This window comes from Pantoea dispersa (assembly GCF_035783935.1).
Taxonomy (GTDB): Bacteria; Pseudomonadota; Gammaproteobacteria; order Enterobacterales; family Enterobacteriaceae; genus Pantoea; species Pantoea dispersa_C.
This window is the reverse complement of sequence record NZ_JALKOV010000007.1, coordinates 225963-280173: the sequence shown is the minus strand read 5'-3', so window position 1 is coordinate 280173 and position 54211 is coordinate 225963. Positions and strand designations below refer to the sequence as shown.

Annotated in this window: 68 protein-coding genes and 1 tRNA gene (2 of these 69 only partly in view); 31 read left to right on the top strand and 38 right to left on the bottom strand. The window is 56.0% G+C overall.

Annotated features, from left to right (window positions below):
• The 22 genes from MXF20_RS15555 to MXF20_RS15450 form a co-directional block, all read right to left on the bottom strand.
• Positions 1-274: the beginning of a DUF2184 domain-containing protein gene (locus tag MXF20_RS15555; RefSeq protein WP_325970164.1), read on the bottom strand. It extends 674 nt beyond the left edge of the window; only the first 274 of its 948 coding nucleotides appear in the window; its start codon is at positions 272-274; the stop codon falls past the left edge of the window.
• 10 nt (positions 275-284) lie between these two features.
• Positions 285-788 carry a structural cement protein Gp24 gene (locus tag MXF20_RS15550; protein ID WP_325970163.1) on the bottom strand — a complete coding sequence of 168 codons (504 nt, stop codon included), beginning with the start codon at positions 786-788 and terminating at the stop codon, positions 285-287.
• 10 nt (positions 789-798) lie between these two features.
• Positions 799-2073 (bottom strand): DUF2213 domain-containing protein, encoded by a 1275-nt coding sequence (locus tag MXF20_RS15545; RefSeq protein WP_325970162.1) that lies wholly within the window; start codon positions 2071-2073, stop codon positions 799-801.
• Between the two features lie 261 nt (positions 2074-2334).
• Complete coding sequence (locus MXF20_RS15540; protein ID WP_325970180.1) at positions 2335-2883, bottom strand: phage minor head protein; 549 nt, start codon at positions 2881-2883, stop codon at positions 2335-2337.
• 61 nt (positions 2884-2944) lie between these two features.
• Positions 2945-4414 carry a DUF1073 domain-containing protein gene (locus tag MXF20_RS15535; protein ID WP_325970161.1) on the bottom strand — a complete coding sequence of 490 codons (1470 nt, stop codon included), beginning with the start codon at positions 4412-4414 and terminating at the stop codon, positions 2945-2947.
• A gap of 1 nt (position 4415) precedes the next feature.
• The gene (locus tag MXF20_RS15530; protein ID WP_325970160.1) at positions 4416-6032 is read right to left on the bottom strand and encodes a TerL protein; all 1617 of its coding nucleotides are present in this window, start codon (positions 6030-6032) and stop codon (positions 4416-4418) included.
• Between the two features lie 204 nt (positions 6033-6236).
• Positions 6237-6857 carry a terminase small subunit gene (locus MXF20_RS15525; RefSeq protein ID WP_325970157.1) on the bottom strand — a complete coding sequence of 207 codons (621 nt, stop codon included), beginning with the start codon at positions 6855-6857 and terminating at the stop codon, positions 6237-6239.
• Between the two features lie 24 nt (positions 6858-6881).
• Complete coding sequence (locus tag MXF20_RS15520) at positions 6882-7109, bottom strand: hypothetical protein (protein WP_325970156.1); 228 nt, start codon at positions 7107-7109, stop codon at positions 6882-6884.
• A gap of 54 nt (positions 7110-7163) precedes the next feature.
• Positions 7164-7445, bottom strand: coding sequence for a hypothetical protein (locus MXF20_RS15515; RefSeq protein ID WP_325970155.1), 282 nt, complete (start codon positions 7443-7445; stop codon positions 7164-7166).
• A gap of 59 nt (positions 7446-7504) precedes the next feature.
• On the bottom strand, positions 7505-8044 hold the full coding sequence (locus MXF20_RS15510) for a hypothetical protein (protein WP_325970154.1): 540 nt from the start codon (positions 8042-8044) through the stop codon (positions 7505-7507).
• Positions 8041-8580: a lysozyme gene (locus tag MXF20_RS15505; RefSeq protein WP_325970152.1), complete on the bottom strand. Its 540-nt coding sequence runs from the start codon at positions 8578-8580 to the stop codon at positions 8041-8043. Before MXF20_RS15505 ends, MXF20_RS15510 begins: the two co-directional genes overlap by 4 nt.
• A gap of 2 nt (positions 8581-8582) precedes the next feature.
• Positions 8583-8813 carry a phage holin gene (locus MXF20_RS15500; RefSeq protein ID WP_325970179.1) on the bottom strand — a complete coding sequence of 77 codons (231 nt, stop codon included), beginning with the start codon at positions 8811-8813 and terminating at the stop codon, positions 8583-8585.
• Between the two features lie 154 nt (positions 8814-8967).
• Positions 8968-9585: a class I SAM-dependent methyltransferase gene (locus MXF20_RS15495; protein ID WP_325970151.1), complete on the bottom strand. Its 618-nt coding sequence runs from the start codon at positions 9583-9585 to the stop codon at positions 8968-8970.
• Complete coding sequence (locus MXF20_RS15490) at positions 9569-10426, bottom strand: hypothetical protein (protein ID WP_325970150.1); 858 nt, start codon at positions 10424-10426, stop codon at positions 9569-9571. Before MXF20_RS15490 ends, MXF20_RS15495 begins: the two co-directional genes overlap by 17 nt.
• Positions 10423-10977, bottom strand: a complete 555-nt coding sequence (locus MXF20_RS15485) for a hypothetical protein (protein WP_325970149.1) — start codon at positions 10975-10977, stop codon at positions 10423-10425. Before MXF20_RS15485 ends, MXF20_RS15490 begins: the two co-directional genes overlap by 4 nt.
• Positions 10978-10991: 14 nt before the next feature.
• Positions 10992-11067: transfer RNA gene (locus MXF20_RS15480), tRNA-Gly, on the bottom strand.
• A 108-nt stretch (positions 11068-11175) separates the two neighbouring features.
• Positions 11176-11577, bottom strand: a complete 402-nt coding sequence (locus MXF20_RS15475) for an antiterminator Q family protein (RefSeq protein WP_325970148.1) — start codon at positions 11575-11577, stop codon at positions 11176-11178.
• Entirely contained in the window at positions 11577-12950 is a 1374-nt protein-coding gene (locus tag MXF20_RS15470; protein WP_325970147.1) for a replicative DNA helicase, read from the bottom strand. The genes MXF20_RS15475 and MXF20_RS15470 overlap by 1 nt, the downstream gene beginning before the upstream one ends.
• Complete coding sequence (locus MXF20_RS15465; RefSeq protein ID WP_325970146.1) at positions 12947-13828, bottom strand: ATP-binding protein; 882 nt, start codon at positions 13826-13828, stop codon at positions 12947-12949. The genes MXF20_RS15470 and MXF20_RS15465 overlap by 4 nt, the downstream gene beginning before the upstream one ends.
• The gene (locus MXF20_RS15460; RefSeq protein ID WP_325970145.1) at positions 13825-14670 is read right to left on the bottom strand and encodes a helix-turn-helix domain-containing protein; all 846 of its coding nucleotides are present in this window, start codon (positions 14668-14670) and stop codon (positions 13825-13827) included. Before MXF20_RS15460 ends, MXF20_RS15465 begins: the two co-directional genes overlap by 4 nt.
• Entirely contained in the window at positions 14624-14905 is a 282-nt protein-coding gene (locus MXF20_RS15455) for a DUF4222 domain-containing protein (RefSeq protein ID WP_325970144.1), read from the bottom strand. The genes MXF20_RS15460 and MXF20_RS15455 overlap by 47 nt, the downstream gene beginning before the upstream one ends.
• A complete protein-coding gene (locus tag MXF20_RS15450; RefSeq protein WP_325970143.1) occupies positions 14838-15074 on the bottom strand; it encodes a transcriptional regulator in 237 nt (78 codons plus the stop codon). The genes MXF20_RS15455 and MXF20_RS15450 overlap by 68 nt, the downstream gene beginning before the upstream one ends.
• Positions 15075-15190: 116 nt before the next feature.
• Between MXF20_RS15450 and MXF20_RS15445 the strand changes: the two genes are divergently transcribed.
• The 13 genes from MXF20_RS15445 to MXF20_RS15385 all read left to right on the top strand — a co-directional run bounded on the left by MXF20_RS15445 (position 15191) and on the right by MXF20_RS15385 (position 20540).
• Positions 15191-15922, top strand: coding sequence for a helix-turn-helix transcriptional regulator (locus MXF20_RS15445; protein ID WP_325970142.1), 732 nt, complete (start codon positions 15191-15193; stop codon positions 15920-15922).
• Between the two features lie 197 nt (positions 15923-16119).
• On the top strand, positions 16120-16422 hold the full coding sequence (locus tag MXF20_RS15440; protein ID WP_325970141.1) for a hypothetical protein: 303 nt from the start codon (positions 16120-16122) through the stop codon (positions 16420-16422).
• A gap of 69 nt (positions 16423-16491) precedes the next feature.
• Positions 16492-16764, top strand: coding sequence for a hypothetical protein (locus MXF20_RS15435; RefSeq protein WP_325970140.1), 273 nt, complete (start codon positions 16492-16494; stop codon positions 16762-16764).
• A gap of 142 nt (positions 16765-16906) precedes the next feature.
• A complete protein-coding gene (locus tag MXF20_RS15430) occupies positions 16907-17089 on the top strand; it encodes a hypothetical protein (RefSeq protein ID WP_325970139.1) in 183 nt (60 codons plus the stop codon).
• A complete protein-coding gene (locus MXF20_RS15425) occupies positions 17073-17417 on the top strand; it encodes a hypothetical protein (protein ID WP_325970138.1) in 345 nt (114 codons plus the stop codon). The genes MXF20_RS15430 and MXF20_RS15425 overlap by 17 nt, the downstream gene beginning before the upstream one ends.
• Positions 17414-17635, top strand: a complete 222-nt coding sequence (locus MXF20_RS15420) for a hypothetical protein (RefSeq protein WP_325970137.1) — start codon at positions 17414-17416, stop codon at positions 17633-17635. The genes MXF20_RS15425 and MXF20_RS15420 overlap by 4 nt, the downstream gene beginning before the upstream one ends.
• Positions 17632-18144, top strand: coding sequence for a hypothetical protein (locus tag MXF20_RS15415; protein WP_325970136.1), 513 nt, complete (start codon positions 17632-17634; stop codon positions 18142-18144). The genes MXF20_RS15420 and MXF20_RS15415 overlap by 4 nt, the downstream gene beginning before the upstream one ends.
• Positions 18145-18153: 9 nt before the next feature.
• Positions 18154-19017, top strand: a complete 864-nt coding sequence (locus tag MXF20_RS15410) for an ORF6N domain-containing protein (RefSeq protein WP_325970135.1) — start codon at positions 18154-18156, stop codon at positions 19015-19017.
• Positions 19017-19448, top strand: a complete 432-nt coding sequence (locus MXF20_RS15405) for a hypothetical protein (RefSeq protein WP_325970134.1) — start codon at positions 19017-19019, stop codon at positions 19446-19448. Before MXF20_RS15410 ends, MXF20_RS15405 begins: the two co-directional genes overlap by 1 nt.
• Positions 19438-19668 carry a hypothetical protein gene (locus tag MXF20_RS15400; protein WP_325970133.1) on the top strand — a complete coding sequence of 77 codons (231 nt, stop codon included), beginning with the start codon at positions 19438-19440 and terminating at the stop codon, positions 19666-19668. Before MXF20_RS15405 ends, MXF20_RS15400 begins: the two co-directional genes overlap by 11 nt.
• Entirely contained in the window at positions 19655-19897 is a 243-nt protein-coding gene (locus tag MXF20_RS15395) for a hypothetical protein (RefSeq protein WP_325970132.1), read from the top strand. Before MXF20_RS15400 ends, MXF20_RS15395 begins: the two co-directional genes overlap by 14 nt.
• Entirely contained in the window at positions 19897-20289 is a 393-nt protein-coding gene (locus MXF20_RS15390) for a LexA family transcriptional regulator (RefSeq protein ID WP_325970131.1), read from the top strand. Before MXF20_RS15395 ends, MXF20_RS15390 begins: the two co-directional genes overlap by 1 nt.
• Positions 20286-20540, top strand: coding sequence for a pyocin activator PrtN family protein (locus MXF20_RS15385; protein ID WP_325970130.1), 255 nt, complete (start codon positions 20286-20288; stop codon positions 20538-20540). Before MXF20_RS15390 ends, MXF20_RS15385 begins: the two co-directional genes overlap by 4 nt.
• Before the next feature lie 2 nt (positions 20541-20542).
• On the opposite strand, the gene MXF20_RS15380 is transcribed toward MXF20_RS15385, so the two are convergent.
• Both MXF20_RS15380 and cutC read right to left on the bottom strand, forming a co-directional pair.
• Positions 20543-20962, bottom strand: a complete 420-nt coding sequence (locus MXF20_RS15380) for a GNAT family N-acetyltransferase (protein ID WP_325970129.1) — start codon at positions 20960-20962, stop codon at positions 20543-20545.
• Positions 20963-21146: 184 nt separating this feature from the next.
• Entirely contained in the window at positions 21147-21899 is a 753-nt protein-coding gene (cutC, locus tag MXF20_RS15375) for a copper homeostasis protein CutC (RefSeq protein ID WP_325970128.1), read from the bottom strand.
• A gap of 85 nt (positions 21900-21984) precedes the next feature.
• Here cutC and MXF20_RS15370 point away from each other — a divergent pair, with 85 nt between their 5' ends.
• Positions 21985-23124 (top strand): PatB family C-S lyase, encoded by a 1140-nt coding sequence (locus tag MXF20_RS15370; RefSeq protein WP_325970127.1) that lies wholly within the window; start codon positions 21985-21987, stop codon positions 23122-23124.
• On the opposite strand, the gene MXF20_RS15365 is transcribed toward MXF20_RS15370, so the two are convergent.
• Positions 23121-23681: a VOC family protein gene (locus tag MXF20_RS15365; RefSeq protein ID WP_325970126.1), complete on the bottom strand. Its 561-nt coding sequence runs from the start codon at positions 23679-23681 to the stop codon at positions 23121-23123. The genes MXF20_RS15370 and MXF20_RS15365 overlap by 4 nt on opposite strands.
• 313 nt (positions 23682-23994) lie before the next feature.
• Here MXF20_RS15365 and MXF20_RS15360 point away from each other — a divergent pair, with 313 nt between their 5' ends.
• On the top strand, positions 23995-24117 hold the full coding sequence (locus MXF20_RS15360) for a hypothetical protein (protein WP_007889544.1): 123 nt from the start codon (positions 23995-23997) through the stop codon (positions 24115-24117).
• Between the two features lie 166 nt (positions 24118-24283).
• On the top strand, positions 24284-26014 hold the full coding sequence (argS, locus tag MXF20_RS15355) for an arginine--tRNA ligase (RefSeq protein ID WP_325970125.1): 1731 nt from the start codon (positions 24284-24286) through the stop codon (positions 26012-26014).
• Between the two features lie 36 nt (positions 26015-26050).
• Here argS and flhE read toward each other — a convergent pair whose 3' ends face one another.
• Genes flhE through flhB form a run of 3 tightly spaced genes read right to left on the bottom strand, consistent with a single transcriptional unit; the run spans position 26051 to position 29689 of the window.
• Positions 26051-26458, bottom strand: coding sequence for a flagellar protein FlhE (gene flhE, locus MXF20_RS15350; protein WP_325970124.1), 408 nt, complete (start codon positions 26456-26458; stop codon positions 26051-26053).
• Positions 26458-28545, bottom strand: coding sequence for a flagellar biosynthesis protein FlhA (flhA, locus tag MXF20_RS15345; protein WP_325970123.1), 2088 nt, complete (start codon positions 28543-28545; stop codon positions 26458-26460). Before flhA ends, flhE begins: the two co-directional genes overlap by 1 nt.
• Positions 28538-29689 carry a flagellar biosynthesis protein FlhB gene (flhB, locus tag MXF20_RS15340; RefSeq protein ID WP_325970122.1) on the bottom strand — a complete coding sequence of 384 codons (1152 nt, stop codon included), beginning with the start codon at positions 29687-29689 and terminating at the stop codon, positions 28538-28540. The genes flhA and flhB overlap by 8 nt, the downstream gene beginning before the upstream one ends.
• 635 nt (positions 29690-30324) lie before the next feature.
• On the opposite strand from flhB, the gene MXF20_RS15335 reads away from it, so the two are divergent.
• From MXF20_RS15335 to MXF20_RS15300, 8 genes are all read left to right on the top strand, one after another.
• Positions 30325-30816: an SH3 domain-containing protein gene (locus MXF20_RS15335; RefSeq protein ID WP_325970121.1), complete on the top strand. Its 492-nt coding sequence runs from the start codon at positions 30325-30327 to the stop codon at positions 30814-30816.
• A gap of 85 nt (positions 30817-30901) precedes the next feature.
• Positions 30902-32113, top strand: coding sequence for a type IVB secretion system protein IcmH/DotU (icmH, locus tag MXF20_RS15330; RefSeq protein ID WP_325970120.1), 1212 nt, complete (start codon positions 30902-30904; stop codon positions 32111-32113).
• The gene (tssM, locus tag MXF20_RS15325) at positions 32113-34227 is read left to right on the top strand and encodes a type VI secretion system membrane subunit TssM (protein ID WP_325970119.1); all 2115 of its coding nucleotides are present in this window, start codon (positions 32113-32115) and stop codon (positions 34225-34227) included. Before icmH ends, tssM begins: the two co-directional genes overlap by 1 nt.
• A gap of 13 nt (positions 34228-34240) precedes the next feature.
• Positions 34241-34939 (top strand): type VI secretion system-associated protein TagF, encoded by a 699-nt coding sequence (gene tagF, locus MXF20_RS15320; RefSeq protein WP_325970118.1) that lies wholly within the window; start codon positions 34241-34243, stop codon positions 34937-34939.
• Between the two features lie 33 nt (positions 34940-34972).
• Positions 34973-36103 (top strand): type VI secretion system-associated FHA domain protein TagH, encoded by a 1131-nt coding sequence (gene tagH / locus MXF20_RS15315; protein ID WP_325970117.1) that lies wholly within the window; start codon positions 34973-34975, stop codon positions 36101-36103.
• Positions 36100-36876: a PP2C family protein-serine/threonine phosphatase gene (locus MXF20_RS15310; protein ID WP_325970116.1), complete on the top strand. Its 777-nt coding sequence runs from the start codon at positions 36100-36102 to the stop codon at positions 36874-36876. Before tagH ends, MXF20_RS15310 begins: the two co-directional genes overlap by 4 nt.
• Before the next feature lie 14 nt (positions 36877-36890).
• Positions 36891-37841, top strand: a complete 951-nt coding sequence (locus MXF20_RS15305) for a hypothetical protein (protein WP_325970115.1) — start codon at positions 36891-36893, stop codon at positions 37839-37841.
• A gap of 66 nt (positions 37842-37907) precedes the next feature.
• A complete protein-coding gene (locus MXF20_RS15300; RefSeq protein WP_325970114.1) occupies positions 37908-39317 on the top strand; it encodes a serine/threonine-protein kinase in 1410 nt (469 codons plus the stop codon).
• Between the two features lie 2 nt (positions 39318-39319).
• On the opposite strand, the gene MXF20_RS15295 is transcribed toward MXF20_RS15300, so the two are convergent.
• Positions 39320-39991 carry a gamma-glutamylcyclotransferase gene (locus tag MXF20_RS15295; RefSeq protein WP_325970113.1) on the bottom strand — a complete coding sequence of 224 codons (672 nt, stop codon included), beginning with the start codon at positions 39989-39991 and terminating at the stop codon, positions 39320-39322.
• Positions 39992-40229: 238 nt separating this feature from the next.
• Entirely contained in the window at positions 40230-40460 is a 231-nt protein-coding gene (gene chaB / locus MXF20_RS15290) for a putative cation transport regulator ChaB (protein WP_325970112.1), read from the bottom strand.
• Between the two features lie 371 nt (positions 40461-40831).
• On the opposite strand from chaB, the gene chaA reads away from it, so the two are divergent.
• On the top strand, positions 40832-41923 hold the full coding sequence (gene chaA / locus MXF20_RS15285; RefSeq protein ID WP_325970111.1) for a sodium-potassium/proton antiporter ChaA: 1092 nt from the start codon (positions 40832-40834) through the stop codon (positions 41921-41923).
• A 249-nt stretch (positions 41924-42172) separates the two neighbouring features.
• Here the strand turns inward: chaA and kdsA are convergent, their stop codons facing one another.
• Genes kdsA through hemA form a run of 6 tightly spaced genes read right to left on the bottom strand, consistent with a single transcriptional unit; the run spans position 42173 to position 47479 of the window.
• Complete coding sequence (gene kdsA, locus MXF20_RS15280; RefSeq protein ID WP_325970110.1) at positions 42173-43027, bottom strand: 3-deoxy-8-phosphooctulonate synthase; 855 nt, start codon at positions 43025-43027, stop codon at positions 42173-42175.
• Between the two features lie 27 nt (positions 43028-43054).
• Positions 43055-43864, bottom strand: a complete 810-nt coding sequence (gene sirB1 / locus MXF20_RS15275; protein ID WP_325970109.1) for an invasion regulator SirB1 — start codon at positions 43862-43864, stop codon at positions 43055-43057.
• A complete protein-coding gene (locus MXF20_RS15270; RefSeq protein WP_325970108.1) occupies positions 43861-44259 on the bottom strand; it encodes a SirB2 family protein in 399 nt (132 codons plus the stop codon). Before MXF20_RS15270 ends, sirB1 begins: the two co-directional genes overlap by 4 nt.
• 9 nt (positions 44260-44268) lie before the next feature.
• Positions 44269-45099 carry a peptide chain release factor N(5)-glutamine methyltransferase gene (gene prmC / locus MXF20_RS15265; protein ID WP_325970107.1) on the bottom strand — a complete coding sequence of 277 codons (831 nt, stop codon included), beginning with the start codon at positions 45097-45099 and terminating at the stop codon, positions 44269-44271.
• Positions 45099-46181 carry a peptide chain release factor 1 gene (gene prfA, locus MXF20_RS15260; RefSeq protein ID WP_058780680.1) on the bottom strand — a complete coding sequence of 361 codons (1083 nt, stop codon included), beginning with the start codon at positions 46179-46181 and terminating at the stop codon, positions 45099-45101. Before prfA ends, prmC begins: the two co-directional genes overlap by 1 nt.
• A gap of 41 nt (positions 46182-46222) precedes the next feature.
• Positions 46223-47479, bottom strand: coding sequence for a glutamyl-tRNA reductase (hemA, locus tag MXF20_RS15255; RefSeq protein WP_325970106.1), 1257 nt, complete (start codon positions 47477-47479; stop codon positions 46223-46225).
• 216 nt (positions 47480-47695) lie between these two features.
• On the opposite strand from hemA, the gene lolB reads away from it, so the two are divergent.
• The 4 genes from lolB to MXF20_RS15235 all read left to right on the top strand — a co-directional run bounded on the left by lolB (position 47696) and on the right by MXF20_RS15235 (position 51656).
• Positions 47696-48322, top strand: a complete 627-nt coding sequence (gene lolB / locus MXF20_RS15250) for a lipoprotein insertase outer membrane protein LolB (protein ID WP_021509937.1) — start codon at positions 47696-47698, stop codon at positions 48320-48322.
• Entirely contained in the window at positions 48319-49176 is an 858-nt protein-coding gene (gene ispE, locus MXF20_RS15245; RefSeq protein WP_325970105.1) for a 4-(cytidine 5'-diphospho)-2-C-methyl-D-erythritol kinase, read from the top strand. The genes lolB and ispE overlap by 4 nt, the downstream gene beginning before the upstream one ends.
• A 137-nt stretch (positions 49177-49313) precedes the next feature.
• Complete coding sequence (prs, locus tag MXF20_RS15240; RefSeq protein WP_006118899.1) at positions 49314-50261, top strand: ribose-phosphate diphosphokinase; 948 nt, start codon at positions 49314-49316, stop codon at positions 50259-50261.
• A 225-nt stretch (positions 50262-50486) separates the two neighbouring features.
• The gene (locus MXF20_RS15235; RefSeq protein WP_325970104.1) at positions 50487-51656 is read left to right on the top strand and encodes a GGDEF domain-containing protein; all 1170 of its coding nucleotides are present in this window, start codon (positions 50487-50489) and stop codon (positions 51654-51656) included.
• On the opposite strand, the gene ychH is transcribed toward MXF20_RS15235, so the two are convergent.
• Complete coding sequence (ychH, locus tag MXF20_RS15230) at positions 51653-51931, bottom strand: stress-induced protein YchH (protein WP_325970103.1); 279 nt, start codon at positions 51929-51931, stop codon at positions 51653-51655. The genes MXF20_RS15235 and ychH overlap by 4 nt on opposite strands.
• A 261-nt stretch (positions 51932-52192) precedes the next feature.
• Here ychH and pth point away from each other — a divergent pair, with 261 nt between their 5' ends.
• Both pth and ychF read left to right on the top strand, forming a co-directional pair.
• Positions 52193-52780 carry an aminoacyl-tRNA hydrolase gene (pth, locus tag MXF20_RS15225; protein WP_325970102.1) on the top strand — a complete coding sequence of 196 codons (588 nt, stop codon included), beginning with the start codon at positions 52193-52195 and terminating at the stop codon, positions 52778-52780.
• 107 nt (positions 52781-52887) lie between these two features.
• Positions 52888-53979, top strand: a complete 1092-nt coding sequence (gene ychF, locus MXF20_RS15220; protein WP_021509931.1) for a redox-regulated ATPase YchF — start codon at positions 52888-52890, stop codon at positions 53977-53979.
• Between the two features lie 104 nt (positions 53980-54083).
• On the opposite strand, the gene uxuR is transcribed toward ychF, so the two are convergent.
• Positions 54084-54211: the final stretch of a Uxu operon transcriptional regulator gene (uxuR, locus tag MXF20_RS15215; protein WP_325970101.1), read on the bottom strand. Its footprint extends 649 nt past the window's final position; the window shows 128 of its 777 coding nt (coding positions 650-777); its start codon lies beyond the right edge, outside the window; the stop codon is at positions 54084-54086.

Sequence of the window (54211 nt, the reverse complement as noted above, 5' to 3'; positions counted from 1 at the left end):
GCGTTGGCTGAATGTCCAGCTCAATGCCGGGGATAGCGGTTGCCTTTTTACCCAGCCAGTTTTTGCCATTCGGGTTTGGTCCACCCACGCTGGCAAAGTCGGTGTTGGTGAAGGATGACACTTCATCAGCGATGGAAATGTCGCTGCGCAGTGGCATGTCACGCGTCCATTTTACGGACGTCAGAGGCATGTTCAGCGTCTGATCCATGCGCTCCAGCTCACCGACAAGGAACGCGCCGGTTGAGTCGATAGTCGCTCTGTCTACTGTAAACATTCAGTTATCCTCAGATGTTATATGCAATTTCGATGCGGCCGTCTGACTGGCCTGGCCCCATTACCTCTGCATTTGTCAGCCGAGGTGTATTTGCCGCAGTGGAGTCTGGCGCGAGCACAAACGTACCCACCGGGCTTGCAGTAGTTCCGCCAGCAACACGGACATAAACGGGGTCGCCTTTTTTCGCTGTAGCGGCGCTGCCAGAGGTTGCAACTACGCAGATATATCCACGCTTCAGGTTGTCGCCCACCTGGTTGACATTCACGCCCAGATAAGCGAGGTCAGCAGCTGAAGTGATTGGGAATGGACGAACCAGAATCCCCTTCACTTTGTCGATGGTGTCGCCTGACTCCAGCGGCACGAACTGATCGTTAACGTACTTGCCGGGCAAGCCGTAGGAGGCAAATTGCTTCTGGTAATTCAGAGCAACCGGCTCGATGGTGAGATCGCGTGGGCGAGTGACGCCCCCAGCAATGCCGATAGGCATGCGCTTCAGATAAGCATTTCCAGCCATGTCAGTTACCTTATTTACGTTTTTTCCAGAAATCCTGATTCAGCTGGTTCAGCTGCGCCGGAGTAAGGTGTTTCGAGTGCAGCTGGCTGTCGCCGGTGCGCACGGAAGGGTTGAGTGGTTGCAGGTTATTCCTGGCCTTATTCAGCGCCACAGCGGCAGTAAATACTGCGTCTACGGTTGCCTTTGGCGCTTTTGAATAATCCTGAATGCCCACTGACTTCAGATAGGTGCTGTCACCCGTACGCATCGCGTGGGTTAACACCTGGCGCTTCAGGCCTTTATCGCCTGATGGCTGGAAGCCAGGGCAGATAATCTCAGCATCAGCGATGATGTTGCGCTTGAAAGCTGCGTCACCTGTGACCTTGCGATCTTCTTCTTCGTCCTCATCATCGGTCTTGACTTCAGGATCTTCGTCAGTGGTTTTGCCTTCCAGCTTGTCCAGGCGGGAAAGAATCGCCTGCAGCACAACCGAGATATCCTCGTTGTCGCCGGTTGGCTCTTTCTTCTGTTCTTCAGGCATGTCGTCGGTGGTGGTGCGTTCTTCCACCGGAAGCGCTGTCGCCTGTGATGGGAGGTTAATGTTAATGGTCGAACCGGGAATTGAAGCCAAGCCATCAGATGGCATATCCGGCGCTTCTTCGATGAGTTTGTTCAGCGCATCCTCATCTTTGGTCTTAATGGCCTGAGCCAGTTTTTTCAGCCATGACATTGCAGGCTTCTCCTTCGTGGTTGATGGGATCGAATCCCCGATTGCACAACGGTTACCCGCCCGGCCTCTGTCGATGCCGACAGCCAGGTGATTACCGGTGATTTGGTATTGCTTGCCCTTCCCGGGCGCCAGCTGCTTGTATTGGGCGTCATAGCCGCAGCTGACATCGGTCAGGCCAGAATTGACCGCGTCGATTGCCTCCTGCCGCTTAATCAGCACATCAGCAATGAGCAGATCTGATTTATCGCCGGTGCCTCGCCGGACGTTCTGAATATGCCCGTGCGCCAGCTCTGCGAAGTTCGTAGGGCTAACGAAAACGATGTTGCCCAGACCATCCTCTGGATGACCCAGCGTGACGGCGACACCTTCAAAGCTGGCCATCGTTTCCGGCGAAAACACCTCGTCTTCTGTTCGCCAGACCGTTACCGTGCCGGTGCCGTCCGGTTCGAGGTCGATTTCCTCGGGCAAATAGACCTGCGTCCCTGTGCGTGCGATCGGCACGTCTTTACACAGCAGCGAGCCGTCTGCCTGCAGATACCGCGTCTCACCCAGGCGTGTAGTGAAGAAATATTTCATTGGTTACCTGCTCGATTACGGGCAACAAAAAAGCCGCACAGTGGCGGCCTCTTGAGATAGGGAAAATGTTCTGAATAACGGGCTATTTAACATAAGGGTTCTTAAGCGCCCTCCGGAATTGGCACTCGTTCAAAATGTCACTCCAACTGCCCAAAAGGAGGTGTGAAAACGCAATTTCAGGCCGCTTTTCGGCAACAACATTTTTGCAACATTTAACCACTTTTTACTTTCACTGCATTTGCCCGTCGAAAGGCCCATTTATCACTTTCTTGGCTCTGGTATTTGCACTTCCTGCCAGCACTGGCAGTTAGGCAGGCACCCAGCATGTCCGGTCATGCCATCAAGCGTTGGGGGGTCTTCCCAGCGGACAAACTTATCTTTCATTTTTTTGTGGGAAGGCCGTGTGCTGCTTCCGCGTATGCGCCACCAGTAACCTTCAGAGCCAACAGCTAACGCTCTGGCTTGCGTCAGCGCGCCGGTAGCCCTTCCGATCTCCGTGCGAGCAATCATCCGCGCCCGACTGGCGGCCACCTCACCAGACTGCATTATCATCTTGTACAGATCATCAGGCCGCTCACCGTTAATAACTGCCTCAATTGCCCGGGATTGAATCTCCCGCACCCTGTCAGCAGCCTCAATCGGCAAAGACTTCATGAGCTGAATTTGGCGATAGACAATGTCCTGCGCAACGTGTCCAACCGGCGTGTTGCCCACCACATCACGCAAGCCAGCAGATATCTCTTCGGAAACGCTGCGCCACTGGCGCCACTCTTCCTCTTCAACCTGGCTGAACATCCGGCGACCAACCATCTCAGCCCATTCATCAATGATGTGGGAATAGTCGGTCAGATGGGTAATTACCGTGTCGGCGCTATGTTGAGAACCATCGTACGAGCCAGTTACGATCTCGTTTATTCGGGAGGCCATCGCCAACAGGCTTTCGCTGTAGACTTTCTCCGAACGACGGCGGAGCGCCGTTTTCAAGTTCAGACTCCTCCAGCTCTTTCTTCGCATCCGCAATGTCCTGATCGGTAATAGAACCGCCGATGCCAATCACTTCCGAGATATTGCGGAGGTCGTTCATGGCTGCATGGCGCGGCATGATTTCACGGTCAACCAGTGTGCTGAGAGCGGTGGCAATATTGTTTGCCATAGTCGCCCTGTCGGTGTCGGACATCTCCCACAGCTTGTTGAACTCGAAAGTGAAGTCATCCGGCAGAGGTTCACCAAACTCAGATCGCCAGGTGATATCCATCAGCCAGCGAATGCGCCGGCGTAACCTGCGCTCCTGCTGCGAGTTTATGCGGCTGTAGTAGTTTTCGAGGTCACCATCGCCGGTGCTGAATCCTGCTGGAGACTGACCGAACAAACGCACCAGAGGAATGCCGGTGGCGCCTGAAACCTGCTCAGCAAAGCGAAGGATCACATCAGCCACGCCTGCAAATGAGTAGCTGTGCGTCTGGAATTCATCGCTTTTATCCATCAGGGTCATCCCCTCGATGGTTTGAAACTCACGGATCATGTCCATATGCTTCATCAGGCTAGCCTTTGCCGGGTTGCCTTCCGGCATTGCCAGGATCTTTCTCAGCTCGTTAATGCTGTAGGTTCGAAGATGAGCCTTGTGGATCAGCTGGGTGGTACCAACAGTCGCGGTATCGAAGGCCTGAATGCGCTCGAAAATGCGCTCTACAACTGACATTCCCCAGCCGTTTTCTGTCTTTGCCTGCTGGAAAGGAAGCGTTTCACCATCCATTCGGATGAGGCGGCTGTGATGGATGTTCCAGGGCGGGATGCCCTGCTGGTTCACAACCACCTTGTAGTATTTCGGCTTGCCGAACTCAGGCCCATACTCGGTGATGAGGTCAGAATAGGATGGGGTCACCATCCAGCGGTCGAGCGCCATCACTCCTTTAAACTGACCTTTGCTGATGCGGTCCAGTTTCAACGGAGACGACATATCCTGACCGTCGATCATCACCACCAGCACTGCGCCACCGAAAAGGCGGGACCATTTGATGGTGTCGTTCAGACCGTCCCAGATGGCTGCCTCATCCCAAAATGTGTCTACCTTTCCTTTGTGCCCTGGTTCCAGCCTCGATGTGATATTAATGCCCTTGCGGGTCATATCATCCGCGACTGAATCGACAGCAGCGCCAACCAGAAACGATGACCGGTATGCAAATTCCAACATCACTCGATTTCGAGTGATGTAACCCGGAACGTACTCGCCGCCGCTCTGGATGTTCTGTGTTGCCGTGCCTAACTTTGCAGAAAAATTGTTGTACCCGTCAGCGGTCGCAGCGGGCTGTTTTGCGCCGTTACGGCGATTCTTACGGGACATGTCACGCTCCAGCCAGTCTGGCCCAAGTATCGAGAGAGGAATCCATTGGGGCGTAATTGATCATTACGGAGTCAGCAAGGTTGGGCGATTTAGTCCCTTCAGGTTGTTTATCTACCAGAATTTTGCCAACGGTATTTTTTGACCATGTTGGCTGCGATAACTCCAGCAACAGGCGGTCTTTGTTTTCGATTTCGCTGCTTATTGAAATAATTTCGTCGGGGTTATATTCCATTCCCTGCAGCGCGCGAAAGGTGTTGCGAAATAGTTTCCGAAGGTGCCACCAGCCCTGTGACTTTGCATTCTGGAAGAAATCTTTATTCAGGCGAGCAGGTTTACCGTTGTCACCTGGCACAGCCTCATCTTCAGGATCAAAAACACTGCCGCTGCCCCGGAACGGTGTGGCAATGATGTAGCGTAATTGCTCTGCATGACGGAGCTCATTGATGACGCGAGCATCACCGCGTACTCCAGCGCCAAGCCCATCTTCGTCGAAGCGGAATTCATCCAGCCCCATGTCGTCACAGTAGCCAAAAACTTTCACGACAGACGAGTAGATATCGCTGCCCTTGCCGCTCCATTCTTTGACGTCCTGCAAAAGGAAACCATGGCGTGAAGAGAAACCGTTTTTATCACGCCCTTCATCAGCCACGTCCATTGCTCCCAGGCGCTGACCAGATGGCTCAATACCTAGTTTGATATGTGCATCAACAGCGGCCTGCACCCATTCTGATGGAATGAGGATGCCTTCAGACGATGCCTGATAGTTCAGGTCAAGCTCCTGCGCCACCACGACAGGATCGTCAATTTTCTCACATTCCTTTTTGTACCAAGCGTCGTCCTTTCGCGGATCGCTTCGCCAGTGGAAAGTGAATACCGGAATGCGGCCACCGTGGCGCTTTTGCGCAAACGGATTAGACATCCCGTTAACCGATGATAAATCGATGCGGCAACGCGTTGTCTGAGAGAGCGCTGCGTCAATCAACTGTGGGCGCTGAAGGAAAGCAGCTTCATCAACGAAATAGAGAGTTGTGCGGTCACCACGCCCGATGTTGTCGCCTGCCTCCCCTTTAAGGACCGCTCCGGTTTCCGGGAATTCAACGCGCATATAAGGGGCATGCTTCTTTTCGTTCCAACTACCACGAAATTCAACGGGCAGCGTTTCGACAAATTTACGCGCTTTCCAAAAGAGCGCCTTCGGGTCACCGGTGCTGTCAACGTACTCTTCTTTACGGGAGCCGAAGCCGATCACCATTTCTTTATTGAAGAGGCAAAGCGAACAAGCGAAGCCGATTGATGTCCAGCTCAGCCCCATTTCTCGGCTTTTCTCTGTAATGCCGTTCTGCATGCTGCGCCGGCGATCCATTATCCATTCAATCCACTCTTCCTGTTTAGGGAACAGCAGAAACGGGATGGTCACTGGAAGCCCGTAATCGATGTTACGCGGATCGGTTGTCATACCCCAGTCGATGATGAACTGCGCAGGGTTATCACGGTAAAACGCTTTAAGCGCTGGCAGAGCGCCGGGGTTTTGGCGAATGCGTTGAAGCCTCTCCATCCGCCATTCGAATACCTGTTGATAGTCAGGATTTTTAAAATCGAAGGGGAAAGGAATCGGCATGAAATTTTCTCGAAATAGACGCCATTTAACATAATGGACGTTACCCGCCCCGCACGATCAGCACTCATTGAAATATCACCTCGGAAGGGTTATTTCCTCATGATTTCATAGCGGAATAGCTGAAAGCGGACTGCATAAACGATGCATAAATTGGGGTTAAAAATGCATAGAAGAAAAAGGTAATCTAAGGTCAATTTTCACCAGTTAACCCATCATCTTGCGGTACGCCTCTGCTGCTTCATCCGCCGTTATTGTTACCTGTTCTGTTTTGATAGGGCCGCCATTTGGCCCGGTATGTTCGGTGCGTTTTGGCGCTTCCCAGCCCTGCATTTCACCAAGCTGCTTAATGGCTGCTTTCGGGTCGTGCATCTTAAGCTTGATGCCGTCCTTGCCTGTCGTTAGTTCCGATACGGCGCTCATCGCTTCGGGGTCTTGCAGCGCGGAATCCTTAAAGCTCCAAGACGCCTGAAGCACAGGCCTCCCCTCTTCGTCCTCACCAACCTGACAGTTGCGGAATTCAGCAATGTCCATCAGTGAGGCCCGCCCCATCTTTGAAAGGCGCTCCAGAGCTTCTGTGCGCGTCATAATGGCATCGCTCACCACCTCCTGTTGAACTGAGCGAAGGAAGGCTTCCACGTCGCAATTTGTCGCAATGACATGAGCAGCTTTGCGCAGGTTGTCGCCCTTTGCTTTTCCGCCTGCTTTGCGGTACGCATCAGTGTGGTTCTTGCCTTTAAGCACCCAAGTGACGAACCGTTTCTGTAGAGCAGTCAGCGCATCGAAAAGGTGCTGCTGCTCAGCCGTGAGCTTTTTTTTCGATGCCATGGGAAATCTCGCTATTTATTTGCTCTATCGGTGGTTTGTTTCATAAACAGGAATCACATGAATGGATTCTGTTTGTGCAACCGTTACGTGGGTGACGTTTAGATCGTCCTCTTCCTGATACAGGCAAATTGTCGGCAATCTTACTCCGGAGACTCCACCAAATAAGGCGTTGCACTTACCTGAAACGGTTCGGCCGCTGGGGAAAGTAGCAGTCACAAAAAAATGCTTCACCACACGGTTGTTGATTTTCATCTTGAATCCTCGGTATGCAATATCGGGCGCACTCGAAAATACGCCCTGCATTGCTTACAGATACTTTTTAGCCAGAGTAATCAGGTCTGCTTTGGCGGTTTCGCCCAGCTTTTCCATACCGTCGCGAACGAAATCAAACGCTGCATCGAAGTCGCGCACCATATTGCCTGCCAGCACATTTTCAACTGCTTTGGCTACTGCTGATTGCGGCGCCTGCTCAGCGGCAGGTTCAGCCGGTGCTGCCGGTGGCTGCTGGAGGGTGACCGGCAGTGCGGTTTCCGTCTGCTGTACGGTGGTTCCTGTGCCGGTGCTGGCGTCAGTTAATGGCTCAGACATTTGGTTGCTCTCTTCTCTGGGATGGATAAACAGGCTCTTCAGTCATGTCAGGAATTTGGTCATTTTTGCCGTTCCAGTTCGATTTGCCTGATTGCGGCTAACTTGCCGTTTGCGCTCTCTATAGTGGTCAGCAACGGGTCGATCCAGAGAACCGCCTGACAGTAAGTCAGCGCGCCGGCGGCAGTGGTGGTATCACTGGGCTGGTTAACGTCTCTGGTATCTTTACGCATTGCGCTGGCACGTAAACGGTTCGCGTAGTCGAGCAGCCGGCCAGCGACAGCAGCAGGAACAGGCAGATCACAGGTTTTTTCAGTGACAAGGATTTGTCGATATTCAATTTCCCTCTCCTCTGAATCGGCCTGGCTGCGTGTTGCGCTTTGCTGTGCTGCTGAGGCAATAGTGTTAAACCTATTGAACTGGAATGACTGGGTGGCGATTACTGCACTTTGTGTGGCGCCTTCCTGCGTAAGCTGGGCATTTTTCTGCAGCAAAAGCGCCTTCGAAGATGACTGCAGCTTTACCGTGACGCAGAGCGCTATGACCACCAGCAGAAGAACGGCGATGGCAACTGCATCCCATTTGATGCGGCTTAATATCATTCATCCAATCCCCAGCAGGTCAGCTCTGATTCCTGATCGCGTCGCTCAACCTGCCCAAAGCAGTCATTCGAACGGATGCGGCAATCTCTGCCACCGTCGAATATCCATCGCTTTATCTCAGCACACGCGTCTATGCGGTCACCGGCGTTAAGCTTTCGATAAAACGTAGATGGGAAGCATTTGCCAGGCCCAATATTGTAAGGGCAAAAGGAAGCGATACCGGCAATCTGCGGCTGCGTAAGCGGGACACGGACATTGCTTTTAACCCACGCAATGGCCTTTTCCTGCTCTATCCGATTAACCCTGTCGCACTGCTCAGCGGTCATTTTCATGCCAGGCACAACGCGAACACCATTCACCGACGTTACGCCGCGACAGATGGTCCATATTCCCGATCCATCCTGATAAGCCTGAAGTCTGTTACCTTCCTTTTCATCCAGGAACTGATCGAGAATTGTCGATGCCCCGGCACCTGATAGGATGAGAGCAATTACGGCTTTACTGAGACGGCTCTTTGTCTGCGGTGATAACGCCATGGCTATTCTCCGCGAACAACAGTCCTGCCTTCACCAGCCGCCTTCTCAATAGCTCTGGTCTGCCGGCGCTGGAAGTAGACGTTTGTGAAGAATGTAGCGATACCGATTACGATACCGCTGATTACTGCAATCTTGTTCCAGTCAAGGTCATGTATCCATTGCGACACACTGCCTCCGCAAACAAGTGTTCCAGACACGCAGTAGCTCACTGCGGAAGCAATTTTGTCAGGCATAATTTTCACTATTCACCCCCTATAGGGGCTCGGCTGAATTCGGAATTATCCACATCCGGGAATAAGCGAGCCCGTGTAAACTTTTCTGTGTGATGAGAAAAGTTCGTGACTTGCTGCCCCCAGATGCAGAAAACCCGCGAAATTCGCGGGTTCTTTATGTGATTCGTTTAAAGGCGTAAGTGCCGATTCCCTTCCTGCCCAGTTCACACTCTTTCCGGTTGTGTTCCACGCATTCAAAACCCTGCTGCTTAAACCAGCGTCTGAGGCCATCATCAGTGAAGTACCAGATGTGCTCATCTTTCCGGAAATGATGTGATGCGGTGATGTCCGCGCTATCCCTGAATATTGGGATCGAGACAAAGACATAATCTCCGGCGCGGGAAACGGCTTCTTCAGGGTCGTCGATATGCTCCAGCACATCCCACATGGTCAGTGCCGGAAATGTTGTTTGATAGAGATCGACAAACAGCCCCTTTGCGCGCAGCCACTCCACTCCTGCCGGATTGACGTCATAGCCGTAGGTTAGCGGTCGCATTGAGACAAACTGCCCCGCACCGATGCCAACATCAAGAACTGGTCCGCTGTAATGCCGGCTAACCAGTTCCATACGGGCTATCGTAAGCTGGCGACCAACTTCAGTGTCAGCCATTTTTAAATAGCGCTGGAAGTAGTCTTCGTTATAAGGGCGCTCTTTCGGCACCGGGTAACGTCCGATGCCCAGCTCAGGGAAGAAAACCAGCTCGCTATCTACTTTTTCATAAAACTGTTTCATTCAGCCATTTCTCGAATTGGTTGCTGAAGCCAGAGATGCGCTTGTGGCACTGGTGATCCCACTGATGGCACCTGCAATAGTTATCGGGTATCGCCCAGCCAACGCGGCTTAAATTCATGTCAGGATCGGTGACGATTTCTGGCGCGTTATGCGCCCCTCGCCCACCAGCAACGACATAAACCGGCGTCTGATAGCTGATGGATGCAGGTAGAGCCCATCCAACCGGCGTCACCACCACTGCAGCGTTCTCAACGAGTGACATCAGGCCCCGTAAATCGAGCTCTCCAAAATGAAGCTGTAAATCAGCCTCTGGCGCCTGACCCACCAGCCACTCTTTTCCGGGCTCCAGGTCAGCAACGCTGATGACGAAAAAGTGCCGGCGCAGAATGCGCGAAGCCTGCATATGATAATCTGGATCAGGGTTTCGTGAATCACTGCGCCATTCACTGCGAACTGTAGCCGGGCGAATGACTGCGACTGGCTTATTGCTATACCGATGCGCTGGCTGAAGCGTTGGAAGATCGAAGCTTCCAGGCTCAATACCAAAATTTTTGCGCATCGCATCAATGATGGAGCCGCGCTCTAATTCAGCCGGACCATACCCGATGCGCTGGCGCACGAACTGCGCAGGGAGATCGTAATACTGCGCAGTGGTACTGGATTCGTTTTTTCGCTGCGTCCTGAGTGCCGTATTGCTACGGACAGGTTTAATCTGCAGGTCTTCGTAAATTTCCGGCCACGCGGTCTGGATGTAACTTCCGGCAGGCAAGCGCTTTACAAAGGCACGCTGATAAATGGAATCACCCAGGCCTTGCATCCCATCGATAAATATCGGTTTCAATTTTTGCTCAACTCCAACAGAGTTTCTTCCAACGGCGCCTTGCGGAAGCAGTTGAGGCTAGTCCGCCGGCTGCAGTTCACGATATGCACCTTTCCAGCAAGATCGTCAGCAGTGCGCCGGAACTCTCCTTTCCATCTTTCCACGCAGTCAGTTGTTGGGTTGTCCATGGCCACATGTGGCCCATGCCAGTGGAGGCCGTTAGCAATCGAACAGTCATAGCCAATCAGAATGATATTTTTGACACCCAGACTGGCCGCAAAGAGAATCGCCCGCTGCCCGGAATTGAATGTGCCAGAGGTATCAGTTTCGAAAAGATTCAGGCCATGACGCCGCGCTGCCTGTGTGTTGCAGCTCCATTTCTCTGCGTCAACGCTGATGCTCGAAATGCTCTTGTCCCACCAGCTGAGATCACCTGCGTAGATAAACCGGCACTTCATAGCAGCACGCCAGCTTGAATTCACTGCAATCAGTGGAATCCCTGCGGCACTGATTAGATCGCAGTCGGAAACGGCCAACGAAGGTCCCGATGCGCATATCGCAACATGCTGCATGAAGCCTCCTGAAATGGAGCATCCTACCGGATTCGAACCGGTGTCATCTGGTTGGAAGCCAGAGATACTTGGCCGCTGTACGAAGGATGCAAAAACGAAAAAACCCCGCCATCTGGCGAGGTCTTAGAAGATATAAGCGGCGTTGCGTTGTTACGACTCTTAGCACAATAGCGCCTAAAATTCGTAACGAAAAGCAGATTATGCAGATTTCTTGAAATTATTTTTGCGTGTCCAGTCATCCATTTCCAGTCGCGCACCAGTCATGATGATACAGGCGTCGATAAATGTTTCAGCTATCATCAGTTGCTGTCTGACTTTGCCTTCGGAGCATTTCAACCAGCGGGCTATTGTGGACTTGGATACGTTGTAGCGGTAATGGACCATGATGAGATCCAGCTCATCCTTTCTTCCTGCCTTGAGCAGCATACCTACAGCAGTGTCAATTATCATCCCATCATTATCGCAGCATGATGGACGTGATGATGACTCATGAGGAATGAGGCTTTTGAACATTGGACTGGTAGGTGACCAGCTGAACTGATTCCCTTCCGCCGCCGCCCAAACTCCCCAGCGTTCCAGTACCAGTTGAATATCACGCATTATGCCGCTCTCCCCTTTGAATAACGTTTGTTACTGGCTTTCGATTCTGGTTGTTCAATGCTCCGCTTTCTTGCTTCCACCTGGTCGATATGGTGGAAATGACCATTCCAGAACCGGCGATAGACGGTACCCAATGGCCCATTTCGGTTTTTAGTGATGTTGATTTCTGCGATGCCCACCGCTGGCGACTCGGGGTTATAAACCTCGTCGCGATAAAGCATCATGATGATGTCGGCATCAGCTTCGATTTCACCGGAGTCTTTCAGATCAGCGTTAACCGGGCGCTTGTTGATGCGGCTTTCAACGCTGCGTGACAGCTGGCTGAGAGCGACGACAGGCCGGCGGTTGTTTTTAGCCAGTGACTTCAGCCCTTTCGACACTTCGCCAACGGCAAGATCGTGACGGCTGGCGCTCTGCAGTTTAATCAGGCGCAGGTAGTCAATGGCCACCAGCGCCGTCTCCGGATACTGCTGAACGTGGCGCGTAGCGATGCTCTGAATCTGGTCAACCGTTAGGTTGTTGGAGTCCACCACCCAGATTTTACGCCCGGTCATTCGGGAAATGCCGTTACCGATGCGCGCCCAGTCTTCATCTTCGAGCTTTTCCGGCGATTTGAGACGGGAAGCGGACAGACCACCAGCGGCGGCAACATGGCGCTCTGCGATCTGGATGTCGCTCATTTCCATGCTGAAGAACAGCACGCCGGCACCGCCGGCGGTAAGGTTTTCCATGATGTCGAGAATCAGCTCGGTTTTGCCCATTGAAGGCCGTGCCGCCAGCAAAATGAGGTCTGTCTGATCAAAGCCGCCCGTGACTTCATCCAGTTCTTCGATACCCGTCATCACGGTTCGACCGGCGCTCTCAGACTCCATGCGATCGTTGATGCGGTTAATGATGACAGGCAGCAGTTCATCAAGCGCCACCGGACGGATAGCATCAGACTCCGTCTGTATGGAGCTTACAGCAGCTTTCACTTCCTCAAGCACACGAATGCCCGCCTCGCTGTTAGGTGCCTCCGAAAGGCTGCTGAGAGCGTCAGAGAGGGCATGAAAAGCATCACGTAATGCGGCATTACGGATCAGCTGCTGCGAATACGACTTCAGAGACGACTTGGCCCACGCGAGGCGGCCGGTCTGATCGATAATCGCCTGGTGCTCTGGCAACTGCTCGCCAATCAGAATGGGGTCAAGGACACCTTTACCTCGCGCCTGAATCGTAATGGCGCGGTAGATATCCCGGTACTGGTGAAAATTGAATGCTGACTCAGGCAGCGTGGTAATGACATCCATCACCTCACTGTCAAGACCGCGCAGGAACATAGCGCCAATTACAGCGCCTTCAATGCTTTCATCTCGCCACAGGGTGTTGCTCATACTGCCGGCGCTCCTTTGGTGCTGCGATAGCTGGCCCAGTCAAATACCAGCGTTGCGCCACCACCTTCCACCATGCGGTCAGTCAGGCGGTCGCTGATAACCTGCGAGATTTCTGCTGGCGTCAGATTGCTGATAAGCACCGTAGGCAGCATTCGCTCATATCGGGTGTTCATGATGTCGAACAGGATGATCATTTCCGACTCTGAGCCGTATTGAATGCCCACTTCGTCGATAATCAACAGGTCCATGCCTGTGTACAGCGCGATCACATCTTCCTCGCTGTGTTCGCTACCCTTTTCCCAGGTGCGGCGAACGGCACGAATGATGCGCATCACAGATGTCAGCAGCACGGATGCCTGATGTTGCTCGATAATGCTTTTCGCCAGCGCTACCGCCAGGTGATTTTTACCGGTGCCGGGCTTACCGCACAGAACCAGGCTGGTGCCGGCATCAAACATTTTCGGCCATGCGCTGGCGTACTCACGCAGGATGCCGAGATTTTGCTGTGCGGATTTGTTCACCGGCTCATAGTTTGCAAAGCTGCAGCCTGCGAACCGTTCCGGGATATTGGCCTTGTCGATCAGGTTTGCCACCTGCAGCGAGCGCAGTTGTGATTTCACCGCTTCCAGTTCTTCGGTGACACAGTGCGGGCACCGGGAAAACTTCTCAGCCACGCGGCCACCGTATTCGGTCCAGATACGCAGTTGCTGGTATTCGCCGTGTTTGTCACAGGTGGCGGTCAGGGTCTCGCGCCTGTCAAAGCAGCGGTCCAGCGCCGGCACGGTACCGTTCGCGAAATCGAGTTCTTCCTGCAGCGTGGTGATGCTGGTTCTGAGCGCCATAATCTGGCTGCTGCGTCCGTTATTGATATGGCTCATTGTGCCCCCTTAGACCATGAAGGTGTTTGCGTGGTGCCGTAATCGCGTTCTGAGAAACCGCTGTGTCTGCTCTGTACTGGCGTGATGCGCTGCTGGCTGGGTGGTGCCGTCCAGCTTTCTGCAAAGTGGTGATCCGGACCGAAGAACGTAGCGGCCTGCTTCACGTACTCAGACCCGGCTTTCCCGGTGGCGGTGATGTAGCCTGCATAGCGCTGTACGCCTGCCAGCATGTCAGCGGGATTAACGCCCTCACGGATACGGGCCGACCATGCTTTCCAGGCTGAAGGCTTAGGATTGCCACCAGAACGCTTTGGATATGCCTGCCAGGCAATTTCAAATTCTGGTGAATAATCCTGCTTACCAGTGCGAGACGGCTCAGCGGCTTTAGCCGATGTGCCAATAGAATTAGGTTCAATGACAGGTTCTTTGACTGGTTCAAAAAAATGACAGATTCTGGTGCCGCGTGGCGGCATAGGGGGTGTGCTTTCTGGCGGCACAGGTGTGCCGTGAGACGGCATAGGGGTGTCACCATATGGCATAGGGGGTGTGCTTTCTGGCGGCACAGGGTTATCAAGATTCAGGCGATATACGTTAGATTTGTTCCCCTTACCTGCATTACCGCCAAGACGGTTCTCTTTCGAAACCAGCCCAAGCTCAATCAGCGCAGCAATATGCTCACGAACAGCGCTTTTGCTACACTCGCACTGATTGGCAATGTAGCCGTAGGAAGGCCAGCATTCGCCCTGATCACTCGCATTGTCTGCCAGCTTAATCAATACAAGCTTACGCAGATGATTACCCACGCGAATGTCGAAAGCCTTTGTCATCAATTTCAGGCTCATGCTGAAACCCTCGTGAAAACTGTTGGAACTGCCAGACCGGGCGCATGCATTCATGCTCATAGTTCTGACGCCGGAAAATAACCTGCTGTTGCTCGCGGTCGTACCCTGTAACCTGAACAGGCACACCGCGCGGATCAAGATAGGCGCGATCCAGCTGCTGAATGTGGTTACTGGGCAGCACGGTCATTACCTGCAGGGCGAGGAAAAAGCTTAGGCTTATCAGGACGAAGTTCATAAGCAGGAATTCCTGTAAGGTCAGATACATCAAGGACATAATCTACGCCTACCACTCCTACTTTTTTCCAGCGAGATACCGAAGGCTGTTTTACTCCTACGGCCTTGGCGAGAGCATTGACACCGCCAGCGATATCAATAGCCTTTTCAATTGCTGATTTTGCGTTCATTGGTCACCCCATTCAAAATTGATAACCAAACAATAGCATATGCTATTGATAGCAGCAATAGACTCCCTTATCATCTTGCTGTTGAATGGTAATAGCGGAGGCTATATATTGTGAGTATGAAAACTGAAACTACATTTGCAGATCGTTTAAACCTAGCCATGAAAGAGGCTGGGCTCAGTCAGGGTGCCTTAGCTAAGGCATCAGGCCTTGCGCAACCTACCATTTGGCGCTTAGCCAATGGGAAAGGTAATGGTTCAACTAAGGTCATCGATATAGCCATGGCTCTCAACGTAAGCCCTGAGTGGCTAGCCAGTGGCAAGGGCCAGATGCGCATAGATTTAAAGGACTATCATGACCCGCGCTCAGAAACGCCCCCGTTACCGGAATGGCAGCCCGTAACAGCCTGGGATAATAGCACTGCACTGGAAGATGATGAGGTTGAAGTACCTTTTCTGAAGGATATCGAATTCGCCTGCGGGGACGGCAGCGTGTCAGAAGATGACTATAACGGATACAAAATAAGATTCTCTAAATCTGTTCTAAGACGCATAGGGGCCCGCACTGACGGTACCGGCGTTTTATGCTTCCCAGCCAGAGGGGATAGCATGGAGCCACGTATATTCGATGGCGCAACGGTTGCAGTTAACATCGACGATAAGAAAATTTCTGATGGAAAAATCTACGCCATCAACGAGAACGGATGGAAAAGAATCAAAATGCTCTATCAGGTCGGCCCTGACACAGTCAGTATACGCAGCTACAACAAAGCAGATTATCCAGATGAAATCAGGAAGATGAGCGAAGTTGAGGTCATCGGTAGGGTGTTCTGGACATCCGAGATTTTGTGATACTTAGTCTATTCAAAAAGCTATAGGAGCCACCTGCAAAGGTGGCTTTTTTTTGCCCGCCATTTAATAAAGTGAAAATAAATAATAATCAATATCAATGGTTTATGGTGTTTTTTATTAAAATATAGAATATGCTATTGCATGAATTGATAGCATTCTCTATTATCAACTCATCGGCAAACAATGGAGCCAATGAGATGAGCCAACCATCGAACGAATTAATAAAATGTGATTCAGCTTCAGTCAGACTTAGCAATGGAGAAGTTTTTGAATTTCCAATTGTTGATAACAAAGATTTATTTCCCAATCTTTTTCGCGCGGAATCAGATTTCAACATTCAGGTTCAGTGCTATTTGATAGATAGTGAAATTTACGCGATGTACAAGCGTAAGGAAAATATCGCCTATCTGGTTTGCGCTTGGGAAAACAACTCAGAAATTAATGAAGAAGCTATGCTGGAAATCACAACTAACCCTGAGCTAGCTTATCTCTTAAATTAAATAAAACAAATATAAATTACAGCGCCCGCGCTGGGAATAAACACATCCATGCGGGCCCAGAGGTGAATTATGAGTGAATTAATCAGTGCACCATCGACTGTAGTTAAAGATGTTGAGTGTGGGAAGGTCGAACGTGATTCCATTTACATGGGACGTGGTTTAGATACCGCAAGAGCGGCAGCGCAGTATGCCAGCCAGCTCAGTAATGAGTACCACAACCTACTTCACCGCCATCTAGCAAGGGTTGATCCAAAGTTGGCTGGTCGTTTTAGCGGCCTGATCACCGAGCTAACGACCATGACTGATGTCACCTTTGAAAACATTAAGCATGGCAAATTATAAAAATTATCAATCCTAAAAATTATCGCAGCGCTGTGATGCTGCACAAGTCAGGCCATGACGTTCTGGCAAACATTTTCCTCCGCGCCGCGTATGGGGTAAAGCAATGAACAATTCAGGTTTAATTATTTGCGAGGCGTCAGAAATGGCTGCCAAATTAACCTCGCTTCTGGAGCTTTTATTTGAGCGAGGCACCGGAACAGGATTGCCAGCAAACGACAACGTAATAGCTATTGCTTACGACATGGCTTCAAAAGTCAGCGCCTTCTTAATAGAAGAGGAAAAGGAACAGGATGAAAAGGAGGCCGGCAATGCAAAGCATCGTTGAGCGTAACCGCACCCGATTAGTTAATTGTTACCTTGCTGAGCTGGTATCAAAAAGAGGCGCAATGGTTGCCGCACTTAAATTGCCTGACGGCACCATGACAACTGTGCGGGTTGATTCCGAAATACTGACTAAGGCTCTCATTAAATTATTTGAGCGTGCCGTTTACAAAATGACACCGGGGCCAGCTGGCGACCGTGAAATAGCAGCCACCTATAGCGACTGCGTGCGGATTAAAGCGGGAACGTTAACTGATATAGGTGCGAGCTTCATGGGCGAACTTCTCTCCAACCTGGTCGAGTTAGCAGAAGCAGAGAGGCGCGGCAAATGACTATGACAGCATTTCGCGCCCCCGAGTGGGTGATCAGCCAGGCGAGCCGGAAACTGGCGCAGTACCGCAAGCGCCGCATATTCCCGTGCCGCATGCACAAAACCGGCTACCTCAGCCTGAAGGTTAACCCACGCTGGCGGCTGCTTTCGCAGAACGGCGGCAAAGACTGGCAGTTAATGACTCACGAGCGGTACAACGCCGCAAAGGATGCAAAATGAACGATATCGAAAAGGCACTCGTTGCCCGGATGGTTTCTCGTCTTGAAGACCTTAAAGCGCGCTCAGGTGGCACATTTAATCCACCAGCGTGGATGCTCGACAAAAACCGGTATGGCAAAAGCGCCCTGACCGTAAAAGAGCAGCAGGAATGGGCTGAAGCAGTCTGTCAGTCGATGCGCTCTACCGTGGCGCTGAGCTACCTGATTGAGTGCGAAAATCGCTGGGGTTTACGTGATGGTGAGAACGTATTCAAAACCGGCACAACAGTGCTGGGCCTGACCAGGGAGCTGATCGAAAACATCCTAATCACCCGGGTTGAGAGCGCAATTCTTGCCGAAGAGCCAGACCAGAAGTATCTCGCTGTTTACCTGTTTTATGCGCGCAACGATGCAGCAACGGATCGCCGGGGATATTCGTGGTTTTCCGACTTCCTGGACGACCTGTTAATCGATGTAGCTGCTCAGCTTAACGTTAAAAAACATTTCGCCTCTAAACCTCAGATTCATTAAGGAGAAATCATGTCAGCACAAAAAGCAATTGCTCCGGTAGAGGCAAGTAAGCTGCAGGTGATCGAGTATCGCGGTATGCGCGTGGTAACCAGTGAGCAGATGGCTGCCGGATACGGTGCGACAGTGAAGATGATTAACAATAACTTCTCTCGCAATGAATCACGTTTCGTAGAAGGTAAGCATTTCTTCAAGGTAGAGGGAGCAGACTTGCAGGCGCTGAAAAGCCTCCCCTCTTTAAGAGGGTTGGTTAGTAAATATGCAAGCCAACTTATCTTGTGGACCGAACGCGGCGCGGCCAATCACGCGAAGATGCTCGAAACAGATCATGCGTGGGGCTATCACGACGAGCTGGTTGAGTTCTACTTCACACGCCGTACTGCCATTGCTGCTCCTGCCAATCAGCAGGCCATTAGCCGTAAAGAGCTGGCGCTGATGGTCATTGAGGCAGAAGAACGCGCCGAGGCAGTAGCGCTGGAAAACCAAACGCTCAGCGCCACGGTTGAGAGCCTGGAGAAGCATTTCACAAAAGGCATGACGATCCCGGCCTTCTGCAAAGGCCTGAACGGCGTCAACGTCAGCAAAATGATGTGGTGGGCATCGGACCGCGACTGGCTTTACAACGAGCAGCGCGATCCGGGGAAGGACCCGCGCTGGCGCGTGGCCAGCTATGCCCGTGACAAATACCTGACCGAAGACCAGACTCAGGTCACACCGCATGGAATGGACACATTTACACGCTTCTCTCCTGTTCTGCTGGAGAAAGGTTGTCACCGACTTTTCCAGCTGTACATGAAAGGTGAATTGCCAATGAAGAAGTCATGGAATGGTGAGTTTTCCCACGATAAAGCCATGTACTCGCCGGAGGAAAAATAATGACTCCGACTAAACATAGCGGGCTTATCCAGACTGTTGAGCAGGGTCACCAGCGGGCGCTTGAGATAATTTCAGACGCTTATCTGTTCCACCTAGTAAGCATGCATCGTCGCCCGGTCTATCGCCACCAGCACGGCGATATCCATCTTAGCCAGCACGCCGTTCAGGGGTTTCTCGACAGCCATCTTGAAGAGAAAGGATGGAGCCTTGAACGCCGCTGGGAATGGTTTCAACGCTGCCTGGATTTGGATGCGTACATGCGACGGGATAAATCGCAATTCATCGACTGGGGGACCGTTCCCCAACTTAAGCCTCGCGGCATTAGATGGATCAATGCGTGCTTCAACCGTCTGGGCGAAATGGTTGAAGATTTGGGCGGCTGGGAGAAGTCAGAGGCATATTTCAACAGGAAGCATGGGAATGAAGATTGAATTTGTGGATCACGGTGCCACAGCCACGCTCACTATCACCAGTAGCTTGCTGGAGTTCCGCCGGCACAACCGGGTAGTTGACGCTGCCCTTCTCTCTGCAGATGTGATCGCCAGAACGTCAGGTGTATTCATCAGAAAAACAGTTATCAGCGGACCGGTTAAGCGTGGGCTGCGTGCATACCGGGCTGCAACAAAGGTGGTAACCGATGACGCAGCATGAAATGACAGACCTCAACGACACGCTGGTGAAGGCCAGCGTCAAAATCGATGACGGGTGCGATCACTCACAGCGAATCGTCTGGCAGATGAACCAGAAGCGCTATATGCGTAACGGCCACTGCCCTCCCCGGCCACCAGCGCCACAGGTTGCGCCGGTGAGGATTGAGGCAAAGAAGAAGCCACGCAAACGCGGTTACAAAGTGGTCCAGAAAGCGATAGGAGCGGTGTGATGAGTTCATTAACAGGCAAGCAGCAGCAAACGCTCGATTTCATCAAGGGCTACATTCGTGCAAACGGGATGGCACCCACTATGCAGGAGATTGCCGAAGGCATGGGATGGCGATCGCCAAACGCTGCGCAGGTTCACGTTGATGCATTGAAGCGCAAAGGGCTGGTAACCATTCGGCGGGGTGTAAGTAGGGGACTGTCAGTGGTTGGTGGTGTTGGTATCGACATCCCTGCAGGCTGGATGCTGGTTCCAATCGAGCCGACAGAGGAAATGATGTTGAACAAATCAGGCTGCCAGCACCACGCCTGGGATGATGATAAATGCCCGATGCGCGAGTCACGCCGCATTATCTGGAAACATATGATTGAAGCAGCGCCGGAGGTAGGCAAATGAATACTATGTTTTTATTGATGGCTGAGTATGAAACCGCGACTGTACCACTCAGCCAAGTATGTGAGAAGTATTTCGGGTTGAAGGCAGCAACCGCAGAGCGAAAGGCAGCCGAGAACAAGCTGCCAATCCCTACTTTCAGGACTGCTGAAAGTCAAAAGGCACCACGTATGGTGCACATTTCAGACTTGGCAGAATTTATTGACCGCCAGAGAGAACATAGCAAGGCTCTTCACCAAGTAACTGGCAGCTAACTTCAATCTAACAGCAACTTAGCCTCGCCACAAAAACCATGAATAGCCCGATCATTCCAAAATCTTCGGGCCTGTTCACTCATAGCTATGTTGACATCGACATCTTCTATTTCCTTCGAGCGATACCATTTCTTTGCCTCTTTCAGAATGACATCGGCATATCCATTTCCGCGATGCTGCTCCAGAACGTAGATCTCTTTAAATTCCGCAGCGTTGTATAGCGCATAACCAATTACGGTGCCCTCATCAGTCAACACTGTAACCCTGGCACCCACCGCTTCATCATCCGCCTGGCCAAACATAACGTAGCTGTCCTGGCTACAAATACCATCAGCCGAAATGGATTCGCTGACCTCAAAAAAAATCTGATTTGCAAACTCGTCATCGACCAAATTAGGCCATTCATAAGAGTGAAGGGGCACGTCTATTCCTGTTGATTATCGTATATTGTCCGGTTATTTTAACACGACCCAGGTTCCCCTGAGGACCCCTTTATCATGTAAGTTCATGATTTAGAAAAAAAGAACCCCAGCAAGGAACTGGGGTTTGGTACTTGCAAACATCACGTCAGGTTTTCGGCGTGCTGCGCGGCAAAAAAGGTTCGGGTCAGGCGACCCGGTCAACGCTGATCTGCATCATGCTTTTCATGGCTTCCACCACATCGCCATCAACGCAGGAGCGGCTGAATTCATCGGTTTCCGCTTCAGAACACATCGAGACACCGGCTTTGCGATAACGCATCGGCGACGCGACGGCGCGGCTGGCGGAGCTGTGCACTTCCTGCAATCCGCTATCCAGAAACTTTTGCAGATTGCTCAGGCGTACGCCTGCGCCGGCCATAATGATTGGACCCGTGCTGTGTTCATTTAGTTCCCGCAATAATGCAATTCCTGTTTCGGCACTCTGCTGCTGGCCGGAGGTCAGAATACGTGCGATACCTAAATCAGCCAGCACTTCCAGCGAACGTTTCGGGCTGTGACACAAATCGAAAGCGCGGTGGAAGGTCACCGCCATGCCGTCACACAGCGCCATAATCTGCTGCATACGCACCGCATCGACGTGCGCATCTTCGTCCAGCATACCAATCACCAGCCCCGGAAAGCCCAGCTCACGGATACGCGCCACGTCGGACTTCATCACCTCAAATTCGCGCGCGGTGTAGCAAAAATCGCCGCCGCGCGGCCGGACAATCGGGTGTACCGGAATGGTCAGTTCATGCTTTGCCGCTTCCAGCATGCCAGCGGAAGGCGTTAGCCCGCCTTCACGTGGGGCGCTGCACAGTTCCACGCGATCGGCACCGGACAGCTGCGCAGTCATTGCGCAATCAATGCCATAGCAACAAATTTCCAGTTTCGTCATACCTTGCTCCTTTTCATGACTGCTGGCTCGGGAGGAGTGCATCAGTTAGTCTGCTCATTCAGACAGTTTACGTGGAAAGCGCACTATGGCATTCGATTTTGATCAAGGGATAGACCGTCGTCACAGCGATAGTTTGAAATGGCACAAATATGGTGATCGCGATGTGCTGCCACTGTGGGTCGCCGATACCGATTTTCGCTCACCAGCGTGCATTATTGAGGCCATTAAACAGCGTGCCGACCACGGTGTTTTCGGTTACGGTGCCACGCCACACGGCTTGATTGATATCACCATTTCACGATTAGCGCAGCGCTATGGCTGGCAGATTGAAGCGGAGTGGATCGTGTTGCTGCCCGGCGTGGTCAGCGGACTGAATTTGTCGGTCCGGGCATTTACTGAGCCGTCACAGGGCACGGTGGCCCCGACGCCGATCTATCCGCCGTTTCGCGCGGCGGCGCGGCTGGCGCAGCGCGCTCAGGTGAATCTGCCATTGCAGTTGCAGCAGGATCGCTGGGTTATGCAGCTGGATGACAGCCAGATGCAGGGCAACGAGCGGCTGCTGATGCTGTGCAATCCGCAGAATCCGGGCGGCACCGTGTATCGCCGCGCCGAGCTGGAGGCGCAGCTGGCCTTTGCCCAGCGCCACGACCTGCTGGTGTGCTCCGATGAAATCCATTGTGACCTGCTGCTGCAGCCTGGCGTACAGCACATTCCGTTTGCCTCGCTCAGCGACGATGCCGCCCAGCGCAGCATTACCCTGATCTCACCGTCCAAAACCTTCAACATTGCCGGGCTTGGCGCGTCGATGGCGATTATCTCTAATCCGGAGCTGCGGAAACGCTTTAAGCAGGTGCGCGAAGGCATCGTGCCGGGCGTGGATATTCTGGCACTGGTGGCGGCAGAAGCCGCGTGGCGCGGCGGTGATGCGTGGCTGGAGGCGCAGCTGGATTATCTGCGCGCTAACCGTGACTGGCTGGTGCAGCAGGTCAACGCGCTACCGGAACTCAGCATGGCCGCGCCGGAAGCAAGCTATCTCGGCTGGATTGACGCCAGTCAGCTGGACGTAGCCAGCCCGGCGCTGTATTTCGAAAAACACGGCCTCGGTTTTTCACCCGGTCGTGATTTCGGCGACGATCGCTTCGTGCGCTTCAACTTTGGCTGCACGCGCGCCACGCTGCAGCAGGCGGTTTTACGCCTGCAACAGGCCGTCGCGGCACGTCGTTAGGCGTGTTCGCTGGCGACAATCTCCTCCAGCCGCCACGGGTGAAACTTGATGGTGGTTTGCCCGTCCGTCACCGCCAGCGTCGGATTAGGCAGCCGTTCTTTTTCGCCCTGCGGCGCGCTGGTCTTGAAGGCGATACCTGGCTGCGTCAGCGCCTCGTCCGCCAGCAACGCCATTGCGCGCACGCCCAGCGTTTCCGGCTCACCGCGCAATACGATCTCAACGTGCTCCCAGCCTTCATGCCGATACAGCTTTTCACCGGGCCACGGCAGCTCAATCACCGCGATTTGCCAGCCTGCGATATGCAGCGGCTGATGCAGCCTGAACAGGCAAATGGGCCGTCCGTTGATCATCGCTTCGGAAAACTGATGACCGATCTGCAACAACCCGGCTTTCCAGCGCTCCGCCGTGGCGAACTGATGGCAGCGTACCGCCACATGGTCCGCTTCGTGCTGCGCCAGATCGAGTCCAAGGCGTGCCGCAAATTTTTGCAAAGCCTGTTCAAATCGAGACAGGTCCTGTTTTAAGTCGCTCAGTTCTGAAGGAAAATCCAGATTCATACGTTCAATACCTCAAACTCAGTTCAGATCTTTTAATCAATAAAAAAACAGTGCTGCCGCAGGTTTCGCTTGACAAAACGCTCGGATTCATCCGATTTCACGTCAGAAACGCGTAAAAACCGCATAAATCGCCCCTCTCTTTCGGATTAATCGCGTAATCAGGTCCACAAGTTACTTTATAAAAGTAGCTTAACTTACTGTTAGAATTAACAATAGTTAATACAATGAGATAACTCTTATTTGATCGCCAATCAATTGCAGTGGCTGACCCTTTCTTATAAATTTGGGTTTCACAACTACAAGGAATGGCCCTATGTCTATGCTCATTGTTGTCGCGGTCCTGATAGCCTTGATGGGATTTGCAATTTCCCGCCACTGGAAGGTACGTGAAGACAAAAGCGTTAAAAATCCCCGTCGCCACCCGCGCCGCCGTTAACCGGCGCGCGGGCCAGCGTCATCCGGTAGCCACAACCGATTGCTGACGCACCTTAACATTTCACGTATACTTCCCCTCTTATTTTTTCCGTCCCGACACGCACGCGGGATGACGACATCGGCTCGCCCTTAGCTGGCGGGCCTTTTCAGCATATGAAGGTAACGCGGTGAATATTCAGGCTCTTCTTTCCGATAAAGTCAGTCAGGCGATGGTCGCGGCAGGTGCACCGGCCGATTGCGAACCGCAGGTTCGTCAGTCTGCAAAAGTGCAGTTCGGCGATTACCAGGCGAACGGTATCATGGCCGTGGCGAAAAAGCTCGGTCAGGTGCCACGCCAGCTGGCTGAACAGGTGCTTCAGCATCTGGATCTGGCCGGCATCGCCAGCAAAGTCGAGATTGCCGGTCCCGGCTTTATCAATATTTTCCTCGACCGCCAGTGGCTGGCACAGCAGGCGGCCCAGGCGCTGCAGCTGCCGCGCCTGGGCGTCAGTGACGTGACTCCGCAGACCATCGTGATTGACTACTCTGCGCCCAACGTGGCGAAAGAGATGCACGTCGGTCACGTGCGCTCGACCATCATCGGTGATGCCGCGGTACGTACTCAGGAATTCCTCGGTCACAACGTCATCCGCGCTAACCACGTTGGCGACTGGGGTACGCAGTTCGGCATGCTGATTGCCTATCTGGAAAAGCAGCAGAACGAGCACCATGAAGATATCGCACTGGCGGATCTGGAAGCGTTCTACCGCGAAGCCAAACGGACTTACGACGAAGACGAAGCCTTTGCCGAGCGCGCACGCGGCTACGTGGTCAAACTGCAGGGCGGCGACGAATATTGCCGCAGCATGTGGAAGAAGCTGGTGGATATCACCATGAGTCAGAACCAGCTGGTGTATGACCGCCTTAACGTCACCCTGACACGCAAGGATGTGATGGGTGAAAGCCTGTATAACGACATGCTGCCGGGCATCGTCGCTGACCTGCGTCAAAAAGGCCTGGCGGTCACCAGCGAAGGCGCCACCGTGGTCTTCCTTGATGAGTTCAAAAACAAGGAAGGCGAACCGATGGGCGTGATCATCCAGAAGAAGGATGGCGGCTATCTCTACACCACCACCGATATCGCCTGCGCCAAATACCGCTATGAAACGCTGCATGCCGATCGCGTGCTGTATTACATCGACTCCCGTCAGCATCAGCATCTGCAGCAGGCGTGGACCATCGTGCGTAAAGCCGGCTACGTACCGGAATCCGTACCGCTTGAGCACCACGCATTCGGCATGATGCTGGGCAAAGATGGCCGTCCGTTCAAAACGCGCAGCGGCGGCACCATCAAACTCTCCGACCTGCTGGATGAAGCGGTTGAGCGTGCTCATGCGCTGGTGAGCGAAAAGAATCCAGAGATGAGCGCCGACGAGCTGAAAGAGCTGGCGGAAGTGGTCGGCATTGGTGCGGTGAAATACGCCGACCTGTCAAAAAGCCGCACCACCGATTACATCTTTGACTGGGACAACATGCTGGCGTTTGAAGGCAACACCGCGCCGTACATGCAGTATGCTTATACGCGCGTGCTGTCGGTGTTCCGTAAAGCCGGCATTGAGGCAGACAGCCTGCGCGGTGATATCATCCTGACCGACGAGCGCGAAGCGCTGCTGGCGACCCGTCTGCTGCAGTTTGAAGAGACCATCACTCAGGTCGCGCGCGACGGCACGCCGCACGTGATGTGTGCTTATCTCTACGATCTGGCCGGTCTGTTCTCGGGCTTCTACGAGCATTGCCCGATTCTCTCTGCCGAAGAGGAAAGCGTGCGCAACAGCCGCCTGCAGCTGGCCGCGCTGACGGCAAAAACGCTGAAACAGGGCCTGGATACGCTGGGCATTAAAACTGTCGAGCGGATGTAAATGTAAAAAAACCCGCTGCGGCGGGTTTTTTATTGGCTACTGATAATTGACCATCACTTCACTGCTGACTACCCGTAACCCGGGCGGTAACGCGCCCTGCCCCTGAAACCCGAAAGCCAGATGCAGTGTTTCGTCGGCCGGCACGTTGGCCAGCCCGCGCGTGCTGCCGCTGGCACCGTCCAGCTCCACGCAGCGCTGACTGGCGCACAGCCGCACGATCAGACCTGATGGCGCCGGACGGCTCAGCGTGTAGCGCCAGTTCACCAGCGAAATGGTACCCGGTGCCGCCGAAGGCGCTTTGAGCGCCGGCGACAGCAGCCAGTTGCCGCGCACGCCCAGGCTCGGACCGCTGGCGCTGGCCTGCCACGCACCGCTCGCAGCCTGGGTTGCCAGCGGCAGCGCCAGCAGCGCCGTCAACAGCCATGCTGCCGTCACCGCGCGCATTATTTGCCGCCTATGGTGGCAGTCATGCGGATCTGCCGGTTGTCGGTCAGCTCCATGTTAGACAGCACCACCAGCTGCGGCAGGTTACGGCGCAGGAAGCGCGCCAGCAGCGCACGCAGCGGATGGTTAACCAGCAGCACCGGCGGCGCACCGGTCATCTCCTGCTGCTGCAGCGCGGCCTGCGCCTGCATCAGCAGCCGATCGGCCAGCCCCGGCTCCAGACCGCCACCGCCCTGCAGCGCCTGCAGCAGCAGACGCTCCAGCGTGGCGTCCAGCCCAATCACCTGCACTTCGCCGTTGCCCGGGAACCACTGCTGAGTGATCGCGCGGCCCAGCGCCACGCGCACCACGCTGGTCAGCTCCTGCGGATCGTTCTGCACCGGCGCGTGTTCGGCCAGCGTTTCGATAATGGTGCGCATGTCGCGAATCGAGACGCGCTCGGTCAGCAGATTTTGCAGCACTTTGTGCAGCGTGGTCAGGGTAATCACGCCCGGCACCAGATCTTCCGTCAGCTTCGGCATCTCCTGGGTAACACGGTCCAGCAGCTGCTGCGCTTCCTGACGTCCAAACAGCTCGCTGGCATACTGGCCAATCAGGTGATTGAGGTGAGTAGCCACCACGGTGCTGGCTTCCACCACGGTATAGCCCTGAATCTGCGCCTGCTCTTTCAGCGCGCTGTCAATCCAGATCGCCGCCAGGCCAAACGCCGGATCGATGGTCGGTTCACCCGGTAGCGTACCGGCAGCCGTGCCCGGATTGATCGCCATCCAGCGCCCCGGATAAGCATCGCCGCTGCCAATCTCTACACCCTTCATCAGAATGCGATAGCGCGCCGGCGGCAGCTCCATGTTGTCACGAATGTGCACCACCGGCGGCAGAAAGCCGACTTCCTGCGCCACCTTTTTGCGGATACTGCGGATACGCCCGAGCAGCTCGCCGTTTTGCAGATGATCGACCATCGGAATCAGGCGGTAGCCGACTTCCATGCCAAGCGAGTCTTCCAGCTGGACGTCGGTCCACGAGGCTTCGACTGTTGCCGGCGTCTCCTGGGTTTTCACTACGCTGGAGGCTTCCGTCTGCTTCTTCGGCTGCATTTCGCGACCGCGCAGCCACCAGGCCAGGCCGAGCAGCGCCGCGGTAAACAGCAGAAAGACAAAGTTCGGCATGCCGGGTACCAGTCCCAGCAGGCCAATCACGCCGGCGCTGAGCATCAGCACGCGCGGATTGTTAAACAGCTGGCCCACCATCTGCTCGCCAACGTCCTGATCGGTGCTGACGCGGGTGACGATCACACCGGCTGCGGTGGAGATCACCAGCGCCGGAATCTGTGCCACCAGACCGTCACCGATGGTCAGCAGCGTATAGGTTTCTCCGGCGTGGCCGAGATCCATGCCGTGCTGTACCACGCCGACCAGCAGGCCGCCGATGACGTTGATCACCATAATCAGGATGCCGGCGATGGCGTCACCGCGCACAAATTTACTGGCACCGTCCATTGAGCCGTAGAAGTCCGCTTCCTGCGTGACCTCGGTACGGCGGCGTTTGGCTTCGTCTTCACCAATCAGACCGGCGTTCAAATCGGCATCAATGGCCATCTGCTTGCCGGGCATGCCGTCCAGCACAAAGCGCGCGCCCACTTCGGCGATACGTCCGGCACCTTTGGTGATGACCATGAAGTTGATGATCACGAGGATGATGAACACCACGATACCGATGGCAAAGTTACCGCCCACCAGGAAGTGGCCGAAGGCTTCCACCACGCGTCCGGCGGCATCGGCACCGGTGTGCCCTTCCAGCAGGATGATACGCGTCGAGGCGACGTTCAGCGCCAGGCGCAGCAGCGTCGAGAACAGCAGGATGGTCGGGAAGGCAGCGAATTCCAGCGTGCGCTGAGTGAACATCGCCACCAGCAGCACCATAATGGACAGCGCAATGTTGAAGGTAAACAGCAGGTCGAGGATAAACGCCGGTAGCGGCAATACCATCATCGACAGGATCAGCATGATCAGTACCGGCCCCGCCAGCACCTGCCATTGCGTGTCTTTAAAATTGCCCGGTAAACGCAGCTTTTCGGCCAGATTAGCCATGGTTGGTGTTCTCTCCTGCAAAGTCCATTTCTGCCGGCACCGGCAGATGTTTAGGTTTGTTTGGAATCAGGCCGCCTTCGCGCTTCCAGCGCCGCAGCTGCCAGACCCACGCCAGCACTTCCGCCACGGCGGCGTAGAGCGCGCCGGGAATAAACTGGCCGATTTCGGTATGACGATAGAGCGCACGCGCCAGCGGCGGCGCTTCCAGAATCGGGACGCGATGCTCTTTGGCAATTTCCCGGATGCGCAGCGCAATATCGCCGGCGCCTTTGGCAATCACTTTGGGCGCGCTCATCTTGCCTTCCTGATACTGCAGCGCCACCGAGTAGTGCGTCGGGTTGGTGACGATGACGTCCGCCTTCGGCACATCGGCCATCATGCGACGCCGGGCAGCGGCACGCATCGCCTGACGAATGCGTCCTTTAACGTGCGGGTCGCCTTCGTTCTGTTTGTGTTCGTCACGGATTTCCTGGCGCGTCATGCGTAGCTTTTTGAAGTAGCTGTAGAGCTGCCAGAACACGTCAAAGCCAACCATCGGGATCAAGCCCAGCATCACCAGCGCACAGCTGATGGCGGTCATCGACAGGCCATGCTGCAGCGCATTGACCGGCGATTCGCTCATCAGGCGCAGCATCTCCTGCCAGTGACTCCACAGATACCAGCCGGCCACCAGCGCCACCAGCACCGCTTTAAGAATGGCTTTCACCAGTTCCGCCCACGTCTGGCCGGAGAACATGCGCGCGATGCCGGGCAGCGGGTTGAGCTTTTTAAAATCGAACTTAATAGATTTGCCGCTGATATTGATGCCGCCGAGGATCATCGGCGCGGCGATGGCGACGATCACCAGACCGGCCATCAGCGGCAGCAACGCGATCACCGCCTGCATCACCAGATTGCCGATGTGCGAGACGATGATCTTGTCGTCATTAACCATACCGTGATCAAAGCGGAAGCCGGTGGCTACCATGCTGGCCAGCCGTTGCGCCATATTGTTGCCGCCCAGCCAGATGATCAGCAGTCCGGCCAGCAGCATCAGCACCGAGGTCAGCTCGCGCGAACGCGGAATCTGCCCCTCTTCCCGCGCTTTTTCAAGTCGGTGGGGGGTGGGCGATTCTGTTTTGTCCTCGTTGCTCTCTTCAGCCACGACATACCTCAGCTGGCAGGAATTCTGAGCATAGAATGCCAAAACCGTCCGGGTCTAAAGCGCGGATTAAGCGAGGAAAACAGGGGTTTATTCAGCCATAAGTAAAATCAGACCGCGCAGCCTGACTATTTAACGGCTATCGCTGGCCCGAAGAGGATGCCAGCCCCGCCATGCGATCAGCGCCGCAACGAAGCAAAAGCCGTGCCGGACTGCGTATACCGCTGGCGCAATAACGCCCGGAAATTCCGAAAGTCGCAAAATTGTTTCGCAGCGCAATCTTTTTAAAGCCAAAAAGATAGATTAATCTTATTTACCATTCTCGCCAGGGGCGATTAGCGGGCAAATGTCGCAGCGCACACTTGCTGTGCTTGCTTACGCAAATAAATTAATGCAGCTTATCTATCGTCCCAGCCAGAACTGAGTCAGCCCGCCAGCACGCTGCTTTTTCGCCCGTTAGCACGGGATTTCCGCGGGTGCAATGGTTTGAATTCTCAAAAGTCTTAGGTAGACTGAAGTCAGCACTATCTTTCTGTAATTTGACTGTTTTTTAGTGGCCTTGTCACTGCATAATCTGCCCGCCCTCCAGGTGTGCGCCGGATATTACTCTGCAGCGATACTGATGAAATTTGAGGATCATGGTGAATAAGAGTCTCGTGCTAACGCTGCTGGCCGCTTTGACGCTGGCGGGATGTAAAGCGCCTCCACCGCCTGTGACGGATGACACCCTGGTCACCAGCGAAGTGAACGGCGTAAAACTGGTTCATCGTCATGCGGTGGCAGCACCCGGTGAATTTACCCCGGTGAATGAGAGCTTTCGCGCGCTGTATGCCGCCTCCGTGATGACCCTGCCGGATTACGGCGGCAAGGTGGTGCGTTATCTGGATAACGCCCAAACCTTTGAGGTGCTCGGTCGCGTCGAGCATAACTGGCTGGCGATTGCGGAAGAGCCCAGCGGTCAGCTGATTGGCTATGTGCCGCCGAAGGCCGGCGTTGAGACCAGCCGCTATGATGCCACGCTGCGCAGCGATCGACCGCGTCCCCGCCGCACTAAACAGGTCTGTGTGGCCGTGGGCGGCGCCAGCAAAGCGTGCCGCACCAATGACACCGCGACCTGGATCTTAGACTGATGATGCAATCCGGCGCATATTGCCCGCAGCACACCGCTGCTTTGCGGGCTAACCGTTCCGTTATTGCCAGGATAATCGAGATTTAATGACTCAGGATTCCCTTGTCCGCGATGGCATTGTCGCGGGCAATGATAACCTTTTGCTGAATGCCGCAGCCCCGATTCTGAATGCCGTCGTACGCATACGGCAGGCGGCGACACATGACGATCCCGCTGGCCTGCGTCAGCTGCTGATTGAAGAGATCCGCCAGTTTGAACAGCGCTGTAAACAGGCCGGTTTGCCGTTTGAGATGATCATCGGCGCACGCTATTGCCTGTGCAGCGTGCTGGACGAAGCCGCAGCGCAAACCCCGTGGGGCACGCGAGGCGTCTGGTCCGGCAACGGCATGCTGGTGACCTTCCACAACGAAAGCTGGGGTGGCGAAAAAGTCTTTCAGCTGCTGTCGCGTGTGTCGCAAAGCCCGCAACAGCATCTGTGGCTGCTGGAAGTGATTCACTACTGTCTGCTGTTAGGGTATGAAGGCCGCTATCGCGGCAGCGACAGCGGGCGCGCCCAGTGCGAAGGCATCCGTAAACGGCTGGCACAGCTGATTGCTGAAACCCGCCCGGCTGCGCCACCGCGTGCGCCGCTGGTGGAAGTGCATCCGCTGGTCAGCACGCTGACGCGGCCGATGGTGCCACTGTGGGCCTGCGTCACGCTGGCCACGCTGATTGCCTGCCTGATTTACAGCGGGCTCAACTGGCGGCTGGGCAACGCGGCCGAACCGCTGCTGCGCGCCATCTATCAAACCCCGCTGCCACAAATCATGCCCGGCCGCCGGCCAACCTCACCGCAGGCGCTGCTCGATCTGCATCAGCGTCTTAACGACGTAATTGCCGCAGGCCAGCTGGAAGTGAGCGATGGCGCCTTCGGCAGCAAGGTGATCATCCCTGCGGATAAGCTGTTTGCGCCGGACGGTACGGTGGTGAACCAGGTTGGCCGCGCGCTGCTGGCCCACGTTGCCAGCGCGATGAAAACGGTGAAAGGCACGGTGCTGGTATCGGTGTATACCGATAATCGCCCGGTGGATGGCCGCTTTGCCTCCAGCTACGAATTCTCCTTTGCCCGCGCCCGCGCGGTGACCCAGCTGCTGAATGCGCAGCTGGCGGACGGCCACAGCGTGAAAGCTGAAGGTCGCGGCGACAGCAATCCGCTGTTGCCTAATGACAGCAACGAAAACCGCGCCCGCAATCGCCGGGTGGAAATCACCCTGTTTGCGGCACCGGAAACCCTTGGCAATCATCAGGGAGGCCAGTGATGCGCGCATCACTCCAACATTTGTTAACCCATCGCCTGCTGTGGAGCCTGATTGGCGTCACCGCGCTGAGCTGCGTGGTGTGGATGCTCGGTCCGCTGTGGAGCTGGGGCGATACCCGCCCGCTTGAACCGGTCTTCCCGCGCCAGCTGGCGGTCGGTCTGTTCTATTTCTGCTGGGTACTGTTCCAGTTTATTCCGGCGATCTGGCGCGGCTGGTTTAACAGCAAACTGCTCAATCGCCTGCAGGAGATGAGCCACGAAGAAGCGTCCGATCGCCAGGCGACCGAGACGCTGCTAACTCAGCGCTTCAGCGAAGCGGCGCTGCGGCTGAAGCGCACCCAGTTTGGTCGCCGCCATCAGAAAAACTGGCTGGCGCGTTTTCAGAGTCACTATCTGTATCAGCTGCCGTGGTACGTGATGATCGGCGCGCCCGGTGCCGGTAAAACTACCGCGCTGCTGAATGCCGGTCTGGAGTTTCCGTTAACCGACAGTCTCGGTAAAGAGGCAGTGCGCGGCGTCGGCGGCACGCGTCACTGCGACTGGTGGTTTACCGACAGCGCAGTATTGATCGACACCGCGGGCCGTTATGCGCTGCAGGAGAGCCAGCGCGCGCGCGACGGCGCCGAGTGGCATAACTTCATCAAACTGCTTAAACGCTACCGCACGCGCCAGCCGATCAACGGCGTGATCATGACCATCAGCGTGGCCGATCTGCTGACTGACTCGGCCGAAGCGCGTCACGCCCAGGCCAGTGCGCTGCGCAGCCGCATGGTTGAGCTGCATCAGCAAACCGGCATTCATTTCCCGGTGTATGTGATGGTCACCAAAACCGATCTGCTGAAAGGGTTTATGAGCTTTTACGGCAACCTGAGTAAACCGCAGCGCGATGCCATCTGGGGCTTCACCTTCCCCTGGGAACCGGGCAAGCCGCACAAAGATGACTGGCACCGCAGCTTTAGCGATCGCTTCCAGCAGCTGGAGCAGCGTCTGCAGCAGCAACTGGCCGACGTGATGGCCAGCGAGCGCGATCTCACTCAGCGCGCCGACAGCTTCCTGTTCCCGCAGGAGTTCAGTTCGCTGCGTCCGTTGCTCAACGAGTATCTCGACGTGGTGTTTTCCCGCCATCAGGACGAGATTGCCTGGTCAGCGCGCGGGCTGTTTTTCACCAGCGGCACACAGGAAGGTTTACCGTTTGACCGCATTATGGGCGAACTCAACCGCAAGCTGCAGCTGCCGCACAGTGGCGAATCGAGCCTGGCGGCGTGGGACAGCGTCAACCGCAGCAATCCGATTCCGGGCACCAAAGGCCAGAGCTTTTTCATTCGCGATCTGTTGAGCGACCTGGTGTTCCGTGAGAGCGGCCTCGCCGGCAGCAACCGTCACTGGGAATACCGCAACCGGCTGCTGCACTGGATCGGCTACGGCGCGCTCACCGGCGCGCTGGTGCTGCTCTCTGGCCTGTGGCTCACCAGCTATGTGCAGAACCAGCGCTATCTCGATCAGGTCGCGGCCCGCATCGGACCGATCACTGCGCAAAGTCAGCAGGTTATTCATCAGCCGGCCGATAATATTTTTGATCTGCTACCCTTCTTAAATAACCTGGTGAAGCTGCCGCTGTCGGCGCGTTTTTCCCTCGACAATCCACCGCTTACCATGCGCGCCGGACTGTATCGCGGTAACCAGGTGAGCGATGCCGCATGGGTGCTTTATCAAAATGCGCTTAAGTCTTTACTGCTGCCGCGCGTGGCGCAGCAAATCACCAACCTGCTGCGTGACGATCCCGGCACCGACAATGAATACAGTCGCAATGCGCTGCGCGCCTATCAGATGCTGTATCAGCCGCGCAATTACGACGGCGAGTTTCTGCGCGGCTGGCTGATGCAGAATCTGCAACGCTCGCTGCCGGACAACGTCAGCGCGCGCGATCTGCAGCAGCTCGACTGGCATCTCAGTCAACTGCTCGATCAGCAGATCCAGTCTTCGCCTTATGCGCGTGACAATGCGCTGATGATGCGTAAGCTTGCGGAAAATCTGAAAAATGCCGGTCAGAATGACAGTATGCTGGCGGTTGCGCCACATACCGTGTCGCAGCGATTGACCGGACACAGTGAGTAATGGTGAGGTAACCATGGCGAGTTACACCGCGCCGGGCTGGTATGGCAAATTACCGGCCACCGGTGATTTTCTGCGCCAGCGGCTCAGTGAGGCCACGGTGACGCCGTGGAGCCACTGGTTTCAGCAGGGGTTAATCCACTGGCATCAACAGGAAGAGGCCAGCACGCAACAGTTTTTGCGCGCGCCGGTGTGGAATTTTGTCCTGCCGCTGTCGCCGCTGCGCCAGCAGGTCCAGATGGGTTGTCTGCTGCCCTCGTGCGATCGCGTTGGCCGCGCCTGGCCGCTGCTGGCGCTGCACAGCATCCCGCTTAACGCGTGGCACGCGGCACAGCTGGCGATCTCCGGCGACTGGTATCAGGAACTGGGCGCGCTGCTGTGGCAGGCGGTGCGCGATCGCCACAGCCCGGACGCGCTGGAGGCGCAGATTCAGCAGCTGGCGCCGCTGCTGGTGCCGGATAAGCGGCGCAGCGACATCATGGACGTGATTGGTTTTGACGATCTGCCCTGCACCCTGAGCTGGCGTGAAGTGGCCGATCGCTTTGATCCCCAACAGCACATTAGCTACTGGTGGAGTAATCGCAGTGACGGCTTTGCCCACGCCACGCATAAACACAGTGGCCCGCTCACCGCGCAACTTTTTTCGTTATTGTTTAACCCGGCGGCGGGTGCCCAGCCGGGACGTAATGGCCTCTATCCACCGATGTTTGAATAGGCCAGTGCGCTTGCCTTGTTAACGGGATGACTCATGCAATTTACCATTGTGCAGTGCAATACGGATGTGCCCGCCAAAACCGTCGCGTTTAGCCCGCCGGGCGGCACCATCGGCCGCAGCCAGGATAATGATCTGGTGCTGCCCGACGAATCGCGCGCCATCTCCCGCCTGCAGGCGCTGGTGCACCTGTCGCCGGACGGTGAATGCCGCCTGACCAATCAGGGCAGCGTGACCTCCGTGGTGCTGAACGGCGTGGCGCTGCAGCGTGGCTCGCAGGTCAGGCTGCATCACGGCGATACGCTCCAGATTGGCGAATATGGCCTTGAAGTGCACGATCCGGCGTGTCAGAACGCACGCCAGGACGATCCGCTGGCGTTTTTTGCCGACAGCGATGCCGATCCGCTCGGCATGCAGCAGGCGACAAGCGTGCCGGAACCGGAAGTTCTGCCGCAAAGCGAGAGTCCGCGCTATGAGCGTCGTCCGGATGCGCGGCTGGCGATCGATCCGCAGAGCGATGCACCGGTGATGCCGACCGTGCGGCCGGGTGCCGATCAGGACAAACTGATCGCCGCGCTGCTGGAAGGCATGGGCCTGAATAATGGCCACCAGACGCCGATCACCGAAGAGCAGATGCGCGTCACCGGCCGCATGCTGAGCCTGTTCTCTCAGGGCACCGTCGCCCTGCTCTCTTCGCGCTCTATCCTTAAGCGCGGCGTGAAAGCCGACATGACGATGATCCTCAACGAAGCCAATAACCCGTTCAAAATCCTGCCCTCCGGTAAAACCGTGCTGATGCAGATGTACCAAAGCCAGATGCCCGGCTTTATGCCGCCGGAAGCAGCGGTACGCGATGCGCTGGTGGATTTACAGGCGCACCAGCTGGGAATGATTGCCGGTATTCGCGCCATCATCGCCGCCATGCTGCAGTCGTTTAATCCGCAGCGGCTGGAAGAGGAAGCGCGCAAAGACGGCGTGCTGCCGAAGCTGCCGTTCAGCGGTGGGCGCAAAGCAGCGCTGTGGGATTACTTCACCCGCCACTACCAGCGCACCGCCGGCGAGATTGAAGACGACTTCCACACGCTGTTTGGTGAAGCCTTCCTGCATGCCTACGACATGGAAGTCAATCAGTATAAAGATTCACAGACGCGGACCGAAGACGCATGAAGATGATGTTTGCCAGTCGTTGCCAGCAGGGTATGCGCGACGAGAATCAGGATCGCACCGGCGCCGAAGTCGATGATCACAAAGCCTGTTTTCTGGTATGCGACGGCGTGGCCGGACTGCCCGGCGGCGATTACGCGGCCCAGCTGGTGCGCGACACTCTGCTGACGCAGCTGCACCACAGCGACGCGTTCACGCCGGAGAGCACGCGTGCGGCCATTGAGCAGTGTCAGCAAACACTGGTCAGCGCGCAGGGGAACAATCCGAATTTTTCGCGCATGAGCACCACGCTGGCGGCCCTGTTTATCGACCGTCAGTTGCAGCGTGCCTGGTGGGCGCACGCCGGTGACAGCCGGGTTTATCACTTCCGCCACGGGGTGCTGCATCAGGTGACACGTGACCACAGTCTGGCGCAGCAGCTGCGGGAAGCCGGCTATGAAAATACCGGCATTAACAGTAATTTACTTTATAATGCGCTGGGCATTGAGCCGGCGCGTCCTGCCACCTTCAGCGAGGTGATCGAACTGACCGATGGTGACGCATTTCTGGTCTGTACCGACGGCTTCTGGCTCAATCTCACCACCGACGAAATGGAACAAGCACTGCGCATGGTGAACGCCTGCGAAGAGTGGCTGGCGTTGATGGAACAGGCCGTAAACCGCAGTGTTAAAAGCGACAATCTCAGCGCTCTGGCAATCTGGATTGGCGAACCGCAGGACGCGACGCTGCTTTATTCCCAGGCTGATGCGGCACGTTTTCTGCCGTCACGTTATTGATTGCAAGGATCATTATGAAACTGTGGTTGCCGGGCGTTGCCGCCCTGTTACTGGCCCTGAATGCGCAGGCGGAAGATTATCGGGTGGTTTACTCGCCCAGCCTGTCGCTGGAAGTCTATATCGATAACGTTGCCAGTAACGCGCCTGACGACTGGTGTAAAGAGTCGCTGCCGCTGCGCATCGTGTCCGGCAAAAGCAGCGACACCAGCATTCTCACCAGCTTCCTGCCGCGCGTCGGCACCCTGCTGGCTAACCAGTGCGGCCTGCTGGATGAAATTCCCTGGCAGATGACCAGTAAAGAGGGCAGCGTGCTGGCCAACGGCAGCGCGGCAAAACTGCAGAACTGGCGTCCCATCGTCCTCAACGATGCGACCGCCAGCGCCAGCACAAATACCGCGGCACCGCTGGATTTGTCGCGTCCGGCCGACAGCACGCCGCTGCAGCACTTCGCCCTGCCCGGCGGCTGCCATTTCCGCACCTGGTGGGATGAAAACGGCGGTTCGCTGTTTATCCCCGAGAACCCGCAGCAGCACTGTTCGACCGAAGGCTGGCTGGAAGGACCGGCGGCGATGACGCTGCTGCGTGATGGCAAAACGCACAGCCAGACGGTCAGCTTCCTGCAGGGTTATCCGATTGCCGACCTCACGCTGTCCGGCACGCCGCTGGACGTCGTGGCGGTGAATAAGCAGCGCATGATCGTGACACGGCCCGACGCCAGTGACAGCTGGCTGGTGCTGCCGTTTGATGCACAGCAGCACCTCTGGCGCTTCAGCGGCACGCTGCTGATTAAATTGGACAAGAACGCCGGCAAGGATAGCGAAGCGGTAAAATCGCGGGTTGATAGCTTACGCGGCATCTGGTCGCCGCAGTTTATGCCACAGCAAAAAGTGACAGTGTTACTGATTGACACCCTGCACGCCGATCTGGCCGATCCGGCAATTGGTGCCTGGCGTAACATTAATTAATTAGCGGTTGTTGCCCGCCGTCACCGGCGTGACGGGGCGCTACAGGACGTGTTCAGAGAGCTCACTATGTCGGCAAACGAAAATCATACCCCCAATGCCCTGCCTGCGGGCTACCGGTTTAACGAGTTTGAAATCAAGGAAGTGATCGGCGGCGGCGGCTTTGGCATTGTCTACCGCGCCTGGGATCATCAGCTGGAACGCACCATCGCCATCAAAGAGTACATGCCGGTGTCGCTGGCGGTGCGCGGCGCGGACCTGGCGCTGGAGCTGCGCGGCGAGCGCTTCCAGAAACTGTTCAATGCTGGCCGCAACAGCTTTATTCAGGAGGCACGGCTGCTGGCGCGCTTTAATCATCCCGGCCTGCTGCACGTGCTGCGTTTCTGGGAAGAGAACGGCACGGCCTACATGGGCACGCTCTATTACAGCGGCATGACGCTGAAAGAGTGGCAGCTCACCAGCCCGGACAGCATTGACGAGGCGTGGATTCGTCGCCTGCTGCCGCCGCTGTTTGGTGCCATCAACACCATTCACACCGCCGGTTACCTGCATCGTGATATCTCGCTCGATAACATTCAGATTCAGGAAAACCAGCTGCCGGTGCTGCTCGATTTTGGCTCGGCGCGCAAAGAGATCGGTAACCTGTCAGATGAAACCGAGATCATGCTCAAGCCGGGCTTCGCGCCAATTGAACAGTACAGCGAAGAGGGCGAAGTCGAACAGGGGCCGTGGACTGATATCTACGCACTGGGCGCGGTGCTGCATACGCTGATCACCGGCCACGCGCCGCCGGTCAGCGTGGTGCGCTGCATCGAAGATAACTACCAGCCGCTGGTCGAGCGCAAGCCTGAAGGCTATTCGCTGCCGCTGCTGCATGCGATTGATTGCGCGCTGGCGATGAAGCCGGAAGACCGTCCACAGGGGATTGATGCCTTTGCCCGGCTGATCGACTTACCGGTGAGTGATGTCGAAGCGCTGGTGACTACGTTCCCGGTGGAGAGCCAGTCTGCGCCAGAGCCAGTTGCTGCCGTTGCGGAACCGCAGGTGATGGCGATTAATCATGCCGCCGCCGCGATTGAACCGGTAACGCCGCGCAATGTGCGCCGGCTGTCGCCTGGCCTGCTCGCTGCGGCTGCTGTGGCGTTGCTTGCCGTGGTGGTCGTGGTGTGGAAAGCCAATCGCTCAGGCGACGCGCCGCCGGTCGCCGCCAGCGGTGCCCCCGCAGCGACACCCGCCGCTGGCGGCAGCCCGGCCAGCAGCGCGCCAACCATGGCGACCGTGTATCTGCAGTTGCAGGCAGGTGAAAATATCGTGCTGAACGGTGAAGCGAAGGATGTGAAGCCCGCCAGCAGCGGTTTTGCCTCGCTGAATCTGGCGGCTGGCAGCTATCGTATTGAAGTGCATCACGGCAGCCAGGTGCGTAGCCAGATGCTGACGATTAACCAGCCGGGCACCTGGCTGATTAATCCGGGTAATTGAGGTTAGCCGCGCGCGGCGCTCTGCTGCAGCGCGCGCACTTCTGCCGCCAGACGCGTTAGCGCATCTTCCTGCATGCCGCGTTTGCCCAGCTCCTGCTCCAGCGAGAACAGATACTGCGCGTTGCTGCCGAGCGGACCGCTGGCCTGGGCAATCAGCGGCGCGATGGTGCTGCGGCAGGAGTCGGCTTCATACAGCGGATGACGCGGATCCATGATAAACACCAGCGCCGTGACGATGCGGCCATCTTCCAGCGTCAGCTCACACCAGGTGGGCAGATAGCAGCCGGTGATCATCTCGCGTTTCCACAGCAGCTCCAGCTCTTCATGCAGCCGCGCTTCCGGCAGGCGAAACGCCAGACCACTGGTTGAACCGCCCTCTTTCAGCGCCAGCATGCGTCCCGGTGCGGCGACGGTGCCGCGTCCGGCGGTCAACCGCAGGCAAAAAGCGCGGTGCCAGCCCTCAAGCCGTCCGGTAGCCACCTCTTCCGCTTCAAAGACCGGGTTCCACATCAGGGAACCGTAGCCGAAGATCCACACCGGGCTTTGATCGGGACGACAGGCCAGCGTGGCACAGAGTGAAGCCGCACGTTTTTCACAGCTCCACAGCAGCGCTTCGTCAATATCGCCAAATGATGTTTTGCAATCCGCTTTTAATAAGAATTCCCGGGTTAACACTGCGACCTCCTCTACTGCGCTGACAATCCTGTCGGTTTGGCTCCTCGAATCTGCGGTTTTACAGGCGGCGCCTGCGGCGTCGACTTAAGACAAGACAGTAATGCATTTGCCATAAACGTTTCAAGATTGACCCCGATCACAAAGGGGAAATTATCTGTAAATAGCATCGGCTGCCTGGCAGGATTCTTGAACGAAGGGCAGAGAAGTGTGAAGCGGGCCGCAATGGCCCGCGCGGGAGCTAGTGTTTAGGATGCCACTTATCGTCCTCGCCTTTGGTGTACTCTTTCTTGACCGCCGCCCAGGCGACCTTGTGCGCCACCTGTTCGCGCGATTCATCACCGCGCCGATCGTCTTCATCTTTATACTGATCCCAGGCGCTGTTGAACGCCTTTTGATAGATGGTTTGCGCATGGCTCGGCAGCACGTGGCGCACGCTATCGGGCAGTTCCCGGTTTGATGAATAAGGCATAGTTCCTCCTGTTTCAGGTTCCCTGTATAAGCCTGGAAGAGAACGGCAAAAACGCAAACCTGCTGTTTTGCTATTTAGTCAGATAAAAACCCCTCCAGGCCGGATAAAATTACGTTTTTAACCCACCCTATCCGGGTTTTTCTGCAGGATAGATGTTTAGTCATATCCCTTAACCTGCTGAGGAAATGCAGTAATTATCTGTTTAGCGCCCCTTTCGCTTCGTTCAGGTAAAAAAGACAAAAAGTAAAAACGCGTAAAAAATCTGCGTAAGCAGTGGTGAAAAGTTACACTGCGCTTCGTCAGATGAGTCACTATATTTATCAGGCAGCAATTGCCTGTTTTTTTGTTCTTTTTGCCGAAGAGGATGGCGCATGGCTGGACATGAGAAGACCCGACACAGCGAGTATTCGCTGATTTTCCCGATTCTGGCGCTGGCGGTGCTGAGCTTTTTTGGCGGCCAGACAGCGCTTCTGCCGGTAATCGGCATCAATCTGCTGGCGCTGGTGGCGATCCTTAGCAGCGCCTTCAGCGTCGTGCGCCACGCCGATGTACTGGCGCACCGCTTAGGTGAACCCTACGGCTCGCTGATCCTCAGCCTGTCGGTAGTGATTCTGGAAGTGAGTTTGATTTCTGCGCTGATGGCGACCGGCGACGCGGCACCCGCGCTGATGCGCGATACGCTCTACTCCATCATCATGATTGTTACCGCCGGACTGGTGGGCTGTGCCCTGCTGCTTGGCGGGCGTAAATTCGCGACCCAGTACGTTAACCTGGCCGGCGTGAAGCAGTACATGATCGCCATTTTCCCGCTGGCGATTCTGGTGCTGGTGTTTCCAAATGCCCTGCCCGGCGGCAATTTCACCACGGCGCAGGCGCTGATCATTGCCGCGATCTCTGCGGCCATGTACGGCGTGTTCCTGCTGATTCAGACCAAAACCCACCAGAGCCTGTTTGTTTATGAGCATGAAGACGAGAGCGATGATGGCGACCCGCATCACGGCAAGCCCTCCGCGCACAGCTCGCTGTGGCACACCGCATGGCTGATTGTGCACCTGATTGCGGTGATTAGCGTGACCAAGATGAACGCCAACACGCTGGAGTTGCTGCTCACCGAGATGAACGCGCCGGAGCAGTTCACCGGCTTCCTCGTGGCGCTATTGATTCTGTCGCCGGAAGGTCTGGGCGCGATTAAGGCGGTGCTAATGAATCAGGTGCAGCGCGCGATGAACCTGTTTTTCGGTTCGGTGCTGGCTACCATTTCATTGACGGTACCGACAGTGACCATCATCGCCACCCTGACTGGTCAGCAATTGATTTTCGGCCTTGAGCCGCCGCATATGGTGATCATGAGTGCGGTGCTGATTCTGTGCCACATCTCGTTCTCCACCGGACGTACCAACGTGCTCAACGGCGCGGCGCATCTGGCGCTGTTTGCCGGTTATCTGCTGACGATTATGCTGTGACGCTGGAATGAAGTGGTCGCCATAAATGGCGACCCTACAGCGCAGGGTGCGCTTTCATGCTCATCAGGTGAAACGGTCGCCATGAGCGGCGACCGTACAATGTAGGGCGCGCATTTATGCGCATCAGGTGAATCGGTCGCCATGAGCGGCGACCTTACAATGTAGGGTGCGCATTTATGCGCACCTGGATAGAGATATCTTAACGGCGCAATGACGGGGATGGTTTCTACGTCATTTGATTGATAACAATCAGTTACTGGTATCCAGCGCCGGGAAGCTTTTAACCAGATCGTCAATCGCTTTCATCTGCGCCAGGAACGGTTCCAGCTTATCGAGCGGCAGCGCGGATGGGCCGTCGCATTTGGCGCTGTTCGGCTCCGGGTGCGCTTCGATGAACAGACCGGCGATGCCTACCGCCATGCCCGCACGCGCCAGTTCGGCAACCTGCGCACGACGACCACCGGAAGCCGCGCCAAACGGATCGCGCGTCTGCAGCGCATGGGTGACGTCAAAAATCACCGGGCTGTTGTTAGTGACTTTCTTCATCACGTTGAAACCGAGCATATCAACCACCAGGTTGTCATACCCGAAGTTGCTGCCGCGATCGCACAGAATCACCTTGTCGTTGCCACCTTCGGCAAACTTATCGACGATATTGCCCATCTGGCCCGGGCTGACGAACTGCGGCTTCTTCACGTTGATCACGGCACCGGTTTTCGCCATCGCTTCCACCAGGTCGGTCTGACGCGCCAGGAAGGCCGGCAGCTGAATCACATCCACCACGTCGGCCACCGGCTGCGCCTGCCAGCTTTCGTGCACGTCAGTGATAATTTTCACGCCGAACGCCTGCTTCAGCGCCTGGAAAATTTTCATGCCTTCGTCGAGGCCCGGTCCACGGTAAGACTTGATAGAAGAGCGGTTGGCTTTGTCAAAAGAGGCTTTGAACACATACGGAATGCCGAGCTTGTCGGTTACCTTCACGTAATGTTCGCAGATGCGCATGGCGAGATCCTGGGATTCCAGCACGTTCATGCCGCCGAAGAGAACAAATGGCAGATCGTTTGCGACCTTGATATCGCCGATACTCACTACTTTCTGTGTCATGCCCTTTCCTTAAATGTCGGGGGACGCTTAGTGTAGCGTCACCTGTTTCTGTTCAATTGCGTGAATCTGCACTTTAATCATCTCGCTGACCGGGTCTTCAGGACACTGTTCAACGAAATAGGTCAAATCGGTCAGTGCGATATGCTCGCACTCCAGCTGGGCGTAAATCAAACCGCGGTCGCGAATCTCATAGGGATCGTCCGGGTCGATTTGCAATAGCACCTGGCTGACGTTGAGCGCCAGCTCCATCTGCTTCTCATCCATCAGCGCCGCTTTCAGCGTGTCGAGCATTTTGCGCATCACGCTGACGGTTTTCGCTTCATCGAGGTCGTCAGAGTAGAGCTTCGCCGTCGGGCTGATGTTGCCCTTCAGCCACACTTCCAGCGTATGGGTGTCGAGCGTCTCACCGTTAAACGGATTGATCAGCCACATTTCGCCGTCGAGCCAGTCGGCCCGCAGGATCAGCTGTGTCGGGAAGATCACCGGCATCAGCGGCAGCTCAAGCTCTTCGGCAATGTGCAGCAGAATCACGCCGAGCGACACCGCCGTGCCCTGCCGGCTCTTCAGCACTTTGTCGATCCACAGCGCGTCTGACAGATTGTAGACGCCGCTGGCGCCACCAAAACCCCACTGCTGGTAAAACAGATCGAGCAGCTTCTCCAGCTGCAGATCTGCATCCTGTTCGCTGCTGACATAACGCCGCGCCTCTTCAACCAGCTCAGCCAGCTGCTGCTGGACCGAGGGCGCGGAAAAATCGTTGCGTATGGCGCAGGTTGCGCCAATCACCGCTTCACTTAACGGTGTTTCACTGTAATCAAGTTGTACTGGCGAGGTCATACTATCCCCAATAACGGCATTTTGGTCATCGCCAGTTTAATCACGAACAATAACGCGACGATGGCGACTAAACAGGCGACCCAGCGGGTCGCCATGCTGCGCGGGCGACGACTCAATGCCACGGAACCTAAGGCGATGTAGATGATAACCGCTAACAGCTTCTCCGTCAGCCAGCTTCCTTGTGGGGTAAACGGATAAAAATGGGTGATCATCACCAGCGCTGCACCGCTAAGCAGCAGAAAAGTATCGTTGATATGCGGTGCAATGCGCACCCAGCGGCGCTGCAGCAGCGCAGAGCCGGTGGTCAGCCAGTAAAAACGCAGCAGAAACAGCGCGATGGTGATCGCGACTGTCAGCAGGTGAAAATTTTTAATCAGCGGATACCAGCTGGCCATAGTGCTTCCTTAAGTAAGTTGTCCAAGCGTGACGCGCGGATTGCCGCCATAATCCTTGACGGTATTGACCGCCTGAAAGCCATGACGGGTTAGCAGCGCGCGAACAGCCTCGCCCTGCTGCCAGCCGTGTTCCAGCAGCAGCCAGCCCTGCGGCTGCAACCAGTGCGGCGCGCGCTCTATGATTAATCGTAAATCGGCCAGCCCGGCTTCCTCCGCCACCAGCGCGCTGAGCGGCTCAAAGCGCACGTCGCCCTGCTGCAGATGTTCATCGGCGGCATCAATGTAAGGCGGATTGCTGACAATCAGATCGAAACGTTGGGCGGGGAGATCGTCGAACCAGTGGCTGAGCACAAATGCGGCGTTGGTGAGGTGCAGACGCTGGGCGTTGTCCTGCGCCAGGGCAACCGCGGCGGCGATGCGGTCGCAGCCGGTGATCAGACAATCGGGCCGCTCGCTGGCCAGCGCCAGCGCAATGGCACCGGTGCCGGTGCCGAGATCGAGCACGGCAGATGGCGTCGCGGGCAGCCGCAGCAGCGCCTGCTCCACCAGCACTTCGGTATCCGGACGCGGAATCAGCGTGGCATCACTGACGCGCAGCGGCAGCGACCAGAACTCGCGTTCGCCCACCAGATGGGCAATCGGCTCACCGCGCACCCGGCGTGCCAGTAATGTCTCCAGCTGTGCCTGTTGCGCCTCATCCAGCGGGCTGTCGTCAAATGCCACCAGCCAGCTGCGCGATTTACCGGTGACAAACCCCAGCAGAATCTCCGCGTCGCGCTTCGGGCTATCGCCTCCACACAGCGCGGCCTGCGCCTGCTGCAGCCAGCGCCGAACGTTCATCACTCCTGCCCGGCCAGTGCGGCCAGCTGATCAGCCTGATACTCCTGCACAATCGGCTCAATCAGCGTGTCCAGCTTGCCTTCCATGGTTTCGTCCAGGCGATACAGCGTCAGGTTGATGCGGTGATCGGTGACGCGCCCCTGCGGGAAGTTATAGGTACGGATACGGTCGGAGCGATCGCCGCTGCCCAGCAGGTTACGCCGCGTTGAGGCTTCCGCCGCCTGGCGCTTCGCCATTTCCGCCGCATGAATACGCGCACCCAGCACCGCCAGCGCTTTAGCTTTGTTTTTGTGCTGCGAGCGCTCATCCTGGCACTCCACCACGATGCCGGTTGGCAGGTGGGTAATACGGATCGCCGAATCGGTGGTGTTAACGTGCTGACCGCCGGCACCGGAAGAGCGGAAGGTATCGATTTTCAGGTCACCCGGATTGATGTCCGGCAGTTCGGCTTCCGGCAGTTCTGGCATCACCGCCACGGTACAGGCGGAAGTGTGAATGCGCCCCTGCGATTCGGTTTCCGGTACGCGCTGCACGCGATGGCCGCCAGATTCAAACTTCATGCGACCGTAGGCGCCGTCACCGGTGATACGTGCGATGACTTCTTTGTAGCCGCCATGCTCGCCGTCGTTGGCGCTCATGATTTCTACCTGCCAGCGACGCGCTTCGGCATAGCGGCTGTACATACGGAACAGATCGCCGGCGAAAATCGCCGCTTCATCGCCGCCGGTGCCGGCGCGCACTTCGATAAAGCACGGACGTTCATCGTCAGGATCTTTCGGCAGCAGCAGCACCTGAAGCTGCTGTTCCAGCACCTCGCGCTTGTCGCGCGACAGCTTTAACTCTTCCTGCGCCATGTCGCGCATTTCGGCATCATCGAGCAGCATTTCTGCCGTTTCGACATCTTCCTGCACCTGCTGCCATTCACGGAAACAACGAGTTACGTCGCTCAGCTGGGCATATTCACGTGATAACGCGCGGAAACGGTCCTGATCGCCAATCACGCCGGCATCGCCCAGTAACGCTTCAACTTCTTCATGGCGTTCCTGTAGCGCTTCCAGCTTGGCAACAATCGAGCTCTTCATCTAATAGAGGGTATCCCAGTGATAGGTCGTGACGGACCAGATTACTCTAAACCGAGGCTGTCACGTAAGATCTGCAGGCGTTCGCTGTCGCCATCGCGCGCGGCCTGCTGCAGTGATTTGGTTGGTGCATGAATTAAACGGTTGGTGAGCTTGTGCGCCAGTTCCTGCAGCACTTTCTCGGCATCGGCTCCCTGACGCAATGCCGCCAGCGCACGATCCTGCAGCTCGGCGCGCACGTCGTCAGCCTGCGCACGGTATTCGCGGATGCTCTCACCGGCGCTTTGCGCACGCAGCCAGGCCATGAATTCGCCGCTCTCCTGCACCACGATGCTTTCCGCCTGCACCGCCGCCGCTTTACGCTGCGCCATGTTCTGCTCGATGATCGCCTGCAGGTCATCCACGCTGTACAGATAGGCGTTGGCGAGCTTGCCCACTTCCGGCTCAACATCGCGCGGCACGGCGATATCCACCAGCAGCATAGGCTGGTTGCGACGCGCCTTCAGCGCACGCTCCACCATGCCTTTGCCGATGATCGGCAGCGGACTGGCGGTTGAGGAGATAATGATGTCGGCATCGGCCAGACGGGTTTCGATATCGGCAAGGCCGATCACTTCGGCACCCACTTCGTCTGCCAGCAGCTGCGCGCGTTCGCGCGTGCGGTTGGCAATCATCAGTTTGCGCACGCTGTGCTCGCGCAGATGGCGCGCCACCAGTTCGATGGTTTCGCCGGCACCGACCAGCAGCACATTCACGCTGCTGAGTGATTCGAAGATCTGACGGGCTAAGGAGCAGGCAGCGAAGGCGACCGAGACGGCGCTGGCGCCGATTTCGGTTTCGGTGCGCACGCGCTTGGCCACCGAGAAGGTTTTCTGAAACATGCGTTCCAGCTCGCTGGTCAGCGCATGGTCGCGGGAGGAATCCGCGTGGGCTTTTTTAACCTGACCGAGAATCTGAGGCTCGCCGAGCACCAGCGAATCCAGCCCGCTGGCCACGCGCATCAGGTGGCTGACCGCCGCATTATCCTGATGCCAGTACAGGCTGTTGCGCACGTCCTCTTCACGCAGGTCGTGATACTCGCACAACCAGCGCACCAGTCGCTCCTGCAGATCGGCCTGCTGCTCTACGCTAAGGTAGAGTTCCGTCCGGTTACAGGTAGAAAGCACCACCCCGCTCTGCACCATCGGCTGGGACAGCAGGCTGTTCAGCGCCTGGTCCAGCGTGTCTGGCGTGAACGAAACGCGTTCGCGCAGCGCAACAGGAGCGGTTTTGTGGTTGATTCCGAGAGCAAGCAGCGTCATGGTGATTCGGGTTGGGAAGTCCCAATAATTGTCAGGTTTTGTGTTGCGCATTCTACAAGATGCAACAGATCAAGAAAAGCCATACAAAGCCTATGACTGTAATAAGATTAAACTGATCGTGCGCAATTATCCTGATATCGCCATTGACGGCACAGAGACGGATGGTTAGCGTTACCGGTTACGACGTAAAAACGTGTCTGAGGAGACGACCACGTGATGCATTTGCCCCCGCGCCAGCTGTTGCGCCTTTTGCCCCTTGCCAGCGTGTTGCTGGCTGCCTGTAGCATCAATAAACCGCAGCAAGGTCCCGGTCCCAGCACGACATCGCCGCAGTGGCAGCAACACCAGCAGGCGGTAGCGAAAATCACCCAGTACCAGACGCGCGGCGCGTTTGCCTATCTGTCGGATAAGCAAAAGGTTTATGCCCGCTTTAACTGGCAGCAAACTGCTGCAGACCGCTACCGTCTGCTGCTGACTAACCCGCTCGGCAGCACCGAACTGCAGCTCGACGCGCAGGGTTCGGTGGTGCAGATTGTCGATAACAAAGGCAAACGCTACGTCAGCAACGACGCGGAAAAGATGATTTCGCAGCTTACCGGCATGGATATCCCGCTGGCGAACCTGCGTCAATGGATGATGGGTCTGCCGGGCGATGCCAGCGATTACCAGCTGAACAACAACTATCAGCTGCAAAGCCTGACCTACAGTCGCAACGGCCAGCAGTGGAAAGTGAATATCAGCGATTACGACAGCAAGGTGAACCCGCCACTGCCAGCCAACCTCGAACTGACCGAAGGCGGTCAGCGCATCAAACTGCGTATGGATAGCTGGACCACACAATGATCACCACCTGGCCTGCGCCGGCAAAGCTCAACCTGTTTCTCTACATCACCGGCCGTCGCGCTGACGGCTACCACAATCTGCAGACGCTGTTCCAGTTTCTCGACTTTGGCGACACGCTGGAGATCACGCCGGATAATAGCGGCCACATTACCCTGCTGACGCCGCTGGACGGCGTGGCTGACGCTGACAACCTGATTGTGCGGGCGGCGCTGGCGCTGCGCGCTGCGGCGCAGGACAAAGGTACGCTGCCGGCGCAGGCCGGAGCGCGCATCGCACTGGAGAAACGCCTGCCGATGGGCGGCGGTCTGGGCGGTGGCTCGTCTGATGCGGCGACGGTGCTGGTGGCGCTGAACCATCTGTGGCGCACCCGGCTGAGCGTCGACGAGCTGGCATCGCTTGGCGTGCGGCTCGGTGCCGATGTGCCGGTATTCGTGCGCGGTCACGCGGCGTTTGCCGAAGGCGTCGGCGAACAGCTGCAACCTGCAAATCCTGCGGAAAAATGGTATCTGGTGGCCCATCCAGGCGTCAGCATTGCCACCCCGGATCTGTTCCGCGATCCTGAACTGACGCGCGATTCACCAATACGCACATTAGATGAACTGTTGCAGCGCCCATTTCACAATGATTGTGAAGCGGTAGCAAGAAAACGTTTTCGTGAGGTTGATGCGCTGCTTTCCTGGCTGCTAGAATACGCGCCGTCGCGCCTGACAGGGACCGGCGCTTGTGTGTTTGCTGAATTTGACACCGAGTCCGCTGCCCGTCAGGTGCTGGAGCTTGCCCCGAAATGGATGTGCGGATTTGTGGCGCGCGGGCTTAATCTCTCGCCGTTGCAGCGCACCCTTTCCGGGCTCTAAGCGTATGCGTGACAGTGTCACCCTGTTCCAGACACTGCACGCGACGCATTAACACACCCGTATGAACAGGCTCAAACGTATTCGCCGGTTATTTTTGAGCGGTTCATTCTCTGGACGCCAAGCCTGAGGTTCTTCTCGTGCCTGATATGAAGCTATTTGCTGGTAACGCCACCCCGGAACTAGCACAACGTATTGCCAACCGCCTTTACACCAGCCTCGGAGACGCCGCTGTCGGTCGTTTCAGCGATGGTGAGGTAAGTGTACAGATTAACGAAAATGTACGCGGTGGTGATATTTTCATCATCCAGTCCACCTGTGCCCCCACCAACGATAACTTGATGGAGCTGGTTGTGATGGTCGACGCGCTGCGTCGGGCTTCTGCTGGTCGTATTACTGCTGTCATCCCTTACTTTGGCTATGCCCGCCAGGACCGCCGCGTGCGTTCTGCCCGTGTGCCAATTACCGCCAAAGTTGTGGCTGATTTCCTCTCCAGCGTCGGCGTGGACCGTGTACTGACGGTTGACCTGCACGCTGAACAGATCCAGGGCTTCTTTGATGTCCCGGTAGATAACGTGTTCGGCAGCCCGATTCTGCTGGAAGATATGCTGCAGATTGGTCTGGAAAATCCGATTGTGGTTTCCCCGGACATCGGTGGCGTGGTGCGCGCGCGTGCTATCGCCAAACTGCTCAACGACACCGACATGGCCATCATCGACAAACGTCGCCCGCGTGCGAACGTGTCGCAGGTGATGCACATCATCGGTGACGTTGCCGGTCGTGACTGCGTACTGGTCGACGATATGATCGACACCGGCGGTACGCTGTGCAAAGCGGCTGAAGCGCTGAAAGAGCGCGGTGCAAAACGGGTGTTCGCGTACGCTACTCACCCGATCTTCTCTGGCAACGCGGTAGAAAACCTGCGCAAATCCGTGATTGACCAGGTCATTGTGTGCGACACCATTCCGCTGTCGGAAGAGATGAAGTCGCTGCCAAACGTGCGTACCCTGACGCTGTCTGGCATGCTGGCCGAAGCGATTCGTCGTATCAGCAACGAAGAATCGATTTCTGCGATGTTCGAACATTAATTGTTCAGGAAAACCGGGCGGTCAGCCCGGTTTTTTTATGACCTCGCCGCTGCCTGAAATCCGGATAAAGCCGCTTTCTCCGCCGATATTTGCGCGATAAATGGCCTCAAATCCCGCTAATATCCTCGCCTTCCACTCTTTTCACCTGACAGATGCATCCGTGCTTTAGCGGTCCAGTGATTAGTGGTATTTTTCACCACACTTTTGCTGAGAACTCCGACCACTATGCCACTCGACATCTATACGTTGTTTGTTTGCGAGCTCTACGTGCTGGGGTTTCTGAGCATTATTCTGGTTTTTGCCTGGGTCGGCGCGCAGTACGATCGGGTACTCGGTTTCACTACGCTGGCGCTGGTCCTGACGCTCGCCGCCGTGCTGCTCAGCAGCCTGCGCAGTGGCGGTTTGCACTTTCTGCCGGTGGCGGTCGGGAATGTCATCATGCTGTTGGCTTACGGCAACCTGCTCAACGCCTTTCGCACCTTTTGCCATCAACCGTTGGGTTTCAGCTGGATCGCCGCTGCGCTGTTGTGGGCGCTGCTCTGTACCTTTCCGCAGTTCTATTACAGCCAGCCGAAACGCGTGCTGATGATGTGCCTGCTGTGCATTATCTTCACCGCCGCGCTGATTCGTCTGCTGTGGCAGGCACGCGCGACGCTGACCGTGACCTTCTGGCCCGCGCAGATATTGCTGTGGATCCACATGTTGTTTCACGTGGCGCGGATTTTCCTTGATGATGCGGTGGCCACGCCGGTACACGGCGCCATTGGCGGTTCCACTTTTTCGGTGTACGTGATTCTGGAATCGATTTTGTTTGTTATCGGCCTGACCTTCACCATCCTGGCGATGGTGAATGAGCGCACGCAGATTGCCCACAAGCTGGCGTCGCTGCACGATCCGCTCACCAGCGTATGGAACCGTCGCGCGCTGTTTGATGCCGCGGAGAAACTGCTGCTGCGTCACAGACGATTGCCGCAGCCTTATATCTACAGTGCGGTGTTATTTGACCTCGACCATTTCAAAAGTATCAACGATCGCTACGGTCATCAGCAGGGCGACCGGGTACTGATCGATTTTTGTCAGGTGGTAAAAGCGTTAATACCGGTTGAAGGTCAGTTTGCCCGGCTGGGCGGCGAGGAGTTTGCCGCGTTGCTACCTGGCGACAGTGACCAGGCACAGCGGCTTTGCGAGCGTATCCGGCTGGCGACACAGCTGTCGCAACCTAACGACATTTGTTACACGGTGAGTATTGGCTTCGCCACTGCCAGCCAGCAGCACCAGACCTTTCCCGCACTGCTGGCGCTGGCGGACGAAGCGCTGTATCGCGCGAAAGCCGGCGGACGTAATCGCGTTGAATGCTATCTGACGCCGCAACCGGCCATCGCCGAAGCCGGTTAATGAGATGAGCGGTGATCGCGGCGGCAGCGTTTGTCGCCGTAGTGACGCAGCCAGAAATAGCGGTCTTCCACCCTCTCCCGCCCGCTGACGCGCGCGCCGACCAGCCACAGCAGCGCACCGACGAAAATACTGAACATCGCTCCATGCGCGAGAAACTGCGGCAGGTTAACCGACGGCAACTGGTTAATGATGGAATAGCCCACCCCCAGTACCATGGTCAGCAAGCCGAGACACATCAAACCGTTACCGACGGTGCGGCAGTGTTGACGTTTCATGATTCACCTCCATCCTTTTGAGCAAAGCAGAAAACAGCACGTTTGGTTAACTGGTCATAAGTTTAGGCAATGGCTGGCGGTTAAGATGCGTACAGGATCACACATCCTTCACAATGTCTGACAAATCTTTACCGCCAGCACTTTGATTTCGATAGAAATTGATTAGTCACCTTCGGTCATTAATCTGCGGTTGCGCCCTTTGTCATCCCTCGCCACAGGCAGTAAACTATCGCCCTTTCGCAGCGAGACAGGATAAACATCGTGAGCAGCATTAAACTGATTGTGGGGCTGGCCAATCCCGGCGCTGAATACGCGGCAACGCGCCATAATGCCGGCGCCTGGTATGTCGATTTACTTTGCTCGCGCCATAATCAGTCCCTCAAAGAGGAGCCGAAGTTTTTCGGCTACACCGCGCGCTTGTCGCTGGCCGGTGAGGATGTGCGCCTGCTGGTGCCCACTACCTTCATGAACCTGAGCGGCAAAGCGGTGGCGGCGATGGCGACCTTCTATCGCATTACGCCGGAAGAGATTCTGGTGGCACACGATGAAATGGATCTGCCACCGGGCGTGGCGAAATTCAAACAGGGCGGCGGCCACGGCGGCCATAACGGCCTGAAAGACATCATCAGCAAGCTCGGTAATAACAACAATTTCCATCGCCTGCGCGTCGGCATCGGCCATCCGGGCGATCGTAACAAGGTCACCGGATTTGTGCTCGGCAAGGCACCGGCCAGTGAGCAGAAGCTGATTGACGATGCCATCGATGAAGCGGTGCGCTGCACCGAGCTGTGGCTGAAAGAGGACAAGATTAAGGCGATGAACCGCCTGCACGCCTTCAAAGCCAGCTAAGCCAATTCCCGCGCCGCCGCAGGGAATTCTGTGTATAATGCGCGAAAATTTTTGAATCAGTCGGCGCTGCCTGCCAGCGCTGCACACTCAGTGAGAAAGGTAAGATCATGGGATTTAAATGCGGTATTGTGGGCCTGCCGAACGTCGGTAAATCCACCCTGTTCAACGCGCTGACCAAAGCGGGTATCGAAGCAGCCAACTTTCCGTTCTGCACCATCGAACCCAACACCGGCGTGGTGCCGATGCCTGACCTGCGCCTCGATCAGCTGAGCGAGATTGTTAAGCCACAGCGCGTGGTGCCAACCACCATGGAATTCGTGGACATCGCCGGTCTGGTAAAAGGCGCGTCTAAAGGCGAAGGCCTGGGCAACCAGTTCCTGACCAACATCCGTGAAACCGAAGCCATCGGCCACGTGGTGCGCTGCTTTGAAAACGACAACATCATTCACGTCTCCGGTAAAGTAAACCCGGCGGAAGATATTGATGTGATCAACACCGAGCTGGCGCTGTCGGATCTCGACACCTGCGAACGTGCCATTCAGCGCTGCCAGAAGAAAGCCAAAGGCGGCGACAAAGATGCCAAAGCTGAACTGGCCGCGCTGGAGAAGTGCCTGCCGCATCTGGAAAACGCCGGTATGCTGCGCTCGCTGGCGCTGGACGCCGATGAGAAAGCGGCCATCCGCTACCTCAGCTTCCTGACCCTGAAGCCGACCATGTACATCGCCAATGTCAACGAAGACGGTTTCGAGAACAACCCGTATCTCGACCAGGTGCGCGCGATTGCTGAAGCTGAAGGTTCCGTGGTGGTGCCGGTGTGTGCGGCAGTGGAATCGGACATCGCTGAACTGGAAGATGAAGAGCGCGACGAATTCATGGCCGAACTGGGCCTGGAAGAGCCGGGCTTGAACCGCGTGATCCGCGCTGGTTACGCCCTGCTCAACCTGCAGACCTACTTCACCGCAGGCGTGAAGGAAGTGCGTGCCTGGACCATCCCGGTTGGCGCCACCGCACCGCAGGCAGCCGGTAAAATCCACACCGACTTCGAGAAGGGCTTTATCCGCGCTCAGACCATCGCGTTCGAAGATTTCATCACATACAAAGGTGAACAGGGCGCGAAAGAAGCCGGCAAAATGCGTTCTGAAGGTAAAGAGTACATCGTGAAAGATGGCGATGTAATGAACTTCCTGTTCAACGTCTGATTGGCTTTCAGGATGTCATGAGGTTCCACTCATCTCATGAACCTGGAAATAAAAAATCCACGCAATGGCGTGGATTTTTTTATGGCTGAAGCCCTGTCGCCAGGCTAATTATCCGGTCCGTTAGTGGCATACAGCGGCCATGACTCAAACAAATAGCCGTCGAAATCAATGTCGTCCACATCGGAGAACTCCAGCAGCAGCTGCTTGACGTTCTCCAGATGCTGCCACATCG

Coding starts and splice junctions, on each gene's coding strand:
- MXF20_RS15550 (WP_325970163.1), bottom strand. CDS start 788: ATGGCTGGAAATGCTTATCTGAAGCGCATGCCTATCGGCATTGCTGGG.
- MXF20_RS15545 (WP_325970162.1), bottom strand. CDS start 2,073: ATGAAATATTTCTTCACTACACGCCTGGGTGAGACGCGGTATCTGCAG.
- MXF20_RS15540 (WP_325970180.1), bottom strand. CDS start 2,883: ATGGTTGGTCGCCGGATGTTCAGCCAGGTTGAAGAGGAAGAGTGGCGC.
- MXF20_RS15535 (WP_325970161.1), bottom strand. CDS start 4,414: ATGTCCCGTAAGAATCGCCGTAACGGCGCAAAACAGCCCGCTGCGACC.
- MXF20_RS15530 (WP_325970160.1), bottom strand. CDS start 6,032: ATGCCGATTCCTTTCCCCTTCGATTTTAAAAATCCTGACTATCAACAG.
- MXF20_RS15525 (WP_325970157.1), bottom strand. CDS start 6,857: ATGGCATCGAAAAAAAAGCTCACGGCTGAGCAGCAGCACCTTTTCGAT.
- MXF20_RS15520 (WP_325970156.1), bottom strand. CDS start 7,109: ATGAAAATCAACAACCGTGTGGTGAAGCATTTTTTTGTGACTGCTACT.
- MXF20_RS15515 (WP_325970155.1), bottom strand. CDS start 7,445: ATGTCTGAGCCATTAACTGACGCCAGCACCGGCACAGGAACCACCGTA.
- MXF20_RS15510 (WP_325970154.1), bottom strand. CDS start 8,044: ATGATATTAAGCCGCATCAAATGGGATGCAGTTGCCATCGCCGTTCTT.
- MXF20_RS15505 (WP_325970152.1), bottom strand. CDS start 8,580: ATGGCGTTATCACCGCAGACAAAGAGCCGTCTCAGTAAAGCCGTAATT.
- MXF20_RS15500 (WP_325970179.1), bottom strand. CDS start 8,813: ATGCCTGACAAAATTGCTTCCGCAGTGAGCTACTGCGTGTCTGGAACA.
- MXF20_RS15495 (WP_325970151.1), bottom strand. CDS start 9,585: ATGAAACAGTTTTATGAAAAAGTAGATAGCGAGCTGGTTTTCTTCCCT.
- MXF20_RS15485 (WP_325970149.1), bottom strand. CDS start 10,977: ATGCAGCATGTTGCGATATGCGCATCGGGACCTTCGTTGGCCGTTTCC.
- MXF20_RS15475 (WP_325970148.1), bottom strand. CDS start 11,577: ATGCGTGATATTCAACTGGTACTGGAACGCTGGGGAGTTTGGGCGGCG.
- MXF20_RS15470 (WP_325970147.1), bottom strand. CDS start 12,950: ATGAGCAACACCCTGTGGCGAGATGAAAGCATTGAAGGCGCTGTAATT.
- MXF20_RS15465 (WP_325970146.1), bottom strand. CDS start 13,828: ATGAGCCATATCAATAACGGACGCAGCAGCCAGATTATGGCGCTCAGA.
- MXF20_RS15460 (WP_325970145.1), bottom strand. CDS start 14,670: ATGAGCCTGAAATTGATGACAAAGGCTTTCGACATTCGCGTGGGTAAT.
- MXF20_RS15455 (WP_325970144.1), bottom strand. CDS start 14,905: ATGAACTTCGTCCTGATAAGCCTAAGCTTTTTCCTCGCCCTGCAGGTA.
- MXF20_RS15450 (WP_325970143.1), bottom strand. CDS start 15,074: ATGAACGCAAAATCAGCAATTGAAAAGGCTATTGATATCGCTGGCGGT.
- MXF20_RS15445 (WP_325970142.1), top strand. CDS start 15,191: ATGAAAACTGAAACTACATTTGCAGATCGTTTAAACCTAGCCATGAAA.
- MXF20_RS15440 (WP_325970141.1), top strand. CDS start 16,120: ATGAGCCAACCATCGAACGAATTAATAAAATGTGATTCAGCTTCAGTC.
- MXF20_RS15435 (WP_325970140.1), top strand. CDS start 16,492: ATGAGTGAATTAATCAGTGCACCATCGACTGTAGTTAAAGATGTTGAG.
- MXF20_RS15430 (WP_325970139.1), top strand. CDS start 16,907: ATGGCTGCCAAATTAACCTCGCTTCTGGAGCTTTTATTTGAGCGAGGC.
- MXF20_RS15425 (WP_325970138.1), top strand. CDS start 17,073: ATGCAAAGCATCGTTGAGCGTAACCGCACCCGATTAGTTAATTGTTAC.
- MXF20_RS15420 (WP_325970137.1), top strand. CDS start 17,414: ATGACTATGACAGCATTTCGCGCCCCCGAGTGGGTGATCAGCCAGGCG.
- MXF20_RS15415 (WP_325970136.1), top strand. CDS start 17,632: ATGAACGATATCGAAAAGGCACTCGTTGCCCGGATGGTTTCTCGTCTT.
- MXF20_RS15410 (WP_325970135.1), top strand. CDS start 18,154: ATGTCAGCACAAAAAGCAATTGCTCCGGTAGAGGCAAGTAAGCTGCAG.
- MXF20_RS15405 (WP_325970134.1), top strand. CDS start 19,017: ATGACTCCGACTAAACATAGCGGGCTTATCCAGACTGTTGAGCAGGGT.
- MXF20_RS15400 (WP_325970133.1), top strand. CDS start 19,438: ATGAAGATTGAATTTGTGGATCACGGTGCCACAGCCACGCTCACTATC.
- MXF20_RS15395 (WP_325970132.1), top strand. CDS start 19,655: ATGACGCAGCATGAAATGACAGACCTCAACGACACGCTGGTGAAGGCC.
- MXF20_RS15390 (WP_325970131.1), top strand. CDS start 19,897: ATGAGTTCATTAACAGGCAAGCAGCAGCAAACGCTCGATTTCATCAAG.
- MXF20_RS15385 (WP_325970130.1), top strand. CDS start 20,286: ATGAATACTATGTTTTTATTGATGGCTGAGTATGAAACCGCGACTGTA.
- cutC (WP_325970128.1), bottom strand. CDS start 21,899: ATGACGAAACTGGAAATTTGTTGCTATGGCATTGATTGCGCAATGACT.
- MXF20_RS15370 (WP_325970127.1), top strand. CDS start 21,985: ATGGCATTCGATTTTGATCAAGGGATAGACCGTCGTCACAGCGATAGT.
- MXF20_RS15365 (WP_325970126.1), bottom strand. CDS start 23,681: ATGAATCTGGATTTTCCTTCAGAACTGAGCGACTTAAAACAGGACCTG.
- MXF20_RS15360 (WP_007889544.1), top strand. CDS start 23,995: ATGTCTATGCTCATTGTTGTCGCGGTCCTGATAGCCTTGATGGGATTT.
- flhE (WP_325970124.1), bottom strand. CDS start 26,458: ATGCGCGCGGTGACGGCAGCATGGCTGTTGACGGCGCTGCTGGCGCTG.
- flhA (WP_325970123.1), bottom strand. CDS start 28,545: ATGGCTAATCTGGCCGAAAAGCTGCGTTTACCGGGCAATTTTAAAGAC.
- MXF20_RS15335 (WP_325970121.1), top strand. CDS start 30,325: ATGGTGAATAAGAGTCTCGTGCTAACGCTGCTGGCCGCTTTGACGCTG.
- icmH (WP_325970120.1), top strand. CDS start 30,902: ATGACTCAGGATTCCCTTGTCCGCGATGGCATTGTCGCGGGCAATGAT.
- tssM (WP_325970119.1), top strand. CDS start 32,113: ATGCGCGCATCACTCCAACATTTGTTAACCCATCGCCTGCTGTGGAGC.
- tagF (WP_325970118.1), top strand. CDS start 34,241: ATGGCGAGTTACACCGCGCCGGGCTGGTATGGCAAATTACCGGCCACC.
- tagH (WP_325970117.1), top strand. CDS start 34,973: ATGCAATTTACCATTGTGCAGTGCAATACGGATGTGCCCGCCAAAACC.
- MXF20_RS15310 (WP_325970116.1), top strand. CDS start 36,100: ATGAAGATGATGTTTGCCAGTCGTTGCCAGCAGGGTATGCGCGACGAG.
- MXF20_RS15305 (WP_325970115.1), top strand. CDS start 36,891: ATGAAACTGTGGTTGCCGGGCGTTGCCGCCCTGTTACTGGCCCTGAAT.
- MXF20_RS15300 (WP_325970114.1), top strand. CDS start 37,908: ATGTCGGCAAACGAAAATCATACCCCCAATGCCCTGCCTGCGGGCTAC.
- chaB (WP_325970112.1), bottom strand. CDS start 40,460: ATGCCTTATTCATCAAACCGGGAACTGCCCGATAGCGTGCGCCACGTG.
- chaA (WP_325970111.1), top strand. CDS start 40,832: ATGGCTGGACATGAGAAGACCCGACACAGCGAGTATTCGCTGATTTTC.
- kdsA (WP_325970110.1), bottom strand. CDS start 43,027: ATGACACAGAAAGTAGTGAGTATCGGCGATATCAAGGTCGCAAACGAT.
- sirB1 (WP_325970109.1), bottom strand. CDS start 43,864: ATGACCTCGCCAGTACAACTTGATTACAGTGAAACACCGTTAAGTGAA.
- MXF20_RS15270 (WP_325970108.1), bottom strand. CDS start 44,259: ATGGCCAGCTGGTATCCGCTGATTAAAAATTTTCACCTGCTGACAGTC.
- prmC (WP_325970107.1), bottom strand. CDS start 45,099: ATGAACGTTCGGCGCTGGCTGCAGCAGGCGCAGGCCGCGCTGTGTGGA.
- prfA (WP_058780680.1), bottom strand. CDS start 46,181: ATGAAGAGCTCGATTGTTGCCAAGCTGGAAGCGCTACAGGAACGCCAT.
- hemA (WP_325970106.1), bottom strand. CDS start 47,479: ATGACGCTGCTTGCTCTCGGAATCAACCACAAAACCGCTCCTGTTGCG.
- lolB (WP_021509937.1), top strand. CDS start 47,696: ATGCATTTGCCCCCGCGCCAGCTGTTGCGCCTTTTGCCCCTTGCCAGC.
- ispE (WP_325970105.1), top strand. CDS start 48,319: ATGATCACCACCTGGCCTGCGCCGGCAAAGCTCAACCTGTTTCTCTAC.
- MXF20_RS15235 (WP_325970104.1), top strand. CDS start 50,487: ATGCCACTCGACATCTATACGTTGTTTGTTTGCGAGCTCTACGTGCTG.
- ychH (WP_325970103.1), bottom strand. CDS start 51,931: ATGAAACGTCAACACTGCCGCACCGTCGGTAACGGTTTGATGTGTCTC.
- ychF (WP_021509931.1), top strand. CDS start 52,888: ATGGGATTTAAATGCGGTATTGTGGGCCTGCCGAACGTCGGTAAATCC.